General features: G+C 39.8%; 60 protein-coding genes, 3 riboswitches and 1 other annotated feature (1 of these 64 running past the window's edge). Of the genes, 24 read left to right on the forward strand and 36 right to left on the reverse strand.

All coding sequences use genetic code 11. The annotated features are described in order from the left end of the window. Window positions 1–398: 398 nt before the first annotated feature. Window positions 399–707: a rhodanese-like domain-containing protein gene (locus ACZSMY_RS10445; RefSeq protein ID WP_042530715.1), complete on the reverse strand. Its 309-nt coding sequence runs from the start codon at window positions 705–707 to the stop codon at window positions 399–401. 120 nt (window positions 708–827) lie between these two features. On the opposite strand from ACZSMY_RS10445, the gene ACZSMY_RS10450 reads away from it, so the two are divergent. Then, window positions 828–1586 carry a hypothetical protein gene (locus tag ACZSMY_RS10450; protein ID WP_042530713.1) on the forward strand — a complete coding sequence of 253 codons (759 nt, stop codon included), beginning with the start codon at window positions 828–830 and terminating at the stop codon, window positions 1584–1586. Window positions 1587–1682: 96 nt separating this feature from the next. On the opposite strand, the gene leuS is transcribed toward ACZSMY_RS10450, so the two are convergent. Beyond that, on the reverse strand, window positions 1683–4097 hold the full coding sequence (leuS, locus tag ACZSMY_RS10455; RefSeq protein ID WP_256704935.1) for a leucine--tRNA ligase: 2415 nt from the start codon (window positions 4095–4097) through the stop codon (window positions 1683–1685). Window positions 4098–4207: 110 nt separating this feature from the next. After that, window positions 4208–4431, reverse strand: a binding site (T-box leader). A 238-nt stretch (window positions 4432–4669) separates the two neighbouring features. On the opposite strand from leuS, the gene mnmM reads away from it, so the two are divergent. Beyond that, the gene (mnmM, locus tag ACZSMY_RS10460) at window positions 4670–5242 is read left to right on the forward strand and encodes a tRNA 5-(aminomethyl)-2-thiouridylate-methyltransferase MnmM (RefSeq protein ID WP_465147769.1); all 573 of its coding nucleotides are present in this window, start codon (window positions 4670–4672) and stop codon (window positions 5240–5242) included. Between the two features lie 8 nt (window positions 5243–5250). Here mnmM and ACZSMY_RS10465 read toward each other — a convergent pair whose 3' ends face one another. After that, window positions 5251–5640 (reverse strand): hypothetical protein, encoded by a 390-nt coding sequence (locus tag ACZSMY_RS10465; RefSeq protein WP_042530708.1) that lies wholly within the window; start codon window positions 5638–5640, stop codon window positions 5251–5253. Window positions 5641–6143: 503 nt separating this feature from the next. Here ACZSMY_RS10465 and ACZSMY_RS10470 point away from each other — a divergent pair. Further along, the gene (locus ACZSMY_RS10470; RefSeq protein WP_042530706.1) at window positions 6144–6671 is read left to right on the forward strand and encodes a gamma carbonic anhydrase; all 528 of its coding nucleotides are present in this window, start codon (window positions 6144–6146) and stop codon (window positions 6669–6671) included. Window positions 6672–6725: 54 nt separating this feature from the next. On the opposite strand, the gene metK is transcribed toward ACZSMY_RS10470, so the two are convergent. Further along, window positions 6726–7925 (reverse strand): methionine adenosyltransferase, encoded by a 1200-nt coding sequence (gene metK / locus ACZSMY_RS10475; protein WP_042530704.1) that lies wholly within the window; start codon window positions 7923–7925, stop codon window positions 6726–6728. Between the two features lie 168 nt (window positions 7926–8093). Further along, window positions 8094–8199, reverse strand: a riboswitch (SAM riboswitch). 183 nt (window positions 8200–8382) lie between these two features. Between metK and pckA the strand changes: the two genes are divergently transcribed. The 4 genes from pckA (at window position 8383) to ACZSMY_RS10495 (ending at window position 12752) form a co-directional block, all read left to right on the forward strand. Beyond that, window positions 8383–9969, forward strand: coding sequence for a phosphoenolpyruvate carboxykinase (ATP) (gene pckA / locus ACZSMY_RS10480; protein WP_193065451.1), 1587 nt, complete (start codon window positions 8383–8385; stop codon window positions 9967–9969). Window positions 9970–10168: 199 nt separating this feature from the next. After that, window positions 10169–11155, forward strand: coding sequence for an ABC transporter substrate-binding protein (locus ACZSMY_RS10485; RefSeq protein WP_193065452.1), 987 nt, complete (start codon window positions 10169–10171; stop codon window positions 11153–11155). A gap of 12 nt (window positions 11156–11167) precedes the next feature. Next, on the forward strand, window positions 11168–11974 hold the full coding sequence (locus ACZSMY_RS10490) for an ABC transporter ATP-binding protein (RefSeq protein ID WP_042530700.1): 807 nt from the start codon (window positions 11168–11170) through the stop codon (window positions 11972–11974). Then, on the forward strand, window positions 11961–12752 hold the full coding sequence (locus ACZSMY_RS10495) for an ABC transporter permease (RefSeq protein WP_139089033.1): 792 nt from the start codon (window positions 11961–11963) through the stop codon (window positions 12750–12752). Before ACZSMY_RS10490 ends, ACZSMY_RS10495 begins: the two co-directional genes overlap by 14 nt. Before the next feature lie 27 nt (window positions 12753–12779). Here the strand turns inward: ACZSMY_RS10495 and ytkD are convergent, their stop codons facing one another. The 9 genes from ytkD to ACZSMY_RS10540 all read right to left on the reverse strand — a co-directional run bounded on the left by ytkD (window position 12780) and on the right by ACZSMY_RS10540 (window position 22350). Further along, window positions 12780–13250 (reverse strand): RNA deprotection pyrophosphohydrolase, encoded by a 471-nt coding sequence (gene ytkD / locus ACZSMY_RS10500; RefSeq protein ID WP_193065453.1) that lies wholly within the window; start codon window positions 13248–13250, stop codon window positions 12780–12782. Between the two features lie 30 nt (window positions 13251–13280). Next, complete coding sequence (locus ACZSMY_RS10505; protein ID WP_052484935.1) at window positions 13281–13790, reverse strand: hypothetical protein; 510 nt, start codon at window positions 13788–13790, stop codon at window positions 13281–13283. A gap of 151 nt (window positions 13791–13941) precedes the next feature. Then, a complete protein-coding gene (locus ACZSMY_RS10510; protein ID WP_226895252.1) occupies window positions 13942–14262 on the reverse strand; it encodes a hydrolase in 321 nt (106 codons plus the stop codon). A gap of 100 nt (window positions 14263–14362) precedes the next feature. Then, the gene (locus tag ACZSMY_RS10515; RefSeq protein WP_465147770.1) at window positions 14363–15919 is read right to left on the reverse strand and encodes a mechanosensitive ion channel; all 1557 of its coding nucleotides are present in this window, start codon (window positions 15917–15919) and stop codon (window positions 14363–14365) included. Between the two features lie 118 nt (window positions 15920–16037). Then, window positions 16038–17474 (reverse strand): o-succinylbenzoate--CoA ligase, encoded by a 1437-nt coding sequence (locus ACZSMY_RS10520; RefSeq protein ID WP_042530694.1) that lies wholly within the window; start codon window positions 17472–17474, stop codon window positions 16038–16040. 88 nt (window positions 17475–17562) lie between these two features. After that, the gene (menB, locus tag ACZSMY_RS10525; protein WP_042530692.1) at window positions 17563–18381 is read right to left on the reverse strand and encodes a 1,4-dihydroxy-2-naphthoyl-CoA synthase; all 819 of its coding nucleotides are present in this window, start codon (window positions 18379–18381) and stop codon (window positions 17563–17565) included. 27 nt (window positions 18382–18408) lie between these two features. Then, window positions 18409–19203: a 2-succinyl-6-hydroxy-2,4-cyclohexadiene-1-carboxylate synthase gene (menH, locus tag ACZSMY_RS10530; protein WP_465147771.1), complete on the reverse strand. Its 795-nt coding sequence runs from the start codon at window positions 19201–19203 to the stop codon at window positions 18409–18411. Next, window positions 19200–20945: a 2-succinyl-5-enolpyruvyl-6-hydroxy-3-cyclohexene-1-carboxylic-acid synthase gene (gene menD, locus ACZSMY_RS10535; RefSeq protein WP_042530689.1), complete on the reverse strand. Its 1746-nt coding sequence runs from the start codon at window positions 20943–20945 to the stop codon at window positions 19200–19202. Before menD ends, menH begins: the two co-directional genes overlap by 4 nt. A 4-nt stretch (window positions 20946–20949) precedes the next feature. Further along, window positions 20950–22350: an isochorismate synthase gene (locus ACZSMY_RS10540; protein ID WP_042530686.1), complete on the reverse strand. Its 1401-nt coding sequence runs from the start codon at window positions 22348–22350 to the stop codon at window positions 20950–20952. A 291-nt stretch (window positions 22351–22641) separates the two neighbouring features. Here ACZSMY_RS10540 and ACZSMY_RS10545 point away from each other — a divergent pair, with 291 nt between their 5' ends. Together ACZSMY_RS10545 and ACZSMY_RS10550 are read left to right on the forward strand one after the other, a co-directional pair. Then, the gene (locus tag ACZSMY_RS10545; RefSeq protein WP_042530684.1) at window positions 22642–23577 is read left to right on the forward strand and encodes a 1,4-dihydroxy-2-naphthoate polyprenyltransferase; all 936 of its coding nucleotides are present in this window, start codon (window positions 22642–22644) and stop codon (window positions 23575–23577) included. A gap of 159 nt (window positions 23578–23736) precedes the next feature. Further along, complete coding sequence (locus tag ACZSMY_RS10550; protein WP_465147772.1) at window positions 23737–24090, forward strand: TraR/DksA C4-type zinc finger protein; 354 nt, start codon at window positions 23737–23739, stop codon at window positions 24088–24090. A gap of 126 nt (window positions 24091–24216) precedes the next feature. Here the strand turns inward: ACZSMY_RS10550 and ACZSMY_RS10555 are convergent, their stop codons facing one another. Continuing rightward, window positions 24217–24798, reverse strand: coding sequence for an ECF transporter S component (locus ACZSMY_RS10555; RefSeq protein WP_042530680.1), 582 nt, complete (start codon window positions 24796–24798; stop codon window positions 24217–24219). Window positions 24799–25015: 217 nt separating this feature from the next. Then, window positions 25016–25139: riboswitch (FMN riboswitch) on the reverse strand. 82 nt (window positions 25140–25221) lie between these two features. Then, window positions 25222–26292 (reverse strand): M20/M25/M40 family metallo-hydrolase, encoded by a 1071-nt coding sequence (locus ACZSMY_RS10560; RefSeq protein ID WP_042530679.1) that lies wholly within the window; start codon window positions 26290–26292, stop codon window positions 25222–25224. Window positions 26293–26459: 167 nt separating this feature from the next. Between ACZSMY_RS10560 and ACZSMY_RS10565 the strand changes: the two genes are divergently transcribed. From ACZSMY_RS10565 to ACZSMY_RS10585, 5 genes are all read left to right on the forward strand, one after another. Further along, on the forward strand, window positions 26460–27014 hold the full coding sequence (locus ACZSMY_RS10565; protein ID WP_193065514.1) for a thioredoxin family protein: 555 nt from the start codon (window positions 26460–26462) through the stop codon (window positions 27012–27014). Window positions 27015–27314: 300 nt separating this feature from the next. After that, window positions 27315–28319 (forward strand): potassium channel family protein, encoded by a 1005-nt coding sequence (locus tag ACZSMY_RS10570; protein ID WP_042530675.1) that lies wholly within the window; start codon window positions 27315–27317, stop codon window positions 28317–28319. Between the two features lie 216 nt (window positions 28320–28535). Further along, window positions 28536–28904: a S1 domain-containing post-transcriptional regulator GSP13 gene (gene yugI / locus ACZSMY_RS10575; RefSeq protein ID WP_042530673.1), complete on the forward strand. Its 369-nt coding sequence runs from the start codon at window positions 28536–28538 to the stop codon at window positions 28902–28904. Between the two features lie 260 nt (window positions 28905–29164). Further along, complete coding sequence (locus ACZSMY_RS10580; protein ID WP_465147773.1) at window positions 29165–30511, forward strand: glucose-6-phosphate isomerase; 1347 nt, start codon at window positions 29165–29167, stop codon at window positions 30509–30511. A gap of 320 nt (window positions 30512–30831) precedes the next feature. After that, window positions 30832–32019, forward strand: coding sequence for a MalY/PatB family protein (locus tag ACZSMY_RS10585; RefSeq protein ID WP_193065517.1), 1188 nt, complete (start codon window positions 30832–30834; stop codon window positions 32017–32019). Window positions 32020–32120: 101 nt separating this feature from the next. Here ACZSMY_RS10585 and ACZSMY_RS10590 read toward each other — a convergent pair whose 3' ends face one another. From ACZSMY_RS10590 to ACZSMY_RS10600, 3 genes are all read right to left on the reverse strand, one after another. Further along, window positions 32121–32729 (reverse strand): superoxide dismutase family protein, encoded by a 609-nt coding sequence (locus tag ACZSMY_RS10590; protein WP_246529002.1) that lies wholly within the window; start codon window positions 32727–32729, stop codon window positions 32121–32123. 71 nt (window positions 32730–32800) lie between these two features. Further along, window positions 32801–33013, reverse strand: coding sequence for a hypothetical protein (locus ACZSMY_RS10595; protein ID WP_042530667.1), 213 nt, complete (start codon window positions 33011–33013; stop codon window positions 32801–32803). A 132-nt stretch (window positions 33014–33145) separates the two neighbouring features. Then, a complete protein-coding gene (locus ACZSMY_RS10600; protein WP_042530665.1) occupies window positions 33146–33409 on the reverse strand; it encodes a phosphocarrier protein HPr in 264 nt (87 codons plus the stop codon). 320 nt (window positions 33410–33729) lie between these two features. Here ACZSMY_RS10600 and deoD point away from each other — a divergent pair, with 320 nt between their 5' ends. Next, complete coding sequence (gene deoD, locus ACZSMY_RS10605; RefSeq protein WP_042530663.1) at window positions 33730–34437, forward strand: purine-nucleoside phosphorylase; 708 nt, start codon at window positions 33730–33732, stop codon at window positions 34435–34437. A gap of 292 nt (window positions 34438–34729) precedes the next feature. Beyond that, window positions 34730–35209: a divergent PAP2 family protein gene (locus ACZSMY_RS10610; RefSeq protein ID WP_042530661.1), complete on the forward strand. Its 480-nt coding sequence runs from the start codon at window positions 34730–34732 to the stop codon at window positions 35207–35209. Window positions 35210–35282: 73 nt separating this feature from the next. Here the strand turns inward: ACZSMY_RS10610 and ACZSMY_RS10615 are convergent, their stop codons facing one another. Both ACZSMY_RS10615 and ACZSMY_RS10620 read right to left on the reverse strand, forming a co-directional pair. Then, a complete protein-coding gene (locus ACZSMY_RS10615) occupies window positions 35283–35594 on the reverse strand; it encodes a YuiB family protein (RefSeq protein ID WP_042530659.1) in 312 nt (103 codons plus the stop codon). A 122-nt stretch (window positions 35595–35716) separates the two neighbouring features. Beyond that, window positions 35717–36925 (reverse strand): NAD(P)/FAD-dependent oxidoreductase, encoded by a 1209-nt coding sequence (locus ACZSMY_RS10620; protein ID WP_465147774.1) that lies wholly within the window; start codon window positions 36923–36925, stop codon window positions 35717–35719. A gap of 301 nt (window positions 36926–37226) precedes the next feature. On the opposite strand from ACZSMY_RS10620, the gene ACZSMY_RS10625 reads away from it, so the two are divergent. After that, window positions 37227–38210, forward strand: a complete 984-nt coding sequence (locus ACZSMY_RS10625; protein WP_042530654.1) for an NAD(P)/FAD-dependent oxidoreductase — start codon at window positions 37227–37229, stop codon at window positions 38208–38210. Between the two features lie 217 nt (window positions 38211–38427). Here the strand turns inward: ACZSMY_RS10625 and ACZSMY_RS10630 are convergent, their stop codons facing one another. From ACZSMY_RS10630 to ACZSMY_RS10640, 3 genes are all read right to left on the reverse strand, one after another. Beyond that, window positions 38428–38784, reverse strand: a complete 357-nt coding sequence (locus ACZSMY_RS10630; protein WP_193063666.1) for a HesB/IscA family protein — start codon at window positions 38782–38784, stop codon at window positions 38428–38430. A gap of 78 nt (window positions 38785–38862) precedes the next feature. Continuing rightward, complete coding sequence (dapF, locus tag ACZSMY_RS10635) at window positions 38863–39717, reverse strand: diaminopimelate epimerase (RefSeq protein ID WP_193063665.1); 855 nt, start codon at window positions 39715–39717, stop codon at window positions 38863–38865. Between the two features lie 20 nt (window positions 39718–39737). Next, complete coding sequence (locus ACZSMY_RS10640) at window positions 39738–40064, reverse strand: YuzD family protein (RefSeq protein ID WP_193063664.1); 327 nt, start codon at window positions 40062–40064, stop codon at window positions 39738–39740. A gap of 178 nt (window positions 40065–40242) precedes the next feature. Here ACZSMY_RS10640 and ACZSMY_RS10645 point away from each other — a divergent pair, with 178 nt between their 5' ends. Then, complete coding sequence (locus ACZSMY_RS10645; RefSeq protein WP_040979025.1) at window positions 40243–40467, forward strand: NifU family protein; 225 nt, start codon at window positions 40243–40245, stop codon at window positions 40465–40467. 77 nt (window positions 40468–40544) lie between these two features. Here ACZSMY_RS10645 and ACZSMY_RS10650 read toward each other — a convergent pair whose 3' ends face one another. Further along, a complete protein-coding gene (locus ACZSMY_RS10650; RefSeq protein WP_465147775.1) occupies window positions 40545–41498 on the reverse strand; it encodes a 2-hydroxyacid dehydrogenase in 954 nt (317 codons plus the stop codon). Between the two features lie 43 nt (window positions 41499–41541). Further along, a complete protein-coding gene (locus ACZSMY_RS10655; protein WP_193063662.1) occupies window positions 41542–42507 on the reverse strand; it encodes a hypothetical protein in 966 nt (321 codons plus the stop codon). Window positions 42508–42593: 86 nt separating this feature from the next. Between ACZSMY_RS10655 and ACZSMY_RS10660 the strand changes: the two genes are divergently transcribed. Beyond that, complete coding sequence (locus ACZSMY_RS10660; RefSeq protein ID WP_042530643.1) at window positions 42594–43112, forward strand: phosphatidylglycerophosphatase A family protein; 519 nt, start codon at window positions 42594–42596, stop codon at window positions 43110–43112. 70 nt (window positions 43113–43182) lie between these two features. Here the strand turns inward: ACZSMY_RS10660 and ACZSMY_RS10665 are convergent, their stop codons facing one another. The 3 genes from ACZSMY_RS10665 to ACZSMY_RS10675 form a co-directional block, all read right to left on the reverse strand. Continuing rightward, window positions 43183–43950, reverse strand: a complete 768-nt coding sequence (locus tag ACZSMY_RS10665) for a TIGR01457 family HAD-type hydrolase (RefSeq protein ID WP_212928797.1) — start codon at window positions 43948–43950, stop codon at window positions 43183–43185. A gap of 61 nt (window positions 43951–44011) precedes the next feature. Continuing rightward, window positions 44012–44647: a helix-turn-helix transcriptional regulator gene (locus tag ACZSMY_RS10670; RefSeq protein ID WP_212928796.1), complete on the reverse strand. Its 636-nt coding sequence runs from the start codon at window positions 44645–44647 to the stop codon at window positions 44012–44014. Window positions 44648–44677: 30 nt separating this feature from the next. After that, window positions 44678–45115, reverse strand: coding sequence for a DUF86 domain-containing protein (locus ACZSMY_RS10675; protein WP_042530636.1), 438 nt, complete (start codon window positions 45113–45115; stop codon window positions 44678–44680). A 184-nt stretch (window positions 45116–45299) separates the two neighbouring features. Between ACZSMY_RS10675 and ACZSMY_RS10680 the strand changes: the two genes are divergently transcribed. Further along, a complete protein-coding gene (locus ACZSMY_RS10680) occupies window positions 45300–46730 on the forward strand; it encodes an amidase (RefSeq protein ID WP_042530635.1) in 1431 nt (476 codons plus the stop codon). Between the two features lie 63 nt (window positions 46731–46793). Then, window positions 46794–47042, forward strand: coding sequence for a hypothetical protein (locus ACZSMY_RS10685; protein ID WP_042530633.1), 249 nt, complete (start codon window positions 46794–46796; stop codon window positions 47040–47042). Window positions 47043–47113: 71 nt separating this feature from the next. On the opposite strand, the gene ACZSMY_RS10690 is transcribed toward ACZSMY_RS10685, so the two are convergent. Next, window positions 47114–47389, reverse strand: a complete 276-nt coding sequence (locus ACZSMY_RS10690) for a YutD family protein (protein ID WP_042530631.1) — start codon at window positions 47387–47389, stop codon at window positions 47114–47116. Window positions 47390–47532: 143 nt separating this feature from the next. Here ACZSMY_RS10690 and ACZSMY_RS10695 point away from each other — a divergent pair, with 143 nt between their 5' ends. Next, entirely contained in the window at window positions 47533–48078 is a 546-nt protein-coding gene (locus ACZSMY_RS10695; RefSeq protein WP_212928795.1) for a YhcN/YlaJ family sporulation lipoprotein, read from the forward strand. Beyond that, entirely contained in the window at window positions 48071–49081 is a 1011-nt protein-coding gene (locus tag ACZSMY_RS10700) for a M23 family metallopeptidase (RefSeq protein ID WP_413465444.1), read from the forward strand. Before ACZSMY_RS10695 ends, ACZSMY_RS10700 begins: the two co-directional genes overlap by 8 nt. 273 nt (window positions 49082–49354) lie before the next feature. Here ACZSMY_RS10700 and ACZSMY_RS10705 read toward each other — a convergent pair whose 3' ends face one another. The 7 genes from ACZSMY_RS10705 to ACZSMY_RS10735 all read right to left on the reverse strand — a co-directional run bounded on the left by ACZSMY_RS10705 (window position 49355) and on the right by ACZSMY_RS10735 (window position 56398). Then, entirely contained in the window at window positions 49355–49456 is a 102-nt protein-coding gene (locus tag ACZSMY_RS10705) for a methionine/alanine import family NSS transporter small subunit (RefSeq protein ID WP_139089031.1), read from the reverse strand. A gap of 14 nt (window positions 49457–49470) precedes the next feature. Then, entirely contained in the window at window positions 49471–50994 is a 1524-nt protein-coding gene (locus ACZSMY_RS10710; RefSeq protein ID WP_193063659.1) for a sodium-dependent transporter, read from the reverse strand. 217 nt (window positions 50995–51211) lie between these two features. Next, the gene (locus tag ACZSMY_RS10715) at window positions 51212–52774 is read right to left on the reverse strand and encodes a Na+/H+ antiporter NhaC family protein (RefSeq protein WP_256704941.1); all 1563 of its coding nucleotides are present in this window, start codon (window positions 52772–52774) and stop codon (window positions 51212–51214) included. A 273-nt stretch (window positions 52775–53047) separates the two neighbouring features. Beyond that, window positions 53048–53223, reverse strand: a riboswitch (Lysine riboswitch). 63 nt (window positions 53224–53286) lie between these two features. Next, a complete protein-coding gene (gene yunB, locus ACZSMY_RS10720) occupies window positions 53287–54084 on the reverse strand; it encodes a sporulation protein YunB (RefSeq protein ID WP_226894835.1) in 798 nt (265 codons plus the stop codon). A 133-nt stretch (window positions 54085–54217) separates the two neighbouring features. Continuing rightward, complete coding sequence (locus ACZSMY_RS10725) at window positions 54218–54526, reverse strand: YunC family protein (RefSeq protein ID WP_465147776.1); 309 nt, start codon at window positions 54524–54526, stop codon at window positions 54218–54220. Window positions 54527–54653: 127 nt separating this feature from the next. Beyond that, on the reverse strand, window positions 54654–56048 hold the full coding sequence (locus ACZSMY_RS10730; RefSeq protein WP_212928792.1) for a bifunctional metallophosphatase/5'-nucleotidase: 1395 nt from the start codon (window positions 56046–56048) through the stop codon (window positions 54654–54656). A 77-nt stretch (window positions 56049–56125) separates the two neighbouring features. Next, window positions 56126–56398, reverse strand: a complete 273-nt coding sequence (locus ACZSMY_RS10735; RefSeq protein WP_193063654.1) for a hypothetical protein — start codon at window positions 56396–56398, stop codon at window positions 56126–56128. A 322-nt stretch (window positions 56399–56720) separates the two neighbouring features. Between ACZSMY_RS10735 and ACZSMY_RS10740 the strand changes: the two genes are divergently transcribed. After that, window positions 56721–57671 carry the 5' portion of an aldose epimerase family protein gene (locus tag ACZSMY_RS10740; protein ID WP_212928790.1) on the forward strand. It continues 81 nt past the right edge of the window, so 951 of the gene's 1032 nt are visible here — the first part of the coding sequence; its start codon is at window positions 56721–56723; the stop codon falls past the right edge of the window.

The raw sequence follows: 57671 nt of genomic DNA on the forward strand, positions 1-57671 counted from the left end.
TGTCTTTCTTCTTTCGTACTGGTTGTTTTGTTCAGTTTTCAAAGAGCAATTTTGTTTGTTGCTGTTTCAAATCAGCAACTTTATTAATATATCAGATAACCAATGCTGCGTCAACAACTTTTTTATAAAATTATTTTTACAAAAGCGCTAACTCAACGCTGGAAATTTATTATAGCATTATCGACAAATTAAGTCAACACAAAACGAGAAAATTTCTTTTTATCTAATGAAGGGATTAAATAAAGCTGTATTATGTCCTTTTTTGTACTCCCTTCATTAAATTATAAATCTCGTATTGTCTGGTTACCTTACTCCTGCTCAGCATAAAAATCCCGCGGGAATTTATTTTCCCGCGGAATATCCTCTATAGAGTCTATAAATTCGTCACGCTTATGGAATTATTTAATAATAATTTCTCCATCCCACTCCAGCATTCCGCCGCTCATGTTTGATACATTAAACCCTTGCTCTTGTAAAAAAGCGGTTGCGTTATGGCTTCTTCTTCCAGACCGGCAAATCATAATATATTCCTTATCTTTATCTAATTTCTCATAAGCAGCCGGTATATCGCCTAAAGGAATATGCAAAGCATTTTCAATGATTCCTTGTGCTACTTCTTCATCTTCTCTGACATCGATCAACTGAATATTATCGTTTTCTCTGATAGTATCCACTTCTGCCGGTGTAAGCTCTTTTATATCTGCCATTTTCTCTCATCTCCTTCTGTTTTCCTTCTTTATTATATTAAATGCATTATGAATAGGATTCAAATCGTTTGATTAAACTAAGGCAAAACTTAATTATTTTATGAATAGAAGGTGTTATTGATGGCTTATATCAGTTTATTGTTTTTAGCTCTCTTTTTCGCTCCGGCAGAAGCAGCTTCGAATGATGCGATGCTAATCCAAACGTATGAAGAGGATGTTACAGGAGATGGAGAGAAAGAGCTGTTAGAGTTAAAAGGAAAATTATTTGCTGCAGATGGTGTTTATTATCAAGATATTTGGGTTGAAATTTCCAGCCCCTCTACTGATAAAACATGGCGGATAAACTATGGTGGAGGATACGATCCCGAATTACATTTTGCAGAATTAACTCACAACGGTGTCATGGATATTCTTTATCAGAGTCCTACCGGCGGAAGCGGCGGATTATATACTTCTCAGTTAAATCAATGGGAAAAAGATGATTTTATCGAGCTTCCACTGCCAGTAGAGCAGCCCGTGAAAGGGGAATTTATGGATGGTTTTCGAGTGTCCATTCAATTGCTTCCAGATGAAGACCCCATCATTTTAGATGTCTCGGGCCAAAAAGAAGAATATATCCGTTTAAAGCTATACGATGAGCAGGGTAAACTTCTGGAACCTACAACACTTATGATTGATCCTGTTGCATTTTTTGACATCATTGACTTAGACGATGAAGGTCAAAAAGGTCTTAAGAGCTTTCAGCAAATAAGTGGTGCTTATCATGCAGACGGAATTGGAACCGTGGAATCGATTTGGATGTATGATGAGGGGAAATGGATGCTGCTAGAAACAGACTTGCAAACAGATCTTCCGCGTTTGGATAATTCCTCCAGTTAGTATTTTTTATAAAGAAAACATAGAAAAACCGGACTATAATCAATTTCTGCCAAGCGAATTTTGATTATAGCCCGGTTTTCAGTTAGAGAAAATGGATTAATTAGCTACAACATTAACAAGTTTATCTGGAACAACAATCACTTTTCGAATTGTCTTCCCGTCCAGCCATTTTTTTATACTTTCTTGATTTAAAGCCATTTTTTCAAGGTCGTCTTTTTCAGTACCTGCTGGAACGCTTAGTTTCGCACGTACCTTGCCCATCACCTGCAAAACAACTTCCACTTCTTCTTCCACCAGCTTCGATTCATCGTAAGCAGGCCAGCCAGCAAGGCTTATAGAATCTTCATTGCCCAGCTTTTGCCAAATCTCTTCACACATATGCGGAGCGACTGGAGAAAGAAGCTTCACAAAGCCTTCTGCGTAATTTTTCGGGATTGATTCTGCTTTGTAGCATTCATTTACAAATACCATCATTTGAGAAATACCTGTATTAAAGTGAAGATTCTCAAAGTCCTCTGTCACTTTCTTAACCGTTTCATGATAAACCTTATCTAATTCTGTTGCAGCTTCATCTGTAATCTTATCTGTTAATGAATTATCATCATTGATATACAGTCTCCAAACACGATCCAAGAAACGCCGGGAGCCATCTAAACCATTTGTTGACCAGGCAACAGAAGCATCTAATGGTCCCATAAACATTTCATACAATCTTAGCGTATCTGCGCCATGAGAAGAAATAATATCATCCGGATTAACAACATTTCCTTTTGATTTACTCATTTTCTCATTACCTTCTCCAAGAATCATCCCTTGGTTAAATAATTTTTGGAAAGGCTCCTTCGTGGAAACAACTCCAATATCATAAAGGAATTTATGCCAGAAACGTGCATATAACAAGTGAAGCACAGCATGCTCTGCTCCGCCGATATATATGTCGATTGGAAGCCATTCCTCCAATGCTTTTGGATCAGCAAGCTGTTCCGTATTATGCGGATCAACATAGCGCAGGAAGTACCAGCAGCTGCCGGCCCATTGCGGCATCGTATTTGTTTCTCTTCTGCCCTTCATTCCTGTTTCCGGATCAACTACATTTACCCAATCTCCATTCGTGGCAAGCGGAGATTCTCCAGTTCCCGATGGTTTAATCTCGGTCATTTCCGGAAGTTCCAATGGAAGCTCCTCATCCGGCACAGCAGTCATGCTGCCATCTTCCCAATGAATGATTGGAATCGGCTCTCCCCAATAACGCTGCCTTGCAAAAAGCCAGTCACGCAAACGATACGTGATTTTCTTTGTCCCTTTTTTATTTTCTTCCAGCCATTCAATCATTTTAGAAATAGCCTCATCTTTATCCAGTCCATCCAAAAATCCAGAATTAACATGGGGTCCGTCTCCTGTATAAGCTTCCTCTTCTATATTTCCGCCAGCGACTACTTCTCTGATTGGCAAATCAAACACAGAAGCAAATTCATAGTCACGCTCGTCATGTCCAGGAACTGCCATAATTGCTCCGCTTCCGTAACTCATCAATACATAATCTGCTACCCAGATCGGCATCTTCTCTCCATTAACAGGATTAATCGCATAGGCTCCCGTAAATACACCTGTTTTTTCTTTGGCAAGATCCGTACGTTCTAAATCAGACTTCGTTTGTACGTCATGCAAATATTTTTCCACAGCTTCTTTTTGTGCTGCGGTTGTAATTTTTTTAACAAAATCATGCTCTGGTGCCATAACAGCATACGTTGCTCCGAACAATGTATCCGGACGTGTTGTAAATACAGTAAAGGTTTCCTCATGTCCTTCAATGGAGAAGGTCACCTCAGCCCCTTCGGAACGCCCAATCCAGTTACGCTGCATTTCCTTCAGGCTTTCCGGCCAATCCAATTCTTCCAAATCAGCAAGCAGTCGATCTGCGTACGCCGTTATTTTAAGCATCCACTGCTTCATCGGTTTACGAACTACCGGATGCCCCCCGCGTTCACTCTTCCCATCAATTACTTCTTCATTGGCAAGCACCGTTCCAAGAGCAGGACACCAGTTGACAGCCACTTCATCCATATAAGCCAAATCATTTTCATAAAGCTTTTTGAAAATCCATTGTGTCCACTTATAATAATGAGGATCTGTTGTATTGATTTCCCGGTCCCAATCATAAGAAAAGCCTAACTCTTTAATCTGTCTCTTAAAGGTTTGAATATTTGCTTCTGTAAATTCTTTAGGGCTGTTTCCTGTATCAATGGCATATTGCTCTGCCGGAAGTCCAAAAGCGTCCCAGCCCATCGGATGCATGACCTCATATCCTTGCATTCTTTTCATTCTGGCTAAAATATCAGTTGCCGTATAACCTTCCGGGTGGCCAACGTGCAGCCCCTGGCCGGATGGATAAGGGAACATATCAAGTGCATAAAATTTCTCTTTATTAGAAAATGTATTTGTTTTGAATGTTTGATTGTTATCCCAATATTTTTGCCATTTTCTCTCGATTTCCTGATGTTGAAAGCTCATTATAATCCTTCCTTTCGTCCTGACTCTTGTATCGTTCAATCACATACGGCACGGACATCTATATCCCGATTTCTTATAAAATCAGGTATAAAAAAAGCCACTCATCCCAATGAAGGGACGAGAAGCTGTGTTTATTCCCGCGGTACCACCCAAATTAACGCTAAGAAGCGCTCGCTTGACATCGGTAACGTTGATGAAACGACAGTAACTACTCTGATTTCATTACTGCAAACTAAAAAGGTGAGTTCATACGTCTATCAGTAGCAGTTTTCACCACCCACTGCTTCTCTAAAACTGATAAAACCTATTACTAATCCTTTTTCATCGTCTTTCGTTTTATGATAGATACTGGAATTATAATGAAATAAATATTCCGTGTCAAGTTGACCTGACGTATCTTACTTCTTAGTATACACTTATTTTTATAATTGGAAACCATATCACGAGGAAAAATATAATACAGACTGTTGACTATTCAATTGGAAGCGGAGCAATAAACATTTTACCGTTTTTCTTGTTATAATGAAATACAGCATATTTCCATTGGAAAAAATACAGAAGGAGACAGTAACATGCTATTAAATGTTTTAACCTGCGCACATGCACTTTTAAAAGAAAGCCTGAAAGAAGGAGATACAACTATCGACGCGACCTGTGGAAACGGATATGATACATTATTTTTAAGCCAGACTGTCGGCCCTTCCGGCAAGGTATATGGATTTGATATCCAGGAGCAGGCCATTCAAAATACGAAAGCGACACTTTACGAAAATGACTGTCATAATGTAACCCTTATTCAGGACAGCCATGAAAAGATACATAGCAATATTAAAGAAGAAATTTTTGGCGGCGCTATTTTTAACCTTGGCTATTTGCCAAAAAGCGATAAATCAATAGTCACAAAAGCGCCCTCCACCATCGCCTCGGTTGAAGCGATATTGAAAAAACTGAAAACAAACGGTCTGATCGTTCTGGTTATTTATTATGGACACCCGGGCGGCGGGGAAGAAAAAGAAGCGGTTCTTTCTTACGCTTCACAATTAAATCAAAAAGAATATCAAGTGCTCAGGTACCAATTTATCAATCAGCAAAATCAAGCACCTTTTTTAATTGCTATCGAAAAAAAGAAACGCTCTGCATCATAGAGCGTTTCTTATGCAATTCCTAAAAATAGTAATCGAAAGAATAAATTTAAGAAGTGCCCGGCTGTCATGATAATAAATATAATAAATGAAATCATGAGCACACGGGAGCGAAGTGTCTTATATTTTTTGGGATAGGGAATCCAAATATAAGCTGATACAACCATGAGCGGGACAGAATATAAATATCCAAATAGATAAACCCAGTCGCGCAATGCAGAAAGGTCACCCAGTTCAGGGTCTTGCAGGCTGTTCAACTGATTCATATATCCGGCTGCAAAAATAATAGTTAGCAAAATAAAATAACCAAATGTTGTCAGACGCAGCCATTTTTGCTCATCGCTTATCAGTATATAGACACCGATAAAAAATAAAATCCCTATTACAATTTGAATCAACATGAAAGTACAACCCCATTTTTAACGATAAATCAGTTCTCTGCGCCACATGCAAAACTTTCTCTCTCTGTAAAAGTCCGCCTGTTTGTATGGATGTCCCATTATCCATAGCGAGATTAAAACAGATTTATACAATTACTTATTCCAGTTATGACTGGAACATCTGTTACTGCTCCCATTGTCAAATCAACAACGTGGAAATTACTTAGAATAGCATTTCTGTTTATCTCTTTATGTTATTACTATCCTTAAGTAACCAGCTTATTTATTCTACCATAAAAAGATGCGTATCTGTAGAGGATAAAAAGAAATAAATCTACATTCAAACTTATTATCCACATCAAACAAATGACTTAGAATATATGCCTACAATTAGGAGATTACGATAGGAATAACAAGTCTTTCTCCTTCATTCAGTACTAAAATCAACTCATTTAGAACTGCCTTTCCAGATAATATTTCCTTTGATATACTTTAATCAATATGACTGAGTTGGAGGAATACAAATGATTGAATCATATAAAGGAATAACCCCGTCTATTGATTCTGCCGCATTCATTGCCAAAAATGCAGTAATCAACGGAGACGTGACGATTGAAGAAGAAGCAAGTATTTGGTTTCATACGGTGATTCGCGGTGATGTAGCACCGACAAAAATAGGTAAGCGTACCAATGTCCAGGATCTCTCTATGCTGCATCAAAGTCCTGATATGCCGTTAATTCTTGAAGATGATGTCACTGTTGGACACCAAGTCACCTTGCATTCAGCAATTATACGCCATCATGCGCTGATTGGCATGGGGTCCATTATTTTAGATGGCGCAGAGATCGGGGAGCATGCTTTTGTCGGCGCAGGAAGTCTGGTGCCGCCGGGCAAAAAAATACCGCCCCGCACATTAGCTATGGGTAGGCCGGCTAAAGTGGTTCGTGAATTAACCGATAAAGACTATCAAGAAATGGACCGCATCCGTAAATCCTATGTGGAAAAAGGACAATATTATTTAAAAGAAACAAACATGGGCGGAAATGAGTAAAACCATCCTATTCCAAAGAAAAACGTCAGGCATCTTCAAACACCTGACGTTTTTTTATTTTGCAGTCAACGCTTTTAATTCTTCGACTTTATCTGTTTTTTCCCATGGGAATGTAATATCTGTACGTCCGAAATGGCCGTAAGCAGCTGTGTTTTTAAAGATTGGCCTTCTTAAATCAAGCATGCGGATAATACCTGCCGGACGCAAATCAAAAAGCTCCCGGACTGCTTCCACTAATCTCTCTTCACTGACTTCCCCTGTACCGAACGTATTGATTGAGATAGAAACGGGCTGTGCAACGCCAATCGCATAAGCCAGCTGAACCTCACAAGAATCAGCAAGACCTGCAGCAACAATATTTTTAGCAACATAACGGGCCGCGTATGCAGCAGAACGATCCACTTTCGTTGCATCTTTACCGCTAAAAGCGCCGCCGCCATGTCTGGCATAGCCTCCATAAGTGTCTACAATAATCTTTCTTCCGGTCAAGCCGACATCGCCTTGCGGACCGCCTAAAACAAAGCGCCCGGTCGGGTTAATATAGTACTTTGTTTTTTCATCCAGTAATTCACCGGGTACAACAGCTTCGACAACATGTTTAATAATATCCGCTTCGATTTGTTCATTCGTAATATCCGGATGATGCTGCGCGGAAATGACAACCGTATCTACACGCAGCGGCTGGTTATCTTCACCGTATTCAACGGTTACCTGTGTTTTCCCGTCTGGACGCAGATAGCCGATAATCTCTTCCTTCCGGACATCTGCTAATCTTTTGGATAAACGGTGTGCTAAAGAAATTGGTAAAGGCATCAGCTCTTCAGTTTCATTACATGCATAACCAAACATTAATCCCTGGTCACCGGCACCAATTGCCTCGATTTCTTCTTCGCTTTCTTGTCCTTGTCTTGCTTCCAGCGCAACATCCACACCGCCGGCAATATCAGGAGACTGCTCATCAATAGCAGTCAATACAGCACATGTTTCTGAATCAAAACCATATTTTGCCCGTGTATAGCCAATTCCTTGTACTGTTTCACGTACAATTGCAGGAATATCTACATATGTACTTGTAGAAATCTCTCCGGCAACTAAAACAATTCCAGTTGTAACCGTAGTTTCACAAGCTACTCTGGCATTCGGATCCTTCGAGAGAATCTCATCCAGAATAGCGTCTGAAATTTGGTCAGACATCTTATCCGGATGCCCTTCAGTAACTGACTCAGAAGTAAATAAACGACGATTTGCAGCCATAAGGCTAACTCCCCTTCTCCAATAATGTTACGGAACTCTATTTCAATATAAATTTATCATTCCACCCAATGTGGTTTCATTTTTTAGAGGATATTTAAAAAGTCTCCTAAAAACAAAAAAACCTCTCCTTCAAAATATATGAGGAAAGGAAAACTTATTGGCCTTTCGCTCTTATTGTTCAAGGAATGATCCTTGCATCAGGTTAGCACCTTTCACTTCAAGTGAGGTTGCTGGGCTTCATCGGGACTGTCCCTCCACCATCTCCAAATAAGAGTATCCGTTCAATATTTAGATTAACGAAACAAGCCTCTCCTGTCAACCTTATTATCATTTGTGACAGAAAAAATAATTTTTCATAAATTAGTATGGACTATTATATTTAATGTGTTATACTAATAAACATATTTCAAGATAAAATCAATTCTAAACCATTAATTAAGGAGTGAATAATTGCTTTATGAAAATATTGCGGAGAAGTATACTGGAGGAGCTCACTTTAACTAATATTTACAGCAACTATTCTGTTGGCCAGCTTATTGAAAAAATTATTCATCGTGATGAAGCAAAATTAACATCTACTGGCGCGGTCCGTGCCACCACTGGAAAATACACGGGACGTTCTCCAAAAGATAAATTTATTGTAAAAGATGCTTTGTCAGCGGATAAGGTAGACTGGGGAAATGTTAATCAGCCTATTGAAGAGGAAGTCTTTAATCAGCTGCTGGGCAAAGTGATTGCCTATCTAGATAACCAAGAGGAAATTTTTCACCTGCAAGCTTATGCGGGTGCGGATGAAAAATACAAACTGCCTATTCAGGTAATCAATGAATACGCTTGGCATAATTTATTCGCAAGACAATTATTTATTCCTGTTGAAAAAGACATGGAGCAATTACATGAAGCTGATTTTACAGTAATCTCCGCTCCCGGTTTTAAAGCAGACCCGGAAGTTGACGGTACAAACTCCGAGGCTTTTGTTCTCATTTCCTTTGAACAGCGCATTGTGCTTATCGGCGGAACAGAATATGCTGGAGAGATAAAAAAATCTATCTTCTCTGTAGCTAATTTCCTGCTCCCTGAGCAAAATGTTCTGTCCATGCATTGCTCCTCTAACGTTGGAGATGAAGGCGATGTTGCTTTATTTTTCGGGTTATCCGGAACTGGAAAGACCACACTTTCAGCTGACATTGACAGAAGATTAATCGGTGATGATGAGCATGGCTGGAGTGACGAGGGTGTCTTTAATATTGAAGGCGGCTGCTATGCAAAATGCATTAATTTATCCGCAGAAAAAGAACCGCAAATCTTTGATGCGATCCGCTACGGATCTGTTCTGGAAAATGTCGCCTTGGATGAAGATACACGCGTCCCGGATTATGATGATACTTCGTTAACAGAAAATACACGGGCAGCTTATCCATTAGAAAATATTGATAACAGCTTAGAGCCAAGTGTGGCTGGACATCCAAATACAATTATTTTCCTGACCGCAGATGCTTCCGGTACTTTGCCGCCAATCAGTAAATTGACAAAAGAGCAGGCAATGTATCATTTCTTAAGCGGATACACGAGCAAACTGGCTGGTACAGAACGTGGTGTAACTAAGCCTGTAGCTACATTCTCAGCATGCTTCGGATCTCCGTTTTTACCATTAAATCCATCTGTCTATGCAGAAATGCTCGGAGAAAAAATTGATAAATTTGATGCAAATGTATTTCTGATTAATACTGGCTGGACCGGCGGCATGTTCGGTGTGGGAACGAGAATGAAATTATCCTACACGCGTGCGATGGTGCATTCCGCTTTAATCGGCGAGTTAAATGACGCGGAAACAACAACAGATGAAATTTTCGGATTGGCTATTCCAAAATCCATTCCAGGTGTTCCTGATGAAGTGCTTGTTCCTAAAAATGCTTGGGCGGATAAGGAAAGTTATGAATTGGAAGCTAAAAAATTAGCTGGAAAATTTCATATGAATTTCGAGAAATTCACGGAAGTCAGCGAAACAATTCAACAGGCTGGTCCGCTGTATCGTCCAGTATAATCAAACAGCTTCTCCAAAATAGCATATTCACGCGTTAAAAGGGTAAACTCCAATTTGGATTTACTCTTTTTTCTTGCTGCTCTTTCCTTTTCACCTCACAAAATCTCCAAATTCTAGGCGTTCACACAATCATCCCGCGAAACATATATTTATAGAAGATATTCAAGAACAGTTTTTTGAGAAAGGAAGGAAGAAGAAAATGAGAAAGCTTGCTTGTTTCATTCTATTGATTTGTTCTCTGCTTCTCATTAGTGCCTGTAATCAAAATAAAATGACCCAGATAGACCTTGCAGAAGTCACACGATCTATTTTTTATGCACCGCAATATGTTGCTTTAGAAAAAGGCTTTTTCGAAGAAGAAGGACTGGAGGTTGATTTGCAAACAACATGGGGCGGCGATACGACAATGACAGCACTGTTATCTGACAGCGCAGATATTGCGCTGGTCGGCTCAGAAACATCTATCTATGTCTATGCTCAGGATTCCAGGGATTACGCCGTGAACTTTGCCCAGCTGACTCAGACAGACGGCACATTTTTAGTAGCCAAGGATGCAGATGAAGAATTTAATTGGGAGGATTTACGCGACAGCCATTTTCTCGGCCAGCGTGTCGGCGGAATGCCCCAGATGGTTGGAGAGTATGTTTTGAAGCAGCATGATATCAACCCTCAAGAAGATTTAAATTTAGTTCAGAATATTGATTTTGCAAATATTCCAGGCGCTTTTGCCAGCGGCGATTATGAGTATGTGCAGTTATTTGAACCAACCGCAAGTATTTTTGAAGCGAATGGCCAGGGTGAGATTGTCGCCTCTTTCGGAGAAGAATCCGGGCAAGTGCCGTACACTGTCTTCATGGCAAAGCAAAGCTTTTTAGATGAAGAAGAGGAAACGGTCGAAGCATTTACCAGAGCAATCTATAAAGCACAGCAATGGGTGCAGGAAACAGATTCGTTAGAAATTGCCGAAGTGGTAGAGCCATATTTTGAAGATACCGATGTAGAAATGCTCGCGAATGCCATCGACCGTTATAAACAGCAGGGATCCTTTGCGACATCTCCACTGCTGAAAGAGGATGCCTGGGAAAACCTAAAAGATATTATGGATGAAGCTGGAGAACTCCCTGGAGACGCTCCCTATGAAGATCTCGTCAACACAGAGTATGCAGAGCGGATTATCGGGGAATAAAGGAGGCCAACAATGTCTTATCTTACATTAGACCGGGTATCTCATTACTACTTCTCCAAAAAACAATATACAGAAGCGCTGCACAATATCTCTTTCTCTGTGAAAAAGAATGAATTCATTTCATTGCTCGGACCAAGCGGCTGTGGTAAATCTACGCTGCTCTCTCTTATCTCTGGAATGCTGCAACCTGCTGAAGGCAATATTTTAGTGAACGGTAAGAAAATAGAGGGAAGCGATTTAGAAATCGGTTACATGCTCCAGCAGGATTATCTGTTTCCCTGGAAAAATATTATTGATAATGTGCTCATTGGACCCAGAATCAGAAAACGGCAGCCAGAGGATTTAAAGCAAAGAGCAATTGCCCTTTTGGAAGAAGTCGGTCTAGAAAATGTCGCAGATAAATACCCTAATGAATTATCAGGAGGGATGCGGCAGCGGGCGGCATTAATCAGAACACTTATCACAGAGCCGGAAATTCTCTTACTGGATGAACCCTTTTCTGCTCTGGATTTTCAGACAAAGCTAAAACTGGAAGTATTGGTAGCTGATTTATTAAAAGCTTATCAAAAAACAGCGATTCTGGTAACACATGATATTGGGGAAGCTATTTCAATGAGCGACCGGATTATTCTGATGTCTTCGCATCCCGGTGCAATTGAAAAAGTATATGACGTGCCTGTTGAATTACGAAATGAATCACCGTTTATGGCAAGAAAGCATCCAAAATACAGCCGGCTTTTCGATAAAATCTGGGCGGACTTAGACCAGCAAAAAGATACAGTAAAGCCTCTAGAGGAGGATGCTTATGAACGGCCCTAAGTTATTTGCACTCTATCAGCAAAAATTAAAAAAAGAGGCTAAGATTGTACTGACCTGGCAGCTGTCTATTTTAATTTTATTTTTTGCTCTCTGGGAGACAGCCAGCAGGTTTTACTGGATAGATCCGCTGCTCTTCAGCTCGCCCAGCCGGGTATTCAGCTCGATATGGAGTCGACTCTTAGAGGGATCCTTACTCAGTCATATTCAGATTACGCTGCTTGAAACCATCCTCGGCTTTTTGATCGGCACAATTGCCGGGATTATCATTGCTTCTATGCTCTGGAGCTTTCATCGTTTTGCGAAAGTCATGGATCCTTATCTGGTAGTTTTTAACGCGATGCCAAAAGTGGCTCTCGGCCCGATACTCATCGTAGCACTTGGTCCCGGCTATTTATCCATCATTGCGATGGGATTTATTATTTCTGTTATTGTTACCACCCTTGTTGTATTTGCGGCTTTCAACGAGGTAGACCAAAATTATTTAAAAGTGTTGCGGAGCTTTGAAGCAACAAAATGGCAATGCTTTAAAGAAGCGGTTTTTCCTGCCTCCTTACCAGCTATTATCTCCACCTTAAAGGTGAATGTCGGGCTATCCTGGGTAGGAGTTATTGTCGGGGAATATTTAGTTTCCAAACAGGGGTTAGGATATTTAATTATTTACGGCTTTCAGGTATTTGATTTTACGCTTGTTATGTCCAGCCTTGTCATCATCGCTATCCTTGCGGCGATTATGTACAAAACCGTAGAAAAAATAGAGCAGATGCTGATCCGAAAATAGCAGCCAGCGCTCAGCTGACTGCTATTTTTATACATACGATTTTTTTATCCGGAGCAAACAGGATTCCAGTACAGCATCCTTCATAATAAAACTAAAATCCGTTTTCCTTTTTACATTCGCCGGGATATTCTTTAGGAATACCGGACCTTTCGTTTCATAATAAGTAGATTGCGGAATCAATTCATCAATTTCCGCATAGTAGACATTCTTAATGACTGTTTCATAACGCCCGTCCACTTTATACTGTCCAATGTAATGGAGCTTGTTTACCGTTGCCCCTGTTTCCTCCATAACTTCCCGGACAGCTGCCTGCTCTGCTGTCTCTCCAGGTTCGACCTTCCCTCCAGGAAATTCAATTCCTCTTTCCTTGTGATCCGTTAACAGCCATCTATCTTTATATTTGCAAATCACCCATACATGCTTAGGGCTTTTTGAAAATGGATGATCTAAAAAAGATAATTGTACCGTATTATTGTAAAAATCCTTAAAAACGTTCACTTCTTCCACTACTTTCCCACAGGGCTGTTATCACTTATAGCTTATATCTTGAATTTTCCAGCCGTTTTGAAATGCCATCTCCACCACAAGAGTGTAACTCCCTACCATGTCATTTTCATTTTCCTGTACTACTTGTACAGAATGATTTGATATATTTATCATATCATATTCATTTTCTTCTTGAAACCATGGCTCCGTTTGTGTCGGGATAACATAAACGCCTTCCGCTTCAGCCCGGAAGTAATAGTCAACAAAGGCTGCGGCTAATTCTGGTGTAACATATGCTTCAAAAGCTTCTGTAAGCTCCTGTTCTGTTGCATAATGCTTCAGCTTATACGAATCATCCGCATCCTGCTTCAATGTATCTTCTAACCCATTCATAACGCGAATAACTTCATCCTGATCCGGCTGCATTTCTTCTGCTTCTGCAGATGCATCAATCTGATTGTTTCCTTCGCCAGCAGACTCTCCAGGTACAGTGATAGATAAAATAACGGCTGTCATCATTGTAAAACAAAGAATTAAAGCGAGCTTTCTCATCTACAAGCACTCCCTCTTCTTATCTATGTTTCCTGTCTAAACAAAACCTGTTTTTACTGATGAAAAATTCTTTATTTCTGATTTTCCATACACTATACTGTACCTTTTTATTATATCATCTAAACATTTTCATACCAAAGTACTTTTTTACCTACTCTTCATCCAATATTCCCATAGTCCGAATATGGTTCTTCGTATTTTCATCCCCCAGATCATATAACGCTTGATACACTCCTGCCATCGTTTCATCATAGACATCATTGGCAGTGTCCAAATGGTAGGGCACAAAAGGGATATGTGAACGTTTATAGCTGTCAAAACTCGCTTCATGCAGTCCTTCAAATTTTCTGCGCAGCATTAATATCTCTTCTGCCGTCGCATAAATCACAAAATCATCATTTCCCTGATACGGAATCCGGGAAATCTCACCTTGTCCAATACTGATAAAATATTTTTGTTTATCCAATATCATCACCTCACGATTATATTCTCCGCAAAAAACGAAAATAATCTCTTAAATATGAAAAAAGCGCATATACCTTTGAAGGTATACACGCCTTTTCAAACTGTTATTACAGATTATCATTATTGTCCGTATTATCCGTACGATTCTGCTGCTCCTGATTAATGGAAGTATTATCAATTGTTCTATCAAATTTCTGCAGATATTTTGCTGCAAAATCTTTTCCTCCCAAACCAAAGGCAAGTCCAAAGGCCAATGCTAATGCGGCCAGCAGCAAGATAAATGCACTATTTACAATAGTTGATGCAATACCTAATTGGGATACAGCCATAAATGCTGCCAGAATCAAAATACTATACTTGGCAAACCCTGCAAGTACACCAGTTGCCGGTCCATTTAACAGATGCAGTAATACTTTTTGCACCATTGAACCGAGTAATAAAGCAATGCCCAAAATAAGCACTGCTGCCAGAACATTTGGCAGATAAGCAGTAATCGCGGTTGCAATTCCTACCAGGAAATCCAACTGAATAATATACAATGCCTGCACCGTTAAGAAGAAAATAATTAAAATCTGTACAACATAGCCGCCAATATAAGATGGTGTCCATTTCGCCTGGTCCACTGCTTTATTATTGCTGACCGTGGAGACAAAACGATTAAATCCTAATTTAGCAAGATAACTGCTGACAAATTCGCCAATCAGTTTACCTAACCAGATGCCAACCAGAATTAAACCAATTGCAATCAAGATATTCGGAATCATCTGCACAACACTGTGCAGCATGCCAATCGCCGGCTCCGTAATCCCTGCTAATTCCAATTGTTCTAAAGCAGAGATGGTAATTGGAATCAGAATAAGAATGAAAACAATGTTTCCGACAAATTTTGCAAAAGATGTCCCTTCAAATAAATTGGACAGCTTTAATTTTTGAATCCATTTCTCTGTACCTGCTGCGTCTAATAAATTCGTTACGACACTGCGGACAATCTTCCCGACAAACCAGCCTACTGCAAAAATAAGTATGGCTGCAGCAAGTTTAGGGATAAAGTTTAAAACAGACGCCAACAGACCGCTAAACGGTTCGGCAACCCCCTGAATATTTAAAGCCTGCAGTACACCAGGAATAAATAGGAGTAAAATAAGATAGAACGCAAATTTCCCGATAGTTTCCGTTGTTTTTCGGATTCCATCCTCAGAATCAGCAACTCCTATTTTGGAAAACAGGCGCTGAATGCGCAGTTTCTTGCTTCCTTCAACAATCATCCATTGGACAACGGTTGCAATGACCCAAGCCAATAGTAAAATTAATGCTGCCTTCACTACTGCCGGTATGAAATTTAAGAATGTTGAGATCAAATCCGATAATGGATTAGCAATCATCGACAGATTAAGAATATTGAAGAACAAAATAAATGCAACAATCAGTAGTATGTAATAAACTGCTTTTGCAATAACCTTTTCTGACTTCACCGGTTCCCCTTTTAACCGGAACCGATTAAATAGCTTATCATCCCAGTTCGTTTTCTTTAACGCTTTTTCTACTACGTTGCTTATCAGTTTAGCAAGCAGCCATACGATAAGAAGAACAATAAGCGCTATAACCACATTTTGGAGTCCAGTCCAAAAGTTTGCTGTAAAATAATCGTTCATAAAGTTTTCCATTGATTTTTGCCCCTTTCTAAACAGTATAGTTAGCGCTACCCGTCATTAAAAAGAGCCAAACCTATTTTATGAAACTGTAAAGAAACAGCAAAAAATTTGTTACAAACTTGCTATGCGCCTATCGATAATTCTTTAATGCCTGACGAACCAGCTTATTTGCAGCATTTCTCGGTAATTGATCCATATAATGAATTTCCTTCGGATGTTTATAACGTGCTAATTTATCCTTTAAGAAAGAAAGAATCTCCTCTTTTGTAATCATTTTGTCCGTAACAACAAAAGCAACCGGAATTTCTCCCCACTCCTTGTCCGTCAAGCCGGTTACCCCCGCTTCCCGAATTCCTTCTATCTGCAGCAATATATTTTCAATTTCTGACGGATAAATATTTTCCCCGCCGGAAATAATTAGATCACTGCGGCGATCAACCACATATAAGAAGCCTTCTTCATCTAAATACCCCACATCGCCTGTTGCCAGCCAGCCATTTAAGAAAGATTTTTCATTCGCTTCTGGTCTATTATAATAACCAGGTGTCACCATTGGCCCCTTAACAAGTATCTCCCCAACTTCATTCGCCTGCTGTCCGCGTATTTTTAATTGCGCCGGAAACAGCGGTTTTCCTGCTGACCCCACTTTTCGAAGTGCGTCTCTCGGACTTAATGTCACAATTTGAGAAGCTGTTTCCGTCATACCATAGGACTGGAATACAGGAATTTGTTTTGCTTTCGTTTGCTGCAGCAGCGATTCTGGGGCTGGCCCTCCTCCGAGAAGCATACAGCGGAAACTCTCCGGATAACTTGATTCCCCCAGATAACTTACCAGGCGCTGCAGCATGACAGTGACAACAGAGGCAATCGTTACTTCCTTATTCATAATCGCATCGTGGACATCTTCCACATCAAATTTTTCCAATAAGTAAATTGGCATGCCGTAAATAATTCCTTTTAACATCGTGGACAATCCGCTCACATGGAATAGCGGGAGTGGAATCAGCCATTTATCGTCATTGTGCTTTCCAAAATTCAAGCTGGAGCTTGTTGCACTCCACCAGTGATTTTCATACGTATGCTGGACAGCCTTCGGAAAACCGGATGTCCCGGACGTATACATCATTGTGAATACATCAGACAGCTCTATCTCTTCCAAAAGCTGCATATGAGGAGAGGCTTTTAACTGATTCAGTTTTTCAAACGTCAGCTGTTTTATTTCTGTCAAAGCCTCCTCCTCTGCTTCTGCAACCAGCAGCGTAACTTCCGCATCTTCCATTTGCTGTTTTCGTTCGAAAGCAGTTAAGCGCATATTTAATAAAACAGCCACTGCACCTAAATAACTGCAAGCATGAATGGTCTCTATCATTTCGATGCTGTTACCTGAAAGCACCGCCACATGATCACCTTTTGTTACATCAGCGGCAGCAAGCTTTCTTGCTTTTTCCCGGCTGTTTTCAGCCAGCTGGCTAAACGTCACGGTAGTGCCATCTTTCCATTCTACGGCTGTTTCATCGGGGGATAAATCGGCTTGTTTATCAAGCCAATGGGGAATAACTGTACTCATTTTACTTCCTCCGTCGTTATTAAAATATATTCCTTCCCTTGCGAAAAGAAACCTTTGCGTAATCTGCAAAGGTTTCTTCCATACTGACTTAAGGGAATCTAGGGAACTGTTTGAAGTTCGGCTTTCTTTTTTCTTTAAATGCGTCTCTGCCTTCTTTTGCTTCATCTGTTGTGTAGTAAAGAAGGGTTGCATCCCCGCCAAGCTGCTGCAGTCCTGCTAAGCCATCCGTATCAGCATTAAAGGATGCTTTCAGGAAGCGTAATGCCATTGGCGATTTTTCTAAGATTTCTTCACACCATTGTAAGGTTTCTTCTTCTAATTTTTCCAAAGGTACCACGGTGTTTACCAATCCCATTTCATATGCTTCTTCCGCATTATATTGACGGCACAGGTACCAGATTTCACGTGCACGCTTGTGTCCTACTAAGCGGGCTAAATAGCCTGCACCATAGCCTGCATCGAAGCTGCCCACTTTTGGTCCGGTTTGTCCAAAGATTGCATTATCTGCAGCAATCGTTAAGTCACAAACTACATGAAGCACGTGTCCGCCTCCGATTGCATATCCAGAAACCATTGCAACTACCGGCTTCGGAATGGTACGGATCAAGCGCTGCAGATCAAGTACATTTAAACGCGGAACTTCATCGCCGCCAACATAGCCGCCATGACCGCGGACAGACTGGTCTCCGCCGGAACAGAATGCTTTATCTCCTTCTCCAGCTAACACAATCACGCCGATGGAGGAATCGTCTCTTGCATCTGTAAAAGCCTCAATCATTTCTTTTACGGTATTTGGTGTAAAGGCATTACGTTTTTCAGGACGATTAATCGTTACTTTTGCAATCCCGTTGTATTTTTCATAAATTATTTCTTCAAAGTTCTTCACTTTTTGCCATTCTACTGTCATGTTAATGACTCCTTTCAAGCGCAAGGCTTATGACGTAATATGATTTTCATTTAAGAACACATTTACCATTTTACCAAAGTTTCGCGATTTTTCCACATGAACAGCATGACCGGCTTTCGGACAAAGCATGAATGCTGCCTGTGGAATTGCTTTTTGCATCATTTGATTTATGGCGACAAATTTCTCGTCCTCTTCGCCGGCAATCAATAAAGTCGGTTTCGCAAGCTCTGATAATTGCCTCCACCAGGATGGCTGAGTACCTGTTCCCATCGCCTGCAGAGACATCGCCAAGCCTTCCTCCTTTTGAGAAAGACGTTCATTACGGATATTCCGCTGCACATGATCCGGCAGCTGTTTTTGAGTGGCGAATAAAGGAAGCTCCTGCCATGTATCTACAAATGCTTCGATGCCATTTTCTAAAATACGCTGTGCCAGCTGCTCATCCTTTTCTTTCCTTTCACGACGGGCAGCTTCCTCTTTTAATCCTGGAGAGGCACTCTCTAATATAAGAGAAGCAATATACTCCGGATAATACATTGCAAAGCTGAGTGCGGTTCTTCCTCCCATAGAATAGCCGACGACATGCGCTTTTTTTATTCCTAATGTATCTAAAAGCTCCGCAAGCAGGGTACAGCAATCTTTCATCGAAGAAATGGTACTGTCTGCCTCTCCATGCCCCGGCAAATCCACTAAAATACATTGATAGCCGGATAAATACGAGCAAGTCTCGCGCCAGGTCTCGCGTGTTCCGGTAAATCCATGTAAAAACAGCACAGGTTCTCCTTCACCGATGATTTCGTATGGTAAACCCGCTGGACTCATTGCCATCCCTCTTTTATCTCTGCCATAACACGATTCCATTTCTCCCGGTGCCAAACAGCATTTTCATCACGATCTGTTTTCACTTCAATGATGGATAAGCCGGATTGCTGATAACTTTGCTCCAGCTGTTCCTTTAAAGCACGCTCTGTTGAAACAACCTGATAAGCTGCACCATATAACGCTCCGGCTTTTTCAAAAGGCAAGTCAACCGGCGTGCCAAAAAGTGCTTCAAAATGCTTCTTATCATTAGCCTGTGGAAGAAAAGAAAAAATTCCTCCACCGTTATTATTTACTAATACAATAGTGATTGGGAGCTGGTATTGTTTTGCCGCCAGCAGCCCATTCATATCATGGAAAAAGGAGAGGTCTCCAATCAGCAGGGTAACCCGCTGGCCAGCTGCTGCTGCACCAACAGCACTTGAAATCACACCATCAATCCCATTAGCTCCCCGATTGCAAAGGATGGAAACAGCCTTCGAAGACACCATAAAAAAGCTATCCACATCACGGACAGCCATACTGTTTCCGACATATAATGTTGTCTGGTCAGGAATAACCGCTGCTATTCCGCGGGCGGCTTCTCCCTCTGTTACCTGCGTTTCTTCTCCAGATAATAAATGATTCTTAGCAATTTGATTATAATGCAGCCATTCATCCAGCCATGCTGCAGTTGAAAGCTTATCCGGCGCTTTTTCAATCAGCTGGCTGCATAGTTGTCTTGGGTCAGCATAGATATAAGCTGTATCATTGCCGGTCGGGTCACGGAAGCCTTCATTCTCTTCTACAACAAACTGCGGAATATGGCTATGCTCTTTGACATAAAACAAATATGCTTTCGATACCGGCATCGCTCCGAAGCGGATAATATAATCCGGCTGCAGCCGCTCACGGATTTCCGAATCTCGTAAGAACGCATCGTACCCTTCGATGACATGAGTTTTGTCATGTTCCCCTGTCCGCAGCTGTGATAAAGGATCAGCCAGAACAGGCAGATTCCAAACTTGAGCCAGTTCGCATACACGCTCTGCGAAATTTACATTCATCTCTGGTCCGCACACGAGGAGCCCTTTTCGAGAAGAACCAAAAAGAGCCGTAAGTTCCTGTATTTGTTCTTCGCCTAAATACTTCATGCCTTCCATTCTATTTATGCGGGCAGTAGATTTCTCTTTTTCAGCACCCCAAATATCAGGAAGGGTGAAATCTGGCGTGAGCGGTTCTCTAAAGGGAAAGTTTACTTGAACAGGCCCTTTATTCCCCTGCTCTGTAAAGGCAAAAGCCTGCGCTGCTTTTTGACGCGCATAACGCAGCATTGGCGGCGTTCCTTCCGGGGTCGCCATCTCATGAAACCATTTGACATAATCTCCATACATTTTTATTTGCTCAATGGCTTGCGGAGCCCCGACCTGACGTAATTCATGCGGACGGTCCGCTGTCAAAACGAGCAGGGGCACTCTGCTGTAAAAAGCCTCTACCACAGCCGGATAATAATTTGCAGCAGCCGTTCCTGATGTACATACCAGTGCTACCGGCCGATTTGATTTTTTCGCTAATCCCAATGCAAAAAAGGCTGCTGACCTTTCATCGATAACAATCCATTCTTTGATAGATGGATGCTCTCTAAACACCAGCGCCAGCGGAGTGGACCTGGAGCCGGGAGAAATAACAACATCCGTCATCCCATTCCTCGCCAGCTCGTCAATAAAGTTTGCAGTATAACGTGTTAAGCTTTCTGTATAATTCATTTCTCTAATCCACTCCTAAAACAGATAACATCGGCATCAATTTAATATTAGTCTCTTCATATTCACTTTCCGGAATCGAATCCTCGACAATTCCGCACCCTGCAAACAGGGAAGCTTCGTCCTTTTGGATAAGTGCGGAACGTAAGGCGACAGCAAATTCTCCATGATTATTACTGTCCATCCAGCCAATAGGTGCTCCGTACCAGCCCCGGTCCAATAATTCATTTTCCCGGATAAACGCTAACGCTTCCTGTCTCGGCGTTCCGCCAAGAGCAGGCGTCGGATGCAGACCGCTGATAATGGAAAAAATACGATGGTTTTTTTTCAGTTTTGCACGCACCGGCGTATATAAATGTTGAAGTGTTTTATATTGATGCACAGCCGGTTCAAACGGAACATTAACATCTGTACAGTAAGCCTCCATCGTATTGCGGATCATCTGCACGACATAATCATGCTCCTCGCGGTTTTTTGGGTCTCTAAACAGATTATCAGCGATTTGCTCGTCCTCTTCCATTGTCTCTCCGCGTGGTGCTGTACCGGCTAAACAGGTAGAAAGTACTTCGTCATCTTTCACTTTAACGAGACGCTCCGGCGTTGCTCCAAGGAAACAATCCTCTCCCATTTCATAGCCAAACACATAGGTATTTGGCTGCGTATCTACAAGACGCTTGAGAATGTCGGGAATGTTTGCTGATTGATTAAAATGCAGCCGTACCTCTCTTGCCAGCACAATTTTATCAACTGCCGTATTTTTCATCACATCTGTAGCCTTTTTAATTGTTTCCTTCCATTGTTCCGGATCAATCTCTGTTTTACGTTGAATGTGCAATACATATCCATCCCTCTTATTCTCTGCATTATTCAGCAGGGTCTGACGATGGTCTTGTAATTGCTCCAATACACCAGCATACGTTTCGTCTGTGCAGATGAAGCGATTTAGGGTAAGGTAATAATTCCCTTCTGCATGAGTTAGAATATAATTTGGAATAGAAAAATGACTGCAGGGAAAGTTTTCCCACAGCTTTGTCTGGGGCTTTAACGGGTCAAAAGAAAAACCTCCAAGTGCGACAACCCCAGTACCTGAAACATGATAGGGGTTATAAATAACAGCATCACTTAATAAAGCATGCCATTCCTGCTCCACTTGTTCATAGCGAGATGGAGAATCTTTAGCAGATAATTCAAAAGCATGCCCCGCCCCCGCCATTTGAAAATCTTCATTTGCACTGGACCAAAATGTACGAGGAAGCTTTAAATCAGCCGCTTTTTCTAAAAATCTATATAAATTAACTGGATTTATTTTTTCCGTATAACTAAACAGTTTGTTTTTTTGATCTGTATGAACGGACTGTATAGCAGCTTCCAATTCAGCAGTAAACTGTTTTTCTTTTACTTCGATCATGTTGATAAACCTCCGTAATAGGTACGTGTTCAAGAATCACAAAAGAGATAACCTCTTTTTTATTATACTTCTTGAACATCCTTTCATAAGTTGGACAGGTATTTTTTATCCTCTCCTATTTTATGCCCTTTTCGTTACTTTCTCAAGAAAAGCCTACTAATTCGTTTAAATCTGCTATACTTTTCTCATTTTCCATCCATAACTGTCTGTTCCTCCCGCAAAATAGGTTTGACACGTCTCTGTCCCTTCTCTAAAATAAATACGATATTGTTTTTTAGGAGGAAGCAGGTAATGACGACGAAAGATTCGGCTGATATAAAAGAATTACTGAATGAACGGGAAGGATTTCATAAATGGTGGCGGTTAATCCGGCCGCATACACTGACAGCATCCTTTGTCCCTGTTTTTGTCGGGACAATGATTGCTTTTAATGAAGGTACCATTGATTGGCTGCTGTTTTTTGCGATGATGGTTGCCTCTTTACTGATTCAGGCAGCTACCAATATGTTTAATGAATACTACGATTTTGTACGCGGATTAGATAACGATCAATCGGTCGGAATCAGCGGTTCAATTGTCCGGGACGGGATGCACCCAAAGCGGATTCGTAACATTGCTTTACTTTTTTATGCTATATCCGTTGGAATTGGTGTATACATATGTATCGCATCGAGCTGGTGGATTGCAATTATTGGTTTATTTTGCATGGCAATCGGTTATTTATATACTGGAGGTCCTATTCCGATTTCCTACACACCTTTTGGAGAATTATTCTCTGGTGTGCTGATGGGATCCGTTATTATTGGGATCACCTATTATATTCAAACGGCTTCCGTGACGACGGAAATGATCTGGATCTCCCTTCCAATTACTATATTTATCGGCTGTATTAACTTTGCCAACAATATCCGGGATCGTGATGGAGATGAGAGAGGCGGAAGAAAAACCATTGCCGTTCTTCTTGGCAGACCAAAATCAATCAAGCTGCTTGCTTTGCTGTTTATTGTTTCATTTTCAATCACTATTATTCTTATACTGACAGGCGCTCTGCCCTTATGGTCTTTCCTTACTTTACTGAGTATTCCACCGGCAGCCAGTGTCATCATCCAATTTAAGGGGAAGACAAAAGCAATTGAAATGATGCCGGCAATGGCAAAAACAGCGAAAACAAATACAATTTACGGGATGCTGTTAGGTCTCTCTTTGTTAATTTCCGGATTGTTCTAAAACGAAACTTCACGCAGTAGGGGTTTTTACGGACAGTTCTCTGTGAGAAAAGTGCTTGTTCAAAAAGTCCGATAGAAATTTGATATGTCATGTTGATTGGGCTTTTTGAACATCGTTTATAAGCATTTGTGGATAAATCATTTAGAAAGGATGGTAATCATGCAAGCGGAACATTTAACTAAAGAAGATATCACTTATTTTAAAAAAAGGCTTTTAGACATGAAAGAGGAAGCGGAAGCCCATATAGAAACAGATAATAATCAAGATGATGAACTTGCTTCCGTCAATAATCATCCGGCAGATTTAGGAACAGAGCAGTTTGAACAGCAGCGGGAGGCCGGGTTCAATCTAATGCGAAAAGAAGAGATTACAGAAATTGACGATGCGTTACAAAGAATAGAAGATGGCACATACGGAATCAGTGAAAAATCCGGAAAACCCATCCCTAAAGAAAGACTTGAGGTATTGCCTACTGCAAGCATTCTTGCGGAAGAAGCTTCCGACACAGAATAATTATCTGGGACTAAAAACAGAATAACAAAAAAGCAGAGACTTATTTTATCCAAGTCTCTGCTTTTTTTTTGCATGTAACCTTCAGCGGAAAGTTTCTTTACAGCTCCCGGCTGAAGGAATTTCACTTTATATAAATCTGGTCCGCTGCTGCTGAATCCAGCTTTGCATTCTATTAAATAACGGGATAAACAAAATCGCGATAATAATTCCTTTAATAAAATTGAACGGAAGCACCCCGCCGATAACGGTAACCCACTTCACTTGCTCAGACATTTCCCAGCCCATAAACCAGCCGTACGCCGGTAAAATGAAGTAATAGTTGAGTACGCTCATGCCAACCGCCATGATAACGGTACCCGCTGCAAGCCCTGTAATAAGACCTTTTAAGCCTTTGACCCGATGATAAATGAGTGATACTGGCAATACAATCATAACCCCTGCCACAAAATTAGATAACACGCCAATCGGCTCTCCAGAACCAGATACAGCCAGATATAACAAGTTTTTAAATCCTACGACAAGCACTCCGGCCAACGGTGAGAATATCAACGATGCGATTAACGCTGGAACATCACTGAAATCGACCTTTAAATATGGTGTTGGTAAAAATGGCAACGGAAAATTGATAAAAAATAACACGAGTGAAATAGTACTTAATAATGCGATAATAATTAACTTTAACAGCTGATTTTTCTTCTTTTTTTGCATCAGTCTGCCTCCTCCATCATTTTTCCGATTCCAACTCGTGATGAAGGTTCGATGCTATTCTTTATTCTGTGTATAACCCAGAAAAGCGGTATCTCTTTACTAAACATTATCATGCCTATCCCGCTAAAAAAACCCTAAAGCTTTTGAGGCTTTAGGGTTCTGTGTCATCGCTAAATAAATACGCAAAAACATACACGTATAGTGAATAAAATAAGCTCGACATCTTCTCCCATCCAGACTATCACTGTCGGTTCTGGAATTTCACCAGATCAACTGTAACGTTATACAGTTCGCGGACTATTTCCGCCGGTCGGGAATTACACCCTGCCCCGAAGATTGGAATCGAATATTTAATTTAGGTATAGTATACCATATAAAACGCATTTGACAAGAGAAAAATTTTTAATTCAATATATCTTCACATTATCCATTTTTCTCATCATATAATGGGTTTAAATTTTCTTTTCCTGTCATATTTTCAAGCATCGTTACTAATAATTCAATTTCCATTTCCATATCTTTTTTACTTACTGTTTCTACAGGTGAATGCATATACCTGAGCGGCAGGGACACCAGCGCTACTGGCACACCTTTGCCTGTATAGCGCATTTTATCTGCATCTGTACTTGTCGCCTTAGGTGTTAACTCATATTGTAAAGGTATGTCTTTTTCCTTCGCTGCTTTTTTCAGCCACTGATTGATTTTACGGTGAATTGGAGCGCCTTTAGCTAAAACCGGACCGCCTTCTAACTCAACTTCCACTTGCTTTTTCGTATTCACATTAGGGTGGTCCGTTGCAAAGGTTACATCCATAGCGATGGCAAAATCCGGCTCTATACCAGCAGCGGCAAAATACGCCCCTCCCATATTTGTTTCTTCATTGACCGTACTTGCGCCATAAACACCAATGGACAAACCTTTTTCAGAGAGCCTGCGAATTACCTCCGCAACCATAAAAGCTCCGGTACGATTATCCAATCCTCTCGCTGAAATATAACGGTCCTGTAATATTTCCGGCTCCGTTTTGAACACACAGAGATCGCCAACCTGCACCTTCCTGAGCGCTTCTCCCTTTGATTGGAAGCCGCAATCAATGTATAAGTCCTGTACATCAAAATCACCCTTTATTCCGCCGAGATGCTGCGCATTTACCCCAACAACACCTGTAAAGGTTTCCTGATAGCCCAGCACCGTTACCCGCATCCCTACAGCTGCTTTTGGATTGACGCCACCCATTTTTTCAAAAAATAAAAAGCCTCGCTCATCGATGCGTTGAATCATTAAGCCAATTTCATCACAATGACCTGCTAAAAGTACTTTAAATGGAGCAGCCGGATTCAATACTGCAATTGCATTGCCGACATGATCTGTTCTGATTTCATCTGCAAACTCCTTAACATAGTGGATCCATTTCTTTTGAATTTCCATTTCCATACTTGATGGAGACGGGGTATGAAGTAAATCCATTAAAAAATCATATTGTTTATCTGCCATTTTATAGCCTCCTATCACCTATTCTTCCATCTAAAGTGATTTACCATTCACGCTTCATTTGAAGGAGGAAGATTTACAGAACCTCTCCATAATAAGTAACAACTGTTTACCAAATTTACAGAAGAAGGTACACTTACTATATCAAATAATTGAAATGAGGGATATAGATGTCATTAAACGAATGGTATGACAAAGGACTTGATCCAGATGAATACATTGAAGCAATGGAAGTAAATAAAGAGGATTTATTATACATCTATGATAATTTTTCATTACCAGCTGATGAAGCCTTTTTTGAAGAAGTTAAAAATAAGAACTTAAGAGCCATTATTCTTACAGAAGATTGGTGTGGCGACGCGATGTTAAATATGCCGATTCTTCTTAAAATTTCAGAGGCTGTCAATATGCCTGTTAAAGCTTTGCTTCGGGACGATAATCTTGAATTAATGGATCAATACTTGACAAACGGAACAGCAAGATCAATTCCGATTATCATTTTTATTGATTCAGAAGGAAATGAGGCTGGCAAATGGGGACCGAGGGCGTCTAAAATTCAAGCTTATATAGATGAAGCACGTGCGCAGCTTCCTTCTAAGGATGCCGATGACTTTGAGGAAAAACAAAAACAAATGCATCGTTTTATCTCCAAATCTTATCGGGACGACCAAGATAATTGGTCCATTGTTTATGAAAGTATGAAAGAAACGTTGAAAGCAATATAATATTTTCTAAAAGCATCCATTCACCTGTGTAATGGATGTTTTTTTAAAGATGGGAGCGGATATTGTCTACTCCTGCGGGAAAAGCAACAGGTAGACCTGATCAGGAAGCGGTTTTCTTCCGAAGAGACTGAAGCGTTGCTTCGGAAAGCGACTTCCCGGAGCGGACATCTGCTCTCCTCTTTTTCATAAATGCTCCAGACAAAAACACTCCCCCTGGGCATGCAAGGCAGCTGCAAAAGAAAACGAATAATGACCCCTGCTCTCTGCACATACTAACCAATATAGATTGGAGGGCTCCCGATGAACGTACGTTTTTTCAGACTGCTTTATTATCGTATACCCAATATCCTGAAACTCCTGCTGCTTGTACTGATCGCGATGCCGTTCTTTGGATACCTTATTTATTTAATTGAACCGGAAACCTTCCCTTCATTAACAGATGGTATTTGGTGGGCGCTTGTCACCGGGGCGACTGTCGGCTATGGAGATTATGTGCCGGCAACATTAATCGGGAGATTACTTGCTGCATTTTTAATTTTAAGCGGCGGGGGGTTAATTGCATTCTATATTGCATCCTTATCTACGACCGTTATTAAACGTGAAAAAAAATCACAGGAAGGAAAGCTCGCTTTTCATGGAACAGACCATTATGTCTTTATCGGTTTTAATGAACGGACCCGTCAGCTTGTCCATTTAATCATCGAATATTACTACAATAAGAAAATCGTTATCATTGACCGGACATTGAATAACCTCTCTTACACCAAATTGCCAGTCCATTACATTAAAGGCAATGCAACAGAAGATGCCATCCTGCATATGGCCAATATCAAAGCAGCATCCTGTGTTTTTATTGCTGCAGATAATCAAAAATCAGATTATGAATCGGATACACATACTATACTGACTACGATTGCTGTTCGCGGAAATAACCCTGATATCCCTATCGTTTCCGAGATTCTCTCCAAGAAGCAGATTGATAATGCTGCCCGTGCAGGAGCAACAACGATTATCCGATCAAATGATTTTATGAGCAGCCTGTTTTTTCATGAATTGGATCCCGAGGTGCAATCGACACCGTTTGAAGATATTTATCACCTTCTCACCCAGCAAAAATTTGTTCATCGAGCTGTACCTTCTTCTTTAACAGGAAGAACCTATACAGAAGCAGTCACTTCTTTCTTGGAAAAAGAGATTCTAGTAATTGGCATTATTCGTGAAAAAGACTATATCCTTCATCCGGAGACAACATATATACTTGAAGAAAAAGATACCCTTATCTGTCTCAGCAAACGGCAGCATTGAAAGCATAATTGTTAGATTAGCCATTTCCTATAGATTGTGATATACTGTTTTATTGTTGAAAAAGTACGTGTTCAAAAGATGCAGAAAAAGATAACGGTTTTAATCAGCTGATTCTCAGCAAAAATTGATAAAAACCTCACCAAAATCTGGTTTTTCTTTTTCCATCCGCTTTGGATAGCTTATAAAAGGTATAAAAAGATATAGGAGATGTTTAATGTGACTGCAAACGTAGAAATTGGTCAAGTAATAGAAGGAAAAGTAACTGGTATCCAGCCTTATGGTGCATTTGTTGCAATTGATGGAGACACCCAGGGGTTAGTTCATATTTCTGAAATCATGCACGGATATGTAAAAGATATTAATGAACACTTGAATGTCGGTGATACAGTTAATGTGAAAGTCATTCAAATTGATGAAGAAAAAGGAAAAATTTCTTTATCTATCCGCGCTACCGAGGAAGCACCAAAAGAGACGGTGAAACAAGAGAATACCGCAAACAATTATGATTCTAATAATGACTCAAGCGGTTTTAATATTCTGAAGGACAAATTGCAGGACTGGATTGACCAGACACAGAATAAGTAAGACAAAAATCGTCACCCAAGAGCGATAACGCTCTTGGGTGATTTTCATATTCTGTTACCTCTGTTCTTCGGACTTTGTTTCTCTTCTAAACAGCCTATTATTATCCTCTTTTTTAAGAACATCCCGTTATTTTCAACCTTTTTTCCAGAACGTTATTTTCCTTTTGGGCCCCCCCTTTCAGACCCTTAGCCTTGATTTCATCACATTAATAGATTAAAGTAGAATAAGATATGGAATCAATTTTTAAGGGGGAAATCTAAATGACACATGTTACGTTTAAATATGATAAAGCACTTTCATTTTTTTGCAAAGAAGAGATTAAAAACTTGTCTCCATTTGTATTGCGTGCGCACCAGATGATTCATGAAAAAATTGGTGCAGGTAATGACTTTTTAGGCTGGGTGGATCTACCTAAAAACTATGATCAGGAAGAATATGCACGCATCAAGAAAAGTGCAGAAAAAATTAAAAATGACTCTGATATCCTGCTTGTTATCGGTATCGGCGGTTCTTATCTTGGAGCGAAAGCAGCGTTAGAAATGCTCAACCACTCCTTCCAAAATCTGCTTTCCTCAGAAGAGCGAAAAGCACCTCAAGTTATTTTTGTTGGCCACCACCTAAGCTCTACTTATATGAGTGAACTGACAGATATACTGAAAGATAAAGATTTCTCTATTAATGTTATTTCTAAAAGTGGAACAACTACAGAGCCTGCCATTGCTTTCCGTATCTTTAAAAAGCTGCTGGAAGAAAAATATGGTCAAGAAGAGGCTAAAAAACGTATCTATGCAACAACCGACCGCAAACGCGGCGCATTAAAAACTACAGCTGATGAAAACGGTTATGAAACATTCGTTATTCCTGATGATGTCGGCGGACGTTATTCTGTATTAACTGCAGTAGGTCTATTACCGATTGCAGCAAGCAACATTGATATAGATGCTATGATGAAAGGGGCACAAACTGCCATGGAAGACCTGGCTGTTCCTGACGTCTATCGCAACCCGGCATATCAATATGCAACCGTGCGTAACATTCTGTATCAAAAAGGAAAAGTAACTGAGTTGCTCATTAATTATGAGCCGGCGCTTCAATATTTTTCTGAATGGTGGAAACAACTGTTTGGTGAAAGTGAAGGGAAAGATCAAAAAGGTATCTACCCGTCATCTGCCAACTTCTCTACAGACTTACACTCCCTTGGACAATATATCCAAGAAGGAAGAAGAAATATTTTCGAAACCATCCTTCATGTGAATGAGCCTAAGAAGAATTTGAAGGTAGAAGAAGAAGAAAATGATTTGGATGGCTTAAATTATCTGGCTGGCAAAAGTATTCATGAAATTAACGATAAAGCATTCCAAGGAACCTTATTAGCACATACAGATGGTGATGTTCCAAACCTGATTATCGAGGTTCCAAAACTGGATGCATATACTTTCGGCTATTTAGTATACTTCTTTGAAAAAGCATGTGCTGTCAGCGGGTATCTGCTTGGTGTTAATCCATTCGATCAGCCTGGTGTAGAAGCATATAAGAAAAATATGTTTGCCCTGCTTGGTAAAGCTGGTTTTGAAGCAGAAAAAGAAGAACTTGAGAAGAGATTGTAAAAAATAGAAAACCTTTCTTTTATGGAGAGAATCCATAAAAGAAAGGTTTTCTGCATTTGTGAGCACCGTTAAATAAGCAATCTTTAATAAAAATAAATTTAATAAACTTTTTTAAAAGTTTTTGGTTTATTTTTATTAACAGCGGGTATTACTATAATTGTAAGGCTTTCTCGTATTCCCCCTGTAGGCAGAGCGTATTCACGCTTTGCTTTTTTTTTGTCCTAAAATGAATAACTGCAAGTTTCTGGTCAGCTTTCTATCTTTCTGAGGAATCTTTGTTATAATAGAAAAATGAAATCATGTAAGGAGGCAAACGAAGAATGAGTATTTTTGAAGAGGTACATGACCGTAAGCAAACCAAATCAATGAAATGGGATATGCTTCAAAAAAGATTCCAGTCGGAAGATGTTATCCCAATGTGGGTAGCAGATATGGACTTTAAAGCCCCGGAAGCTGTGAATCAGGCGCTTATTAAACGTGCAGAGCACGGAATTTACGGATATACAGTAATCGATGAAGATGTCACATCTTCTATTACAGATTGGGTTAAAAACCGGCACGGATGGGATATCCAAGCGGACTGGCTTAACTACAGTCCTGGCGTGATCAATACGCTACATATGGCATTGCAGGCATTCACTGAACCCGGCGATAAGATTATGATTCAAACACCTGTGTACACACCCTTTTATAATATTATAAAGGTGTTGGACCGTGAGGTTGTAAAGAATCCATTAATTCAACAAGATGACTATTACACCATAGATTTTGAGGATATGGAAAAGAAACTAGCAAGCGGTGTGAAGGCATTTATTTTATGTTCACCTCATAATCCGGTAGGGCGTGTCTGGACGGAGGAAGAGCTTCGAAAAATGGCAGAGCTGTGTTTACAATATGATGCGATGATTTTCTCTGATGAAATTCATGCTGATTTAGTTTTCAAAGGACATAAACATCTGCCAATTGCCAGTTTATCAGAAGAAATTGCTGATAAAACCATTACTTGCATGGCTCCCTCTAAAACTTTTAATTTAGCAGGCTTGCAAGCTTCCTATGCCGTGACGCCAAACAAGCAAAACAAACAAAAATTAGAAAAAGCATTTCTCCGTCAAGGTTTAAATAACTCTTTAAACGGAATGGCTATTACAGCTATGGAAGCAGCCTACCGTCATGGCGGGCCTTGGCTGGAAGAACTGCTCGAAGTTGTTGAAAGCCATACAGCATATATTAAAGAAATGTTTGCCGCTCATGCACCTGAACTAAAAGTAATCAAGTCGGAAGGAACCTACCTTGTCTGGGTAGATTGCTCCCAGCTGAATATGGATAAAAAAGAATTAAACCGATTCATGATTGATAAAGGACGAGTCGGCTTAAATCCTGGTCAGGACTATGGAGATGAAGGGGACGCTTTTATGCGTATTAATGTCGCATGCCCCCGGGCAACCATTGAAGAAGGCGTACAACGAATTATTCATGCAGTCGAGGCATGGAGAGCATCTACTAATTAATTAGAAAAGAGTAAAAACTGCATTCATCCTTGGGAGAATGCAGTTTTTATTATCATGAAATCAGACATTATTATATTTCACAGCCAAATGCAATTACATCTTTAGCCGTTTTCTTCGTTTTTCTGTTTATCATTATTTTCCGTCGGATCAGTCGGTGCGTCCTGCTCTTCCCCGCTTTGAGAATCTCCGCTGATTACTCCGCAAACGATACGGTCTCCTGAATTACCTGCCGGCTGGCTCATCCCATCATCTACCCCATCATGAATAATTAAAGAAGTTCCGTTATCTGCCGTCAGGCTATTTTTTCCTTTTTTTAATGTTGCCTCATTAATAATCAGCTCTTCTTGAACAGCCCCGTCCGCATCTGCTTCAATATTCGGGAGATCACCGACGTGCGGTCCATCTGTTTGCATCAGACCATGGTCTTTCCCATCCGGGTTAAAATGATTTCCGCTGGAAGAAAAATCAGGCCCCTCACATTTTCCGTATTCATGAACATGTATTGCATGAAAACCAGGACTTAAACCTTCTACTTCCACATTTACAGAAACACCGCCATCGGTTTCATTTAATCTGGCTGTTCCTACACGATCTCCATCCGCATTATACATCTCCAGCGTTTCTGAGTTTTCATGCGGCAGCAAGCATCCTGATAAAAAAAATAACATCATTAGAGAGAGCATCCATAACTTTTTATTCCGTCGTCGCATCGATAAGCTCCTTTACCTTTTTTTATAGTTTAGGCAAAGAAGTAATTTTTAATCAAAAAACTCCTCAAATCTTATTGATTAGAGGAGGTATTTGTCACATTATTATTTTTTTGCGTTTGCTGTAAAACATCCTGGTACTCCTGCTCAAAACGTTCCTGATCTTTTTTCGACTTTTTCATCATCCACCGCATCACTGTGACGGCCAATGCGATAAAAATAATTAGTGATATCACTGCAGGAATATACTCCATTTTATCTTCCGGGAAATAAAGAAATGGCATCATAAAGCTATTCACACCTTTCTGAAGACAATTATATCAAATATTCGATGCATGTAAATATGAGCATTTTTGAAAACCATATGTATATACATAAAAGCGCCCTGAAATCAGGACGCTTTTATGCATCATGTAAAATTATTCACCTAAATGTTCTTTAATTACGTCAGCGATACCGTTTAAAGCATCCGCTTCGTCTTTTCCGTCTGCGCTTACTTCAATTTCAGCACCTTTTGGAATTCCTAAAGACATTACACCCATGATGGATTTAAGGTTAACATTTTTACCTTTGTAGCTCACTTCAATTTCTGAATCAAATTGACCAGCTTTATTTACTAACAAAGTAGCCGGACGTGCGTGTACTCCAGTTTCTGCAGTGATTGTAAAAGTTTGCGATTTCATTATATACAACATCCTTTCTTTTTTTGAAAACCTGTATCGTTTATGTACCAAATTAATTAATTCACATAAACCTATGTTCTATTATATACAAAAATCACGAAATATGAAATACATAACTGCTTTTTTTATGAAATAAAGAATCGGATACGCTTTCATTTTGAATTCACACTTAGTTTAGAAACAACTATACATACACAGCTTTGTGTTCCAATCTTTGAATTTTTCTGCTTTTTATTTTGAAAATGGATTCATTTGTTTTTCAAAAATCTTTATGATACCTTTAATTTAAAGACGGAAACTAATAATGGAGGGATATGAAAATGAGTGTACATATCGGAGCAAAGCAGGGAGAAATAGCAGATAAAATCTTATTGCCGGGCGATCCGTTGCGGGCAAAATACATCGCAGAAAATTATTTAGAGGATGCTGTATTATATAATGAAGTCAGAGGCATGTACGGGTATACCGGCACTTACAAAGGAGAGCGTGTTTCTGTACAGGGAACCGGCATGGGTGTCCCTTCTATCTCCATCTATGTGAATGAGCTGATTCAAAGTTATGATGTCAAAAAACTGATTCGCGTCGGCACATGCGGTGCAATTCAAAAAGATGTCAAGGTCCGTGATGTAATCCTGGCACAGGGAGCCACAACAGACTCGCAAATAAATCAGCTTATTTTTAACGGCATTGATTATGCGCCAATTTCTGACTTTGAATTATTAAAAAATGCTTATGATGCCGGAACAGAAAAAGGATTACAGCTCCGTGTCGGAAATGTATTTACAAGCGATACCTTCTATCGTGATAATGCCAAAGAAGTAAATGAATTACTTGCCAAATATCAAGTGCTTGCCATTGAAATGGAATCTACTGCATTATATACCCTGGCTGCGAAATACGGACGTCAGGCATTATCTATTCTTACTGTTTCTGATCATATCATCACCGGCGAAGAAACAACAGCAGAAGAGCGTCAAACCACATTCCATGAAATGATGGAAATAGCATTAGACACGATTATTCAATAAAACGAAACTTCATTCAGCGGGAGTTTCACAGACGATTCTCCGTGATAAATTATTACAGAGAAGGCTCAAGCACTTCCAGGAATACACTTTTCTAATCTGCAAAACCGCATATTCCTGATAGCACCTGAGCCTTCCTTTTATTCCGGTACAAACTATGGTAAAATAATTAGAAAACTTGATTGTCACCAAGCCTGTAGGTGACAACCTTAGTTACACTTATGCAGTAAGAAAGTATATACTTTTTTAACTGCCAAAAATTGATGCGTTACTTAGGAAGGAAGTTCCCTCATCCATGACTTTATTAACGAATTTCCCATTATGGGCTGCACTCATTGCGATTGTGTTCGCTCAAGTTATAAAGATACCAATTAAACTGATTTTCACCAAAGAATTTCAGCCTGGACTTGCTTTCAGTACAGGGGGAATGCCCAGCAGCCATTCTGCAGCAGTGACATCGTTAGCTACTGCTGTCGGCATTGCAGAAGGTGTATCATCAAGTGTATTTGCGCTTGCTTGTATATTCAGTGTCATTACCATGTTTGATGCTTCCGGGGTCCGCAGGCAGGCTGGTGAACAGGCAATTGTGATTAATCAGCTCGTCCGTGATTTTCAATTGATTACCTCCAGCGCCAAAGACTGGAGCAAAAAGAAAGAAAATGAAAAAATACAAGAACTGAAAGAATTACTCGGGCACCAGCCGATTGAAGTATTTTTTGGCGCCATCACAGGAATTATTATTGCCTTTTCTCTTGCACCGTTTTTTTCTTATTAATCCATAAGAACCAAAAGACCAATGCTCCTGCTGGGAGCATTGGTCTTTTCTTTTATGTAATCCCGTTTCTCTGTTAAAACATTTGATAGCCGCTTTTCCTTAAAAACCGGATAACCAAACCAGATACAATCGTTCCAATAAAACCAGATAATAAAATCACAATATCAGCAATTGTTAAAGCAACAATTCGTTCTCCAAGCGCCGAAAAAGATTCCCCCGGACTTGTGAAATAGCTGAAAAAAGAAACATTATCTATAATAAAAATCATTAGAATCGGATATAAGCACGCCATCAGCCATGTTTTTCTTAATAACATATTTAATATAAATGCAATTCCAAAAAAGATAACAAAATATAATACAACAGAAACAACAAGTTGAACCATTCTCTTCCCTCCGTCCTTTCTAAGGATGCATACAAAGCACATTTTATCTTAAAATGACAAAAAAGCAAAGCAGCATCTGCCAACCTTTGCTTTTTTGTCACTATATTTCTATCTATTATTATTTATAATAAATGAAAGTTTCCTTTTTTCAGTAATAATTGCCATCCGCCTAATTGAAATAAATAATGATTATCGTAAATTCGTTTGACTAATACAGCTCGCCACCCAAACACCTTTCGATTCTTTATGACCGCCACTCCGTCTTCTTGACCTAAAGTGGCGAGCATTCCTTGTTTAACCGGCTGACAAGCAGTAAGTTTTTTATTCCGTAACCTGGAAGAAACATTTTTTGCGACTACAGCGGCTTCCTCGATAGCTTTTTTTGCAGTTGGAAGGACTTCCTCCCCATGTTCATCTGCTGTATATGCACATTCTCCAACGACAAATATGGAATCATCTTTTGTAGAAAGCATATTGGGATCCACTTCAATTTTTTTATTTTTCAAAGCCAGTCCGGCTTTTTCAAATGCAGGATTGGCCTGTACCCCGCCAGTCCAAATAAATGTATGTGTACAAATTTTATGATTTTTCCCTTCTGTTTCATAAATAATTTTATTATCCTGACATTCCTTCAGTTTAGCTTGATGGATAATCTCTACTCCTCTGGATTGTAGAGACGTAGCTGCGTAATGTGCCAGTTTCTCATCGAACCCTGGCAGAAGAGATTTACTTTCCTCCAGTATGGAAATATGCACCTGCGTTTTCTCAATGTCAAATTCTCTGCATATCTCTGGTATTTGATTAATCAGTTCCCCTGCAAATTCAACACCTAGAATTCCACCGCCGCCAATAACAATATTTAACTTGCTCTCATCCTTCTTTTCAGCATTCGCATAACTGGCAAAATTATATTCGATATGCTCACGGACAAAACGGGCGCTGTTGATATCCGTGATAGAATAAGCATGTTCATCCAGTCCCGGAATTCCTTCAGCCCTCGGCTCAAAGCCAAGACCGATAACAAGTAAATCATAGTGTAATTCCTTATTTTTAAGCTTGATTTTTTTAGAATTTCTTTTGATAGAAACAACTTCATCTATAATAAAATTTATTTTAGAACGATTAATAATTTCTTTGATTTTTATTTTGGAGCGATCTTGATGCCGTGTACCAGCAGCATTTTCATGCAGACAGCTTGCTTGAAAATGATAGTCATATTTATGAACCAGCGTTATCTCTGCTTCATTCTTTCCAAGCTGTTTCTGAAGCTTAACTGCCGTCATTATACCTCCATAACCCGCCCCTAATATTACAATATGCGGTTTAATCATGGTTTTTCACTACTCCTATTAATTTTGTAATTTATCACTAAAATGCGAAACAAAACGCATTTTGTCATATAAATAACTTCGTTTTGTAATCAAACTGTAATAATACTAACTTATCTTAAATGCTTTAATCAAAAATAGCAAGCTTTAAAACCTCTTTTTTATCTATACCTATGAAGAAAGCATTTAGACATGCTACTATCTAAATGAAAATTTCTTCCCTTTTGAAACGATATAATTCAAACTAAAACAAGTTTGTGATACCATAGGATAGGTAAACGTCTAGAAAGAAAAGAGGTATTGTATGGAGAAAGTTTTTGATGTAACAATCATTGGAGCTGGACCCACTGGCTTATTCACAGCCTTTTACGGCGGCATGCGTCAAGCTAGTGTTAAGATAATTGAAAGCCTGCCTCATATTGGAGGACAGTTAACAGCACTATATCCAGAGAAATATATATACGATGTTGCAGGATTTCCAAAAGTCCGTGCGCAGGAGCTTGTTGACCAGCTGGAAGAACAAGCCAATTTATTCGATCCTGAAATTGTACTTGGACAAGCCATTGAGACAGTGGAACGATTAGAAGATGACAGCTTTCGTCTTGTGTCAAACACCGGGGAAGTTCATTTGACAAAAACAATGATTATCACGGCCGGCAATGGGGCTTTTCAGCCTAGAAGATTAAACGTAGGAGACAGCGAAGCCTACGAAAATACGAACTTACACTATTATGTGACGGATATGAATAAATACAAGGACAAGCATGTTGCTATTCTAGGTGGCGGAGATTCAGCTGTAGACTGGGCCTTGATGCTTGAAAAAGTTGCTTCTAAAGTGACATTGATTCATCGCAGAGACCAATTCCGAGCTCATGAGCATAGTGTAGAGCAATTAGAGGCCTCTGCTGTAGAAAAGCTGACGCCATATGCTCCAACAGCCATTGTAGCAAATAAGAAGATTGAAAAGCTTATTTTACAAAAGATAAAAGAAGAAGAATTGATTGAATTAGAAGTCGATGATGTTATTTGTAACTATGGATTCATCTCCAGTCTCGGGCCAATTAAAAACTGGGGATTAGAAATTGAAAAAAATAGTATCGTTGTAAATTCTAAAATGGAGACAAATATTCCTGGTATATACGCCGCTGGAGATATTTGTACGTATGACGGAAAAGTTAAATTGATTGCAACAGGATTTGGTGAAGGGCCGACAGCAATCAATAATGCTAAAAATTACATCGATCCCAAAGCAAGAATTCAACCGAAACACTCAACAGCAATGTTTTAAAAAGGGGAATACATGATGGAAAAATCGTTTGAATGAGAATTTTCTCTGCTTCAGACGATTTTCTTTTTTTATACAGTTCACTTCATTAAATCCTGGGGATAAAAGAGCTTGAACACCACATTGTTTAGTTTGAGGATCTTGGAGATGTTTTTAGTAGAAATTTAGATAAAAGATTTAAAAGAAAGATTGGCAGTATTTCTCTGCCAATCTTTCTTTATTAACAATCGCCAGGTGCACCGGCATTTTGTGCAGTGCGGAAGGAAGAGCCGCATCCGCAGGAAATAATTGCGTTCGGATTATCAATGCTGAACCCGCCGCCCATCATGTTTTCTTTATAATCTATCTTGGTACCTTCAATAATTGGAATATCCTGGTTAAAAAAGACGATTGGAATACCGTTAATGGTTTCAATAATATCCAATTCCTCATTTACTTCATCAGCAAAACCTAAGGAGTAGGATAAGCCGCTGCAGCCGCCGCCTTTCACGCCAAAACGAAGCATCGCCTGGTCTGATTCCTCTCTCATCATTTCTTTAATCTGTGCACTTGCACGATCAGTCAGTTCAATAATCATCTTCTGAACCTCCTTTTTTCCTTGTATATCCTATATGTTTAGTATACACCTGAACTTGTCAGAATCAAGTAATTCATTTTAAGCATAAAAAATTCCCGTTGCGATGGTTTCTGCTCCGCCGGTCATCCAGATATGATCATCTTTTCTCCATTCAATGATTAAATCTCCGCCGGCTAAATGAACAACAATCTTTTTACCTTTGGTTACTTTTTTATTTAACGTTGCTGCAACGACAGCCGCACAGGCTCCTGTTCCGCATGCTTCTGTCACGCCGGAGCCGCGTTCCCAGACACGGAAATGTATTTCCTCATCCGACACAACCTCAATAAACTCTGTATTAACCCCTTCAGGGAAGCGTTCATCCTTTTCAATAACCGGTCCCAGCGTTGTCAGCGGCGCGTCATCAATCGCATCCACCATCGTTATCACATGCGGATTTCCCATGGAAACCGCAGTGACATGCAGTGTCTTATCTGCAACCTCGAACGGCTCATTTATAACAGTTGTTCCTGCTTCTCCAAGCATCGGAATCTGTTCTCTTTGTAATATCGGAGCTCCCATATCAATGGTTACTTCGTTGACTTTCTGCTCGTCATTCTCTTTCACAGTAGCTCGAACAATATTAGCTTTTGTCTGTATCGTAAATTCTTTTTTATCCACAATTCCTGTTTCATAAGCATATTTAGCTGTACAGCGCAATCCATTCCCGCAATTCATTCCCTCTGAACCGTCCTTATTAAAGATACGCATACCTACATCTGCTTTTTCTGCCGGATGAATCAAAATCATTCCATCCGAACCAATGCCCGTATTCTGATTTGACATGTTGATAGCTAATTCAGACAGCCGGTTCTCTGGCAGCTCTGTTTGAAAAAGATCAATATAGATATAATTATTTCCCAGCCCATGCATCTTCGTAAAAGGTATTTTCATCTTCTCTTCCCCTCTTCTGTTCATCCTTCTATTTCTTCGAGTCCCAGTTCTTCCAATGCTTGATAAATTGGCTTTAAACGCGGGATTCCTTCTGCTACCATTTTATCATTAATCCATACAACTGGATAAAAAAGATCTTCTTCTATTATTTTCTCTACATATGCTTGCTGACCAGCGTCTGGTTGCGTTTGATTGATATCGATATAATTATATTGAACGCCGTCAGAAGCATATTTCCTCCCTATTGCTGCCTGAAGCCACTCATACGTATCTTTGGAACCTGGTGCTCCGACACAGCTTGCGCAGATTTGTTCACTTCCATAGACAGTTATCGTTATTGCCGGCATGTTAACACCCTCTCCTTCCAAATATCTCTTTCCTCTCGCCTGTCCTCCATATTAATTATTTTACAAAATAAGCGTAAAAAGATAAAATAAAATTAACCAGCTAATTGAAAATCATTTTCAAATAGATTTTTATGCTTAACCGCGTTATAATAGATTTGTGGGAAAGGAGTAGGTGACTGTGGAAGAGCAAGTACAAGAAGTATTAAGCAAGCTTCGTCCATTCTTATTACGTGATGGCGGAGACGTAGAGTTAGTTGACGTTGACGATGATGGCGTTGTTTTACTTCGTCTCATGGGAGCATGCGGCAATTGCCCTAGTTCAACCATTACATTAAAAGCAGGAATTGAGCGTGCATTGATGGCAGAGGTTCCTGGCGTAACAGAAATAGAACAAGTATTTTAATTAAATATAAACGGAGAGGCTTTTGGCAATATCAAAACCCTGCTCCGTTTTTTATTTTTTTAAAATCAAATTTTGTTCTATGAAATTGGTGTAATTGCTTGTTCTCCGCTGACGACTGCCAGGATATTATCCATGCATAACTCTACCATTCTTTTTCTTGTTTCTACACTGGCAGACCCGATATGCGGAAGACATACGGTATTATTTAAACCAACAAGCGGATGATCTGCTCTAATCGGCTCTTCTTCAAAGACGTCCAATCCTGCTGCTTGGATTTCTCCCGTTTTAAGTGCATCCTCAACCACTACTTTTCCGCGTGAGATATTAATAAAAATAGCACTTGATTTCATTTTTTCAAAAGCGGCCCGGTTAAACATTTTATCCGTTTCCTTCGTATGCGGAACTACTGTCACAACAAAATCAGAAGTCTCCAAAAGTTCTTCAAAGCTGACATACGTTGCTTGCAATCGTTCTTCTGCATCTTTTTTACGGGAACGGTTATGATATTGGATATTCATATCAAAACCTGCTGCACGTTTCGCTATTGCTTCTCCAATTCTCCCCATTCCTACAATACCGATAGTTTTTGCGTGAATATCTGAGCCGGCAAAGAAAAATGGCGCCCACGCCTGCCACTTATCCTCCTTCACCCACGCATCCGCTTCTACAATTCGTCTGGCAGCAGCCATCAATAAGGAAAAGCCTAAATCTGCGGTCGTTTCCGATAAAACATCCGGTGTATTCGCTGCGATAACATCATGCTTCTCACATGCTTCCAAATCGATGTTATCGTAACCGACGGCCATATTCGCAACCACCTTCAATTGAGGAGCTTTAGACAGAAGCTCTTCATCAATAGAATCACTTAATACGGCAAATAAGGCATTTGCATCAGCAGCCTCTTTCAAAAGCGTCTCTCTTGGCACAGGCTCCTCCTCTTTTTCCCACATCCGGATTTCCAGCTGTTCCTGATAAGCTTTTACATATTTCTCCTCTAATTTGCGCGTAATATAAACCTTTGGCTTGGACATATACGAGTATTCTCCTTCCTGCGATGAAATAATGAATTTTTGCTTATAACCAGCTTATCATAGGTATCTGCCAATCCGAAACATCAACACCTACCGTTTCATAAAACCTCGCCAGTCTCCTCTCATAAACCTCTTGATGCTTTAATAATTGCTCTAACGCTTGAGAATTCGGGTACTGGAAAGCGCCCTCTAAAAAATCGTAAAGATGGATCGGATAGAACAGCCTGGCAAAGATAAGTCTCCACGCAAATACAGACAGCGGCTGATAGTTTTGATAATCATTTAAAAACTGATTAATTTCTGCCTCCGATTTATTTTGTAAAAAAGCATAACGGATATACTCGGCAATATCACGCGTCGGATGGTCATATACGAGTTCATCTGTCCAAACAATTTTCTTTTCAGATGTATTCCATCTGGCAAAAGCAACCGTACTCTGATCTGTTTGTAAGATGCGCTGCTCTTTTTCGCTTTCCCGTAAATATTGAATAGCATTTTCGCTGATTCCTACAATATATGGTAAAATATCCATCACTTCAGATAAATAATTACTCGCTCCTTCTTCTTTTGCCTGTCTTGTTAATTCTTCCTCAAAAAAAGTCAGCTTTTCTTCCCAAAGCTTTCTCCATAACCCATAGCTTGAAATCGCCTTCGGTTCATACTGAAAACTGCTCCCAATGCGGTGAATATCACCGAGCATTTTACCAGGGCTTTCCTGACGAGATATTTGTGACTCATCGTCTAATACAAGAACCATCCACAATTCATTGCCATAATTGGTAAACCAATCTCCGTTGATATTCCGAATGGGGTAAGCTACATTGTATAATCCGTTTTCTCTTAAGAAATAGGCCAAAGTGGCTTGTTCCATCAATATCATTTCCTTGTTTGTCGCAGGAATGGTAAAATAGTGATAGCGCTCTTTTTGATAACCCTCACGCTCTTCGATGAATTGCTTCCCTTCTATCTGGATAGCGTATTGACTGCGGAGCATTTCTGACATCGGCATCAACAAACTCCTCCTTATCGTATATATTAACTATATGAAGGAAAGGACTATACAATTATATTAAATCGAAAAAAGGTGTGTTTTAAATGACGAAGTATACAAGCAAAACAGAACTTGAAGTAAGAGCAAGACAGCTTTTAAAAGAACGTGGTGTCAAAATAGATGATATTGCAGAATTGGTATACTATCTGCAATCAAAATATCATAACGATTTAACGATGGATACCTGCCGTTTTAATGTAAATCGTGTGTTAACGAAAAGAGAAGTACAAAATGCAGTCATCACAGGCATTGAATTAGATATGCTGGCGGAGAAAAAGCTATTAAGCGAGCCGCTTCAGGAAACAATTCAGATTGATGAAGGCTTATATGGAATTGATGAAGTCATTGCCTTGTCTATTGTCAATGTCTACGGTTCCATCGGCTTGACCAATTTTGGATATATCGATAAACAAAAACCCGGTATCTTAGAAAAACTGAATGATAAAAGCAGCGGCGAAATCCACACATTTTTAGATGATATCGTCGGCGCTGTCGCAGCTGCAGCCTCCAGTCGTCTGGCTCATGGAGATGCAGAAAATGAACATGAAGAATTAGACGGATAAAAAACATTGGACACAAAAAAGCATTCATTCTCCCTATGCTCATATTAGATAGGGGATGAATGCTTTTTTGCTATTCAAAGGTCCATTCTGATAAATTTTCTATGATATATGTCGGCTGCTCTTCAAAGGTTGCCAGCTCTTCTGTGGAAGTCACCCCGGTAGAAACAAATAACGTATCTACACCGGCATGGATTCCCGACTGGATATCTGTCTGGTAATTATCTCCAACCATTACAACATCCTCTCTCCGCAAACCGAGTACATCTAATGCCTCTTTCATGATAACCGTATCCGGCTTGCCAATAAATACAGGCGCCTGCTGGGTGCTTGTCTGAATCAAAGCAGTAAAAGCCCCGTTGCCTGGTCCCATACCGTCTTCAGTTGGAATAGCGTGATCCCGATTGGTAGAAATAAACTGTGCACCCTTGCGGATAGCTATGCATGCTTTAGCAAGCTTGTCATAGGTAATATCCCTGTCCAGACCTACAACAACCGCATCCGCATCTGTACTATCCGTTAATTGGATACCATATTCTTTTATTGGATTCTTCAGACCGCTCTGCCCGATACAGTAGCAGGTTTTTACGGATTGGTCCTGCAGATACTTCGCCGTTGCCATGCTGCTGGTAACGACCTGTTTGTGATTTGCCAGGATTCCTAATCCGTTTAACTTTTCAGCTACTTCCCGGGTGCTTTTTGTAGAATTATTTGTTACAAACACATAAGGAATATTTTTTTCTGCTAATTGCTTTACAAAAGGAATTGCTTCAGGAATAACCTCATTCCCTCTGTAAACAGTCCCGTCTAAATCAATAAGATATCCTTTATATTTCTTCACATTATTACCTCTCTATCTCGATTACATCATACCTATTTTAAGACGCTTGACTGACCGATGTTTATTCTGAGTTAGCAGCTATCCGCCATTGACAGCATTTATCTCCATCAACCAGCAGCGCTTTTGTCTTAATTTCCTGATTCGGAAACAAGGCTTCATACATTTCTTTTTCATGCTGGCACATCACAGGATAATCCCTTGCCACTTCTAAAAAAGGGCAATGAAAATTATTTAATTGAAAGCCTTGCGCACCTTTATCTTCTGCTTGAAACATATAGCCGCTCCGATTTTGAAAATCCTTTAACGCAGCTACTTTTTCTTCCGTTGTAGAACAGGAATCTAAAAGCTTCTTTAATTGCTCTTTTTCCTTCGTTGACTGTTTTTTTAAAAGCTCGCTGATTAGCTGTTTTCCCTGTAATGCTTCTAAATCATGGAGCAGGTCTAAAGAGAGTTCTTTATAGCGATTAGGGAAACTTTCTTGACTTTTCTCTGTTAAACGATAAGTATGATACGGCCGTCCAATCTCTTTTTTATGCTGCTGCACCTCAATAAATCCCTCTTGCACAAGCGTATGAATCTGCTTCCGGACAGCTGTTTCTGAGATAGTAAAATGGGCCATCAGTGTATCCATCGTTATCGTACCCTGTTCTTTCAATACCTGGATAACCTTATCCTTTGTCGAGACACGTTTCCCCATCCGCTTGCCCTCCCCTTTTAAACATACATTTTATTTATTTGAAAAAGCATTTGCTACGCCTAGTTCATTCTGCAGATATGTATGAATCCGCTTTGAAAAATAGGTAAATACCTCTGCGTGCTCTTCAAAAAACTGCTCCAGACTTTGATGATCGATTGCCTGATATTCATGTACTAAAGGTTTACGCCAATGAATCAGAGCTTTATATACTGCTTCTTCCTCCGCAGGAATAACTTTTTCATCTGTTAAGATGTCAATAATATCCTCGTAACTACCCGGATCCCTCATAATAAAACCGTCTATCATCATATTTCCTACATCCAGCACACCTTCGATAAAGACATGCGCCATGCGCTCCAACGCAAGATATTCTACTGGGCTGTGATAGGAATGATTCTTTAACGTATCTAAAATCTCATTCATAAATGTCAATGTCTGATTAATTTTTTCCTGATCTACAAAATACATTATGATTCCCCCAAAAACGTCTATACTAAAGGATGTTTCCATACTACTATTATCATATCATAATTTGTAATGTATTTTCACTGAACTTTCTTGATAAAGTATAGAATTAAGAAGCGAATCTTTCCTTCTTTTTCAAAAAACGTGATATAGTAAGTCTAATACGTGTGAAGGAGATAAATGCCGGATGGAAAAGCGAGATATTTTAAAAATGGATGCCACGGGTATAGCATCCGCAATTAAAAAGAAGCATCTAACCTCTATAGATGCTGTAACAGCTTTTATTGAACAAATCAAAGCGATTAACCCTTCCATTAATGCAGTTGTTGAAGAAAGATTTACTGAAGCGCTGCAAGAGGCTCAGGAAGCAGATGAACTGCTGCAGAATAATGGGGCTCTGGGTAAATTACACGGAGTTCCCATCAGCATCAAAGAGTGCTTTCATGTGAAGGGAATGAAAACTACAGCAGGCTTAGAACACCGTCAGGACCTTATTTATCAAGAGGATGCAGAAGTTGTTCAGCAATTAAAGCAGGAGGGCGCTATTATACTCGGAAAAACAAATACGCCTGCACTTTGCTTCTGTCAGGAAACGGATAATAAGTTATATGGCAGAACAAATAATCCCTGGGACATCACCAAAACCGCTGGAGGCTCCAGCGGTGGTGAAGGTGCGCTGCTTGCTTCCGGCGGGTCTGCTGTCGGGATTGGTTCAGATATTGGCGGTTCCATTCGTTTTCCATCTCATTTTAATGGAGTTATCGGTTTCAAACCCGGGAAGGATACCATTTCCACAGAAGGCCATTTTCCGTCTGTCCAGCATGAACTGCAGCATCGGATGCTGACAGTCGGGCCAATGGGGAAATCTGTAGAGGATATGCAGCTTATTTATGAAATTTTATCTCCAAGCCACTTCAAGCATCAGACATTGCAGGAATTTAAAATAGAAATATTACCAGCTAATCCAGGCTATCCGCTTTCCACAAGAACAGGGAATTTATTAGGGCAGCTGGAAAATTTTCTTGAAAGAATTTACAATGTCCAGCAGGTGATGCCGCCTTATTTTAGGGACAGTGCCTTAATATGGCAGGAAATCATGTCGATTAATGGAAGTAAATTGGTTGAAGATGAAGCTTTTAATAATGACCGCTCCGGATTAGTGCGTTCCTTTTTAAAAGAGAAACTGAGACAGCGTACGAATGTCCACCCATATTTATCCTGGGCCATTATTGGAGCAAAAATGTTTAAACCTTCGCAAAAAAGAGTCCGGGAAATAATGGATATCATTCAGCAGGGTGACGAGCTGTTAAAAACATATTTAGATAAAAGGCTGCTGATAATGCCCGTGTATTATCAGTCCGCATTAGATCACGGGCAGGTTTTTAAAGAGATTTTCTCTATCCGTAAAACCTATTTGCAATACATGCCTTATACTGCCTATGCGAATGTATGGGGGCTTCCTGCTCTGACTATTCCAGTTGGAGAAGACGAGAAAAACATGCCCATCGGCGTACAAATTATCAGCAGTATTGGTAATGAGGATGCCATTTTTCGTCTGGGTAAATTACTTACGAAACGCTTTCGCGGGTATAAGCTGGCAGAGGTGACAGACAGGTAATTATTAGAAGGCGTGATTTCCCTCCATCTGCACAAACTACAAACTAACGGGAGGGAAATAACGATGCCAAAAAAAGATTATCAAGAGCATTCAACCGTTCAAAAACAGCATGATGCCCTCATTCCAGAGGAATTTCCCGAAGGGCCTTTTGGATCTGATATTCGTGAACATGACTTGGTTTCTGGAAAGTCAACAGATTGGGAAGAAGGCCAGCAGCGCACAAGTGCCTTCACCTACGCAGACAAAAAACAGCATAAAAAGCTGCAACGAAGAGCTCCCGGAGCCCATCCTCTCGAAGAAAAAGATAATTAAAGCTTTCCTGCTGTATAAAAAAAGAAGTTCAAAATGTCTTCTTAGCCATAAGAAGATAGATTGAACTTCTTTTATTTCTGCATCTTTTTCAAAACAAAATAAGCACAGCCGAAATTACAGTATTCATAAATATAATCCTGAAAACAGCTGATTTTCGCATCTATTGGTGCTTTGGCATGATTATCATGATAAAACCCTTTTAAACGAAGCTGTTCATACGCCCAATCGCCTACGATAAAATCATATTTTGATAAAACCTCTGAATAGCGCTCTTTCACAGCTTCTGCTTCAAAGCCTTCTTTATTTTCTTCAATTAATTCATATGTTTTCCCATTTAACTCAATCATAAGAGAATAGTCACACTCCTTATCAATTATTCTTAGTTTATCACAGAAACAGTTAGAAAAACCAGAAAAAATTACCTGCATGATTTACGCTTGTTTTCCAAAACTAAGATGTAAGAAATAGTTCTTGGAAAGGAGACTTAAAGATGAAAAAAGGATTTGGAATCATTTTATTAAGCCTTGTTATAACGCTTGCAGCTTGTGCAACAGATCAAAATAACTCCGATTCTGACCCATTAGATCCAAAAAACAGAAACCCGGAGATGGAATCCAACACGAATTCGCCATCTCGTGATCAGCTTGGTTTTGTCCGTTATACTCAGGATGAATTTAATCAAGATAATACATCAGAACCAAAAGAGATTCATGTAGACCGGGAAGAGATGGCTGATATGATTACCCGCATTTTATTACAGAACCCTGATTTTAAAGAAGTAGCCACGCTTGTAACGGATGAAGAAGCTTTGATTGCTTTTGAAGCTTCAGATAACCTATCCAAAGAAATGGCAATTGATAATGCAGAAAAAACAGCAATGTCTGTACTGCCTGGCTATTATACGATTCATGCTTCTAATAACAGAAGCTTGATTCAAAACATTGAAACCCTGCATTATTCTGTGACGGAGAATGAAGATGTAGATACCGGGCCTCTGGTACAGGAAATTGTCGACACGATGAAGAAGGATGATTAAAAAATACTTATCCCATAAGGAGGTGATTTATCTGGCTAGAATTCGCACTACGGTCCTGATTATGTGCTGCTTTCTTACCTTTATGCAAACCACCGCTGTTGTCCATGCAGAATCAGAGGATCAAATATATACAGACCGCATGGCTCTATTCAAAAAGGTAGAAAGCCTTACCCAGGTCCCTTGGTATTATTTTGCTGCAATGGATAATTACGAACGTAACACACTCTCTTCCTCAGAAGAAGAAAAGGTTATTTCCATACAATTTGAAGAGACCGCATGGTTTGGGCTGGGAAATGCAGCTAAATCAACAGAACAGGGAGTTATCAGACAATTTGGCGGAATCGGTAAAGACGGAAATGGTGATGGCCAGGCAGATCCCGATGATCCTGAAGACATCCTTTATACGATGGCAAATCATATCTTAGCATATGGTCTGCATAAGGATGATGTTAAAATCGCACTCTGGGAGCATTATAAACGTGACTTGACTGTCCAGACAATCATGAACACCGCCAAAGTGTTTCAAAATTTTGGCGAAATCAACCTGACAGATCGTGCCTTTCCTTTAGATACAGATTATAATTACAGTTACCGCAGTACGTGGGGAGACCGCCGCGGTTTTGGCGGCTTGCGCATCCATGAGGGGACCGATATCTTTGCATCCTACGGCGTCCCTGTCCGCTCAACAACCTATGGTGTGGTCGAAATGATGGGATGGAACTTATATGGAGGCTGGCGTATTGGTATACGGGATATCTATAATATTTATCATTATTATGGACATATGAGCGGCTATGAGGATGATGTAAAAGTAGGCCAGGTAGTAAAACCGGGAGACGTGTTAGGCAGCGTCGGATCTACTGGTTACGGCCCTCCTGGAACTTCTGGAAAATTCCCGCCGCACCTGCATTATGGCATGTATAAAGATAATGGATACAGTGAATTTTCATTTGATCCTTATCCTTATATCTCGAAATGGGAACGGATGGAGAAAAATAATTAATAACAATCCTATCCGTGAAAAAGGTGTGTATCCCAGTTGTAAAACAGGATACACACCTTTTTAAATAAAATATTGAGGATAGCCGCTCCAACGGGTTTCATGGAATGAATAACCTTCGACCCCAGAAATACACTACGCTTTCCGTCGGCTTAAGCTAAGCCGTTACCCGCGGAAAGCGACTTCCCGGAGCGGACATCTACTCGGCAAGAATACCAGTATTTTAAAGACCAATTTATTCTCTTGGCTTTTCTTAAGTTTAAATAAGAGTAACACTTATCCTTTACTTTTCTGGACAGCGTTCCAAATACTAGCTGCTAATCCGCCCCATATCACAACAATACCGATAATCATTACAATGATAGCTGAAGCACCCATACGCATCTTCCCTCCTATTTATCTTCATAATCGGATAGAGAATTTTCTGACTTCCATTTCAAAGCTGCCAGGATAATTCCAAGAACTAACACACCTACTACTACGGCCCAGCCTGTATTATTGATAAAGGCATTCGAGTAATTTTCATAGTTCCCGGTATCTGTATCAAACTCTCTTAATAAATTCTGCTTAAACAGCCCAAACATCATATAACCCATAACTACTGGTGTAATCATAGCTAAGCTGATTGTCCACCAGGAACCTAAACGGATATCTGAAATTTCATTAGCATGATTTTTAAGCATATTGGTTTTACGAAGAATCCAGGCAATCAGGACAACTTCGACAAGACCGATCATGGCAACTCCGAACTGGTTAATGAAATAATCGACATTATCTAAGAAGTACAAGCCGCCTCTGGAAGCATATAATAAGGAAATCAATGCTGCGAGACCGCCTCCGAAAAGAACGGCTTTCGATCGTGTGATTTTAAACTTATCTACCAATGCTGCTACATACGCTTCTGTAATGGACATAAGAGATGTAATTCCGGCAAGCGTCAGTGAGATAAAGAAGAGCGCTCCGAACAATCCATTAAATGCCGGCAACTCATTGATAATGGCCGGAAAGACAACAAAAGCAAGACCGACCCCGCCAGCGACGACATCATCCACACTGACACCGGCAGAAAATGCCATAAATCCTAATATTCCAAACACCCCAATTCCCGCTAATAATTCAAAGCCGGAATTTCCAAAACCAACAATAAATGCATTATTGGTAATATCAGATTTTTTAGGGAGATAACTTGAATACGTAATCATAATTGCAAAAGCAATCGATAAGCTGAAGAAAATTTGTCCATATGCTGCAATCCATACACTTGGTGACAAAATTTGACTGAAATCAGGTGTAAAGAAGGCATTCAATCCATTCATTGCTCCTGGCAGCGTGACTGCTCTTATTACAATAATAATAAATACGATGAGAAGCAAAGGAATAAAAATCCGGTTTGCAACCTCGATTCCTTTTTTTACACCGCGGAATAAAATTCCCAGCACCAATAGCCAAACAATCACTAACGGAATAACTACTCCCGGTACCAATCCGCCTATTTCCCCAGGAATCTCCGCCAATTGAAGATGCTCCCCAAATAAAAATCCTTCTGTATCTTCTCCCCAAGACAGATTAAACGAAAAGATAGAATAAGATATTGCCCAGGCAATAATTACCGAATAATATGTTGAAATAACAAAAGCAACAAGTACTGCCCACCATCCAATAAACTCTGTTTTCTTATTCATTTTTCGAAATGTCAAAGGTGCAGAACCCCGATACTTTTGACCCATGGTAAATTCCATAATTAAAATTGGAATACCCGCAGTCAGTAAAGCAAATAGATAAGGAATAAAAAATGCTCCGCCGCCATTTTCATAAGCAACAGCAGGAAATCTCCATATATTTCCTAAACCAACTGCTGATCCGACAGCCGCTAAAATAAACCCCGCCCTTGTTCCCCATTGTGATCGACTCTCCATCCATCATAACCCCCTTTTTTAATGAATAACAACAGAATGAAAGCGCATTAAATAAGAATAATAACAAAAATCATTACTTTCAGACTATTCATCTTGTATTATAGCTTTTTTGACATTTTTGTCAAATATCTAATTATGGAAATAGCAGGATTTAATTGCAATACCCTTATTACATCATAAAAGGCTTGGAATACTAAAATGTATTCCAAGCCTTCTGTTAAGATGCCTTCTTTTTATTTTTATTAATCAGGAAATGAGTAATCCAGACAATCCCAGCCAAAAGAACAAGCGTTACAGTTAAAGCTAACCACGTAGAATGAGTTAGTCCAATAACCAAGAAACCAATCAAAGCAGTAAAAGCAGCAATGAAAGCATAAGGCAGCTGTGTAATAACGTGGTCTATATGGTGCGCCCCGGCTCCGGTTGCAGATAAAATTGTTGTATCAGAAATAGGTGTACAATGATCACCGAACACTGCTCCGGCTAATACAGCCGCTAATGCAGGTAAAAATAGCCCCATATCTGTGTTCGCCATAACCTCCGCTGCAATCGGAAGCATAATGCCAAAAGTTCCCCATGATGACCCGGTTGCCAAAGCCATTAAACCGGCAATAATAAACAGAATAGCCGGCAGAAAATCTGCAGAAATAGAGGAATTATTTACTAAACCAGCTAAATAGCTTCCAGTCTCTAAAGCACCGATAATCGAACCAATCATCCACGCAAGAACGAGAATATTAATTGCAGGAATCATGGTTTTAAAGCCTTCAATAAAAATACGTCCCATGTCTGAGCGCGGTTTTCTTTGCTGCATATGAAAAATAATAGAAGTAAGAACAGCTGCAACACCGCCAATAATTAAGGAAAGATTAACATTCGTATTGGCAAAGGCATCAAGGATAGATGCGCTCCCTTCTGTTTCCATAATCCCTGTCACAATCATAGCAAGGACGGTAACAATAAATAAGACAATGATAGGAACAATTAAATGAAATACTTTTCCATCCTTATGCGGATCAAAAATATCACCTAAATCCCCAGAAACCTGATTTCTTTTTGGATCCAGCAGTTCTCCCTTTTCTTTTGCTCTTTTTTCATGCGTGCGCATCGGACCGATATCAAAATGAAAATACGCCACAATAAACACCAGAACAATCGAAGCAATCGCATAAAAGTTTAATGGAATCATTTGTATAAATGCTTCAATCGGCTGCAAATTTGTAATTCCATTTGCTGCAAATAACCCGCCTAAAATACCAATAATATAGGCTCCCCAGCTTGATATAGGTGCGATTACGGTAACGGGAGCAGAACTGGAATCAATGTAATATGCCAGTTTCGCCCGGGAAATTTTTTGCCTGTCTGTTACAGGTCTTGCAATCTGTCCAACTGCTAAGCTGTTAAAATAGTCATCTATAAAAATAATCAATCCAATTACAGCAGTCATGATTTCCGCACCGGTACGTGTTTTCACCCGACGCAGCATCCAATCTCCAAAAGCTTTAGCCCCGCCAGAAGCTTGGAGAAACGCAGTAAGCACGCCCAGAAAGAGAAGAAAACTGATTAATAATAGATTCCCCATCTCCAAGGCTCCATCTGCATAAAAAATTGTATAAAATACCGTCCATATTTCTTTTAATGTTCCCCATATATGGAAATCATTTAATAATAATGCTCCTACAACAATCCCTGTTCCTATTGAGATAAGAACCTTTCTTGTTAACACCACTAATATCAGCATGACAATTGCAGGTATCAGTGACCAAAACGTACCTTCCATGTTAAGACCTCCAACGATTTATTTTCGAGCTGAGTATTTAAGCATTTTGAATAAGGTCAACGACGCGTAATGAATAATGGAAACTGCAGTTCCTTTTGAAATAATTACGTGCATATAACCGATTCGAAATAGGAAAGTAAGACACAGGGATATCTATCATACTCAAGTACTGTTTCACAGTAAAAACATATACAAATTACCCTTTAAAAACGCAAAAAAACAATGATAGAAAATAACCTATCATTGTTTCACCAATTCACGTTATCCTCCATTTCGATCAGTAGTTCTCCATGTAAATCATTACATGACAGCATAATACTTTTTCAGTAATATGCCAGCAATATAAAGCATGACCTCTTTATATACTTCGGCAAACTATCCTTTCTCCAGCAATCTTCGTTGTCATTCTCCTGCCGGATACTCATCTAATCTGCGCCTCTACCTCACCGATCTGATAAGGTTTTTATTCAATTATAAATATCTTCTCAACTAATTTGTACTATACTACATATTCAGTCGCTCTGCAAATCATCTTTTGGTACGGCAATATCAGGAGCATTTCCATCCCCGCCATAGAAATCAGGCACTTTTCCCATAATTGCGCCTCCATCTAAATAAAGCTCGGTATGTACAGTTCTAACTTCGGAGGTAAATGGCACAATAATTTGTACATCTGCTTCTACATTGATATACAGGGAAACCCAAGCTCCATTAATCCCAAATTCTTCTTTATCCTCGACCACATTTGTCCGCACTGCTCCAACCACTTCCATATTAATAGGAATTTTAGGACCTAAATTAGCCAGTACAGAATTTCCCGTTACTTGCCCTAAAGGAATCTCAATCAGCGTAGGATCAATCTGTACCCTGCCATCCGCACCGCCCTCATAGTCATAAGGCTCATGCAGATTATGCTCAAATTCAAGCTGCTCCCCCCGATTCACATGCGCAAAATACTCCTCTACCCGGTCAGTAGCTACCCGGTTGATTTCACTGATAACTGCAGGATCTCGGTTATATGTTACTAAATTTCCTTCATTGTCATAGGTAATGTTCAGGATATCCTCAAATCCATATTCCTCTACATAATATACAGCGGAGTTAATCGCTCTCGTAGCAAATTCATCCGCTTTTCGTTTGGCAATATCAATAACAATCGGTTCAATTTTGACGTTTATCAAATAAAAACTAAAGCCCACTACTGCAAAGAATAAAATTAACGTCAGCATCAGAATGGAGCGTCGAGAGGGGGGCATTCTTCTTTTTCTTCCCGTTCGCTTTCGAAATCGATATCTTCTTTTAAGTTTCAATGCAACAACCCCCTTCGTAATAATTTATGCAATTATGGAAGGGAATTAGAACAAAGGAAAATGGATTGGTTTTACATGTAAAAAGACACTTCTTCTGTCCCCTGCAAGAACAAAAAAAGTGTCTTTCCATGTATTATGATATTTTAAGCAATGCTTCTTTTCCTGTCATCCCGACTTCCCAGCCGTGCTCCTTCGATGCATCTGTTATTTTCTGCAACGGAGCGTTCAGCAATTGATCAATGGTTCTTACTCCCATTGCCCGGCCGGCGACAACGTTTCTTTCTTTCAGCTTAGGTATTTCATTAAAAATATCCACATCGAGCGCTGCACACATAATATACCCTACATCATTGCTGATTGTTAATAAGGTTGTTTGCGGCAATTCCACACTCACTGCTGTAAAAATAATTCCATCCACCTCAAGAGGTTCTACCGTAATCATAAAAATGCCCCCTCTGTTTTTCTCTCGTGATAAGTGTATGCAGAGGGGCTAAAGAACGTCACACATAAAACGAAACTTCACTCAGCGGGAATTTTCGGACGGCTCTCCGTGATAGAATGGAAATGAATCAATGCTGTTTGACAGCATATACTAATAAGTCACGCAAAAATTCCGGGACAAAATATTGTTTTTTTGCAGAACGGGCAATTTCCGGCAGGAGCTGGCCAAAAGTAAAAGTATCTGCAGTAGCAACATAGTATACTTTGTCTGGATGAATAGGGTAACCATCTTCAGTATACACCCGCTTCACATACACTTCCCCATTCCGATGAAAGGCTGTCTCGACCTGAATGCCTGAAAAAATCATTTTCCCTAAGATTTCCCCGCGGAAACCAAAGCCCTTTAATTTTAATTCTGTAAAAGCAGGAGATAATGCCGCTCTGACCGTTTCTATGATTTGATCCCCCTTTAAATCCACAAGGACGGGATTGATTGGATGAGGGCAAATTCGGTGTATATCCCCTTTTGTGATTGCCCCGGCAGGCAGCGAATCTAACAGCACGCCAGCATTCAGCATAGCTATATCCGCATTGGTCCATCTTCGGAGCACTTTAGTCAGTGAATCAATAATGGGGGTTTCTCCAAACCAGTTTACTTCCAGCGGCTTTTCTACACTTGCTACCGCCTGACCCAGATATTGGTCAGCCTGTTGTAATAGCTGCTGTAAATGTTCTTCCGTCTCCAAATCCTTTCCTGTATCCTGCAGACTGATTGCTGCTGCTTCCTTCGAAATTACTTTTTTCTCCTTATGATCCCAAATAAGCTCCACTTCACCGATATAGTAGCAATGCTTTCCCGCTGCAGTGATTAAGGTCTGATTTACCAGTTCACCCTCTTTTAACAGATGATGCGTATGTCCCCCGATAATCACATCAATTGCCGGATAACGCCGGGAAATCTCCTGGTCAACGGAAATTCCTAAATGGGAAAGAAGCACAATAATATCCGATTCTTTTTTCAAGTCTTCTATATAACGTTCAATAATGTCAAATTCATTTTCTACATGCCAGTCAAGCAGCTCGTAAAAGGCATTAAACGGTGCCGTTAAACCTAAGACACCTATCCGTATCCCGCTTTCTGTCATAAAAGTGTGTGTCCGCTTCAGCCAAAATGGCGTCAATTCATCTCTGCTGAATAAATTACTGCAGACCACTTGGAAATCGGCTTTATCATATAATTGATATAATTCTTGATGGGAAAGCGTTATCCCCTCATTGTTTCCCAGCGTCACGATATCATAGCCTGCTTCATTCAGCAGCTCCACATTGGCTAACCCATTTGAAGCTTCTGTAATTGGATGAGAGCGGTCAACGTGGTCTCCTATATCCATTGTAAAGGCAGCTTCATTATTCTCTTTCCGCAGGCCCTGCTTTTCTTTTAAAAAGGCTGTTACTCTAGGCCATTGTTCAAAATGACTATGTAAATCATTTGTATAGTAAAAGTAAACTTTCTCTTCTGACATACTTCATCGCCCCTAACCAATTCCTTGTAAAATCATGCGAATCCCCATCACAATTAATAAGATTCTCAAAAGCAGCTCTAAGAGCGAACTTGAATTTTTTTGATTGGTGAACGCACCCAGTTTGCCCCAATCCATTCCCCCGGTATAAAGAAAAGCACATATGCCCACTCTATGTTGCCAAGCGCAACAGCAGGTATAATTTGAAATTTATATGTATATATTTCCGTTCCCATTTCCGCCTGGCGAAATTCTTTTTCAGAAGCATCTACATTTCGTGGTTTTTTTCCTTTTAACTGCCGAAAAAAAGAATAACGAATACCACCAGCAAACCAACTTTCTACTGTAATCATATCACATTGCTGGATAGATGAAAGCGAGGGAGTTTTTTACAAACGCATTGATTTTATTTTATATAGAAGAATCCATGTTTCCAAGATAAAACTGTTTTTTTAAATAGGTTTACGAAAGGGTTTCCTCCAAATATACTTTTTCCCTATTTCCAAAGCAATCTTCCAAAGTTAAAATTAAATTAGTTTGTTAATTAATTTAATTATCTTAGTTGGTATCTTATTAATTTTTAAGATTACTTCTCTACAATAAAAGCATCAAAAGCTTTACGATTACAACTAATCTAAAACACATTGCGTTGTTTTTCAAACTGAAGGTGAGAAAATGAATATTCAAGTAAAAGAAGTCGTAAACGGCTGGAAAGAATACACACTAACCAATGATACGATTGAAATTAGTATTCTGGATTATGGAGGAATCATCACAAAATTATATGCACCAGATCGAAATGGAAACGAGGAAAATATTGTATGGACTTTTAAAGATTATCATGATTATGAAAATAACCCATTATATTTAGGTGCTTTGATTGGCAGAGTTTCTGGACGAATACCTGACGGGCGATTTAAGATTAATCAGCAGAGCTGGCAGCTGGAAAAAAATGAAGGTAACCATCATCTGCATGGTGGAACAAATGGCTTTCATCAAATTCTGTGGGATACACAAGTGAACAAAACAGAATCGGCAATCGAATTACAATTAACGACGAATGATGTCACTTTTGCAGGCGGGCACCCTGGTAATTTGGATGTCTCTATCACTTATAGTCTTACCAGCAAGAACGAATTGTCTATACATTATCAAGCCGTTCCAGATGCAACAACCGCCCTTTCTTTAACAAATCATAGTTATTTTAATTTAACCGGAAATGTGCAAAATTCTATTTATCAGCATCATGTCACTATGCCGGACAGCACCATCATAGAATTGGATAAAAATCTGCTGCCTACCGGAAAGCTTCTGGATACGTCAAATACAGCATTCGATTTTCGATATGGAGCTCGCTTGGGAGAAGGGGTGCATTCATTATCTGAATCTGAACAATTAGCTTTAGCCGATGGATATGATCATTATTTTTTATTTAAGAACGCTAAAAACAGAATAGAAATTTATGAGCCCACCTGTGGGAGAACCTTATCTATAGAAACGAACCAGCCTGGTATGACGATGTATACTGCGAATCAGGGTTCACAAGGATATCTATTAGAAAATGGGACTGCCCCAGCTCATTATGGGGTTTGTTTTGAGACTTCCAATACACCTTTAGCACTCTAT

Source organism: Oceanobacillus sp. B139/18, from assembly GCF_055524595.1.

Excerpts from the sequence above, each read along its gene's own strand:
- ACZSMY_RS10650 (WP_465147775.1), bottom strand. The coding sequence starts at position 41,498 with ATGTCCAAGCCAAAGGTTTATATTACGCGCAAATTAGAGGAGAAATAT.
- ACZSMY_RS10465 (WP_042530708.1), bottom strand. The coding sequence starts at position 5,640 with ATGTTGATTCAAATTGTAATAGGGATTTTATTTTTTATCGGTGTCTAT.
- ACZSMY_RS10490 (WP_042530700.1), top strand. The coding sequence starts at position 11,168 with ATGTCTTATCTTACATTAGACCGGGTATCTCATTACTACTTCTCCAAA.
- ACZSMY_RS10715 (WP_256704941.1), bottom strand. The coding sequence starts at position 52,774 with ATGGAAGGTACGTTTTGGTCACTGATACCTGCAATTGTCATGCTGATA.
- ACZSMY_RS10565 (WP_193065514.1), top strand. The coding sequence starts at position 26,460 with ATGTCATTAAACGAATGGTATGACAAAGGACTTGATCCAGATGAATAC.
- ACZSMY_RS10610 (WP_042530661.1), top strand. The coding sequence starts at position 34,730 with ATGACTTTATTAACGAATTTCCCATTATGGGCTGCACTCATTGCGATT.
- ACZSMY_RS10670 (WP_212928796.1), bottom strand. The coding sequence starts at position 44,647 with ATGGGGAAACGTGTCTCGACAAAGGATAAGGTTATCCAGGTATTGAAA.
- deoD (WP_042530663.1), top strand. The coding sequence starts at position 33,730 with ATGAGTGTACATATCGGAGCAAAGCAGGGAGAAATAGCAGATAAAATC.
- ACZSMY_RS10550 (WP_465147772.1), top strand. The coding sequence starts at position 23,737 with ATGCAAGCGGAACATTTAACTAAAGAAGATATCACTTATTTTAAAAAA.
- ACZSMY_RS10510 (WP_226895252.1), bottom strand. The coding sequence starts at position 14,262 with ATGATATTGGATAAACAAAAATATTTTATCAGTATTGGACAAGGTGAG.
- ACZSMY_RS10735 (WP_193063654.1), bottom strand. The coding sequence starts at position 56,398 with ATGATTACAGTAGAAAGTTGGTTTGCTGGTGGTATTCGTTATTCTTTT.
- dapF (WP_193063665.1), bottom strand. The coding sequence starts at position 39,717 with ATGAAAATACCTTTTACGAAGATGCATGGGCTGGGAAATAATTATATC.
- ACZSMY_RS10590 (WP_246529002.1), bottom strand. The coding sequence starts at position 32,729 with ATGCGACGACGGAATAAAAAGTTATGGATGCTCTCTCTAATGATGTTA.
- ACZSMY_RS10700 (WP_413465444.1), top strand. The coding sequence starts at position 48,071 with ATGATTAAAAAATACTTATCCCATAAGGAGGTGATTTATCTGGCTAGA.
- ACZSMY_RS10660 (WP_042530643.1), top strand. The coding sequence starts at position 42,594 with ATGACGAAGTATACAAGCAAAACAGAACTTGAAGTAAGAGCAAGACAG.
- menB (WP_042530692.1), bottom strand. The coding sequence starts at position 18,381 with ATGACAGTAGAATGGCAAAAAGTGAAGAACTTTGAAGAAATAATTTAT.
- ACZSMY_RS10680 (WP_042530635.1), top strand. The coding sequence starts at position 45,300 with ATGGAAAAGCGAGATATTTTAAAAATGGATGCCACGGGTATAGCATCC.
- mnmM (WP_465147769.1), top strand. The coding sequence starts at position 4,670 with ATGCTATTAAATGTTTTAACCTGCGCACATGCACTTTTAAAAGAAAGC.
- ACZSMY_RS10620 (WP_465147774.1), bottom strand. The coding sequence starts at position 36,925 with ATGATTAAACCGCATATTGTAATATTAGGGGCGGGTTATGGAGGTATA.
- ACZSMY_RS10655 (WP_193063662.1), bottom strand. The coding sequence starts at position 42,507 with ATGCCGATGTCAGAAATGCTCCGCAGTCAATACGCTATCCAGATAGAA.
- ACZSMY_RS10705 (WP_139089031.1), bottom strand. The coding sequence starts at position 49,456 with ATGGGTGCTTCAGCTATCATTGTAATGATTATCGGTATTGTTGTGATA.
- ACZSMY_RS10625 (WP_042530654.1), top strand. The coding sequence starts at position 37,227 with ATGGAGAAAGTTTTTGATGTAACAATCATTGGAGCTGGACCCACTGGC.
- ACZSMY_RS10580 (WP_465147773.1), top strand. The coding sequence starts at position 29,165 with ATGACACATGTTACGTTTAAATATGATAAAGCACTTTCATTTTTTTGC.
- ACZSMY_RS10640 (WP_193063664.1), bottom strand. The coding sequence starts at position 40,064 with ATGCCGGCAATAACGATAACTGTCTATGGAAGTGAACAAATCTGCGCA.
- ACZSMY_RS10515 (WP_465147770.1), bottom strand. The coding sequence starts at position 15,919 with ATGGAAAACTTTATGAACGATTATTTTACAGCAAACTTTTGGACTGGA.
- ACZSMY_RS10555 (WP_042530680.1), bottom strand. The coding sequence starts at position 24,798 with ATGCAAAAAAAGAAGAAAAATCAGCTGTTAAAGTTAATTATTATCGCA.
- ACZSMY_RS10495 (WP_139089033.1), top strand. The coding sequence starts at position 11,961 with ATGAACGGCCCTAAGTTATTTGCACTCTATCAGCAAAAATTAAAAAAA.
- ACZSMY_RS10600 (WP_042530665.1), bottom strand. The coding sequence starts at position 33,409 with ATGAAATCGCAAACTTTTACAATCACTGCAGAAACTGGAGTACACGCA.
- ACZSMY_RS10675 (WP_042530636.1), bottom strand. The coding sequence starts at position 45,115 with ATGTATTTTGTAGATCAGGAAAAAATTAATCAGACATTGACATTTATG.
- ACZSMY_RS10685 (WP_042530633.1), top strand. The coding sequence starts at position 46,794 with ATGCCAAAAAAAGATTATCAAGAGCATTCAACCGTTCAAAAACAGCAT.
- ACZSMY_RS10520 (WP_042530694.1), bottom strand. The coding sequence starts at position 17,474 with ATGAGTACAGTTATTCCCCATTGGCTTGATAAACAAGCCGATTTATCC.
- ACZSMY_RS10450 (WP_042530713.1), top strand. The coding sequence starts at position 828 with ATGGCTTATATCAGTTTATTGTTTTTAGCTCTCTTTTTCGCTCCGGCA.
- ACZSMY_RS10545 (WP_042530684.1), top strand. The coding sequence starts at position 22,642 with ATGACGACGAAAGATTCGGCTGATATAAAAGAATTACTGAATGAACGG.
- leuS (WP_256704935.1), bottom strand. The coding sequence starts at position 4,097 with ATGAGCTTTCAACATCAGGAAATCGAGAGAAAATGGCAAAAATATTGG.
- metK (WP_042530704.1), bottom strand. The coding sequence starts at position 7,925 with ATGGCTGCAAATCGTCGTTTATTTACTTCTGAGTCAGTTACTGAAGGG.
- ACZSMY_RS10470 (WP_042530706.1), top strand. The coding sequence starts at position 6,144 with ATGATTGAATCATATAAAGGAATAACCCCGTCTATTGATTCTGCCGCA.
- ACZSMY_RS10570 (WP_042530675.1), top strand. The coding sequence starts at position 27,315 with ATGAACGTACGTTTTTTCAGACTGCTTTATTATCGTATACCCAATATC.
- ACZSMY_RS10630 (WP_193063666.1), bottom strand. The coding sequence starts at position 38,784 with ATGATTATTGAACTGACTGATCGTGCAAGTGCACAGATTAAAGAAATG.
- pckA (WP_193065451.1), top strand. The coding sequence starts at position 8,383 with ATGAAAATATTGCGGAGAAGTATACTGGAGGAGCTCACTTTAACTAAT.
- ACZSMY_RS10730 (WP_212928792.1), bottom strand. The coding sequence starts at position 56,048 with ATGTCAGAAGAGAAAGTTTACTTTTACTATACAAATGATTTACATAGT.
- ACZSMY_RS10595 (WP_042530667.1), bottom strand. The coding sequence starts at position 33,013 with ATGATGCCATTTCTTTATTTCCCGGAAGATAAAATGGAGTATATTCCT.
- menD (WP_042530689.1), bottom strand. The coding sequence starts at position 20,945 with ATGAATTATACAGAAAGCTTAACACGTTATACTGCAAACTTTATTGAC.
- ACZSMY_RS10505 (WP_052484935.1), bottom strand. The coding sequence starts at position 13,790 with ATGAGAAAGCTCGCTTTAATTCTTTGTTTTACAATGATGACAGCCGTT.
- ACZSMY_RS10695 (WP_212928795.1), top strand. The coding sequence starts at position 47,533 with ATGAAAAAAGGATTTGGAATCATTTTATTAAGCCTTGTTATAACGCTT.
- ACZSMY_RS10615 (WP_042530659.1), bottom strand. The coding sequence starts at position 35,594 with ATGGTTCAACTTGTTGTTTCTGTTGTATTATATTTTGTTATCTTTTTT.
- ACZSMY_RS10585 (WP_193065517.1), top strand. The coding sequence starts at position 30,832 with ATGAGTATTTTTGAAGAGGTACATGACCGTAAGCAAACCAAATCAATG.
- ACZSMY_RS10445 (WP_042530715.1), bottom strand. The coding sequence starts at position 707 with ATGGCAGATATAAAAGAGCTTACACCGGCAGAAGTGGATACTATCAGA.
- ACZSMY_RS10485 (WP_193065452.1), top strand. The coding sequence starts at position 10,169 with ATGAGAAAGCTTGCTTGTTTCATTCTATTGATTTGTTCTCTGCTTCTC.
- ACZSMY_RS10725 (WP_465147776.1), bottom strand. The coding sequence starts at position 54,526 with ATGATTACGGTAGAACCTCTTGAGGTGGATGGAATTATTTTTACAGCA.
- ACZSMY_RS10540 (WP_042530686.1), bottom strand. The coding sequence starts at position 22,350 with ATGATCGAAGTAAAAGAAAAACAGTTTACTGCTGAATTGGAAGCTGCT.
- ACZSMY_RS10560 (WP_042530679.1), bottom strand. The coding sequence starts at position 26,292 with ATGGCAGATAAACAATATGATTTTTTAATGGATTTACTTCATACCCCG.
- menH (WP_465147771.1), bottom strand. The coding sequence starts at position 19,203 with ATGAGTCCAGCGGGTTTACCATACGAAATCATCGGTGAAGGAGAACCT.
- ACZSMY_RS10690 (WP_042530631.1), bottom strand. The coding sequence starts at position 47,389 with ATGATTGAGTTAAATGGGAAAACATATGAATTAATTGAAGAAAATAAA.
- ACZSMY_RS10710 (WP_193063659.1), bottom strand. The coding sequence starts at position 50,994 with ATGGAGAGTCGATCACAATGGGGAACAAGGGCGGGGTTTATTTTAGCG.